This window comes from Enterobacter cloacae complex sp. SHL021 (genome assembly GCF_049237765.1).
GTDB classification, from domain to species: Bacteria; Pseudomonadota; Gammaproteobacteria; order Enterobacterales; family Enterobacteriaceae; genus Enterobacter; species Enterobacter cloacae.
On record NZ_JBMKJG010000010.1, the window covers coordinates 1 to 57,671 of the forward strand.

At 55.2% G+C, this 57,671-nt stretch carries 51 protein-coding genes and 5 tRNA genes (1 of these 56 running past the window's edge); 27 read left to right on the top strand and 29 right to left on the bottom strand.

Annotated elements, in window-relative coordinates:
* The 5 genes from ACOTZF_RS11690 to ACOTZF_RS11710 form a co-directional block, all read right to left on the bottom strand.
* Positions 1-655, bottom strand: a 655-nt coding sequence (locus tag ACOTZF_RS11690; protein ID WP_421636094.1) for a GTP-binding protein, incomplete at its 3' end; no start/stop codon positions are given.
* Positions 656-773: 118 nt separating this feature from the next.
* Positions 774-849: transfer RNA gene (locus ACOTZF_RS11695), tRNA-Thr, on the bottom strand.
* 6 nt (positions 850-855) lie between these two features.
* A tRNA-Gly gene (locus tag ACOTZF_RS11700) sits at positions 856-930 on the bottom strand.
* A 117-nt stretch (positions 931-1,047) separates the two neighbouring features.
* Positions 1,048-1,132 (bottom strand) — tRNA-Tyr (locus ACOTZF_RS11705).
* Positions 1,133-1,140: 8 nt separating this feature from the next.
* A tRNA-Thr gene (locus ACOTZF_RS11710) sits at positions 1,141-1,216 on the bottom strand.
* 317 nt (positions 1,217-1,533) lie between these two features.
* Between ACOTZF_RS11710 and coaA the strand changes: the two genes are divergently transcribed.
* The gene (coaA, locus tag ACOTZF_RS11715; RefSeq protein ID WP_013094996.1) at positions 1,534-2,484 is read left to right on the top strand and encodes a type I pantothenate kinase; all 951 of its coding nucleotides are present in this window, start codon (positions 1,534-1,536) and stop codon (positions 2,482-2,484) included.
* Positions 2,485-2,527: 43 nt separating this feature from the next.
* Here coaA and dppF read toward each other — a convergent pair whose 3' ends face one another.
* The 9 genes from dppF to ACOTZF_RS11760 all read right to left on the bottom strand — a co-directional run bounded on the left by dppF (position 2,528) and on the right by ACOTZF_RS11760 (position 13,094).
* On the bottom strand, positions 2,528-3,541 hold the full coding sequence (dppF, locus tag ACOTZF_RS11720; protein ID WP_014830234.1) for a dipeptide ABC transporter ATP-binding subunit DppF: 1,014 nt from the start codon (positions 3,539-3,541) through the stop codon (positions 2,528-2,530).
* Complete coding sequence (dppD, locus tag ACOTZF_RS11725; RefSeq protein WP_013094994.1) at positions 3,538-4,521, bottom strand: dipeptide ABC transporter ATP-binding protein; 984 nt, start codon at positions 4,519-4,521, stop codon at positions 3,538-3,540. The genes dppF and dppD overlap by 4 nt, the downstream gene beginning before the upstream one ends.
* Before the next feature lie 10 nt (positions 4,522-4,531).
* Positions 4,532-5,434 (bottom strand): dipeptide ABC transporter permease DppC, encoded by a 903-nt coding sequence (gene dppC, locus ACOTZF_RS11730; RefSeq protein WP_020684504.1) that lies wholly within the window; start codon positions 5,432-5,434, stop codon positions 4,532-4,534.
* A gap of 9 nt (positions 5,435-5,443) precedes the next feature.
* Positions 5,444-6,463 (bottom strand): dipeptide ABC transporter permease DppB, encoded by a 1,020-nt coding sequence (gene dppB, locus ACOTZF_RS11735; protein WP_014830232.1) that lies wholly within the window; start codon positions 6,461-6,463, stop codon positions 5,444-5,446.
* A gap of 161 nt (positions 6,464-6,624) precedes the next feature.
* Entirely contained in the window at positions 6,625-8,232 is a 1,608-nt protein-coding gene (dppA, locus tag ACOTZF_RS11740; RefSeq protein ID WP_023620080.1) for a dipeptide ABC transporter periplasmic-binding protein DppA, read from the bottom strand.
* A 620-nt stretch (positions 8,233-8,852) separates the two neighbouring features.
* Positions 8,853-8,929, bottom strand: a tRNA-Pro gene (locus ACOTZF_RS11745).
* A gap of 91 nt (positions 8,930-9,020) precedes the next feature.
* Entirely contained in the window at positions 9,021-10,715 is a 1,695-nt protein-coding gene (gene eptB, locus ACOTZF_RS11750) for a kdo(2)-lipid A phosphoethanolamine 7''-transferase (RefSeq protein ID WP_129317944.1), read from the bottom strand.
* 239 nt (positions 10,716-10,954) lie between these two features.
* On the bottom strand, positions 10,955-12,157 hold the full coding sequence (locus tag ACOTZF_RS11755) for an L-lactate MFS transporter (protein WP_029882721.1): 1,203 nt from the start codon (positions 12,155-12,157) through the stop codon (positions 10,955-10,957).
* A gap of 238 nt (positions 12,158-12,395) precedes the next feature.
* A complete protein-coding gene (locus ACOTZF_RS11760) occupies positions 12,396-13,094 on the bottom strand; it encodes an autotransporter domain-containing protein (protein WP_023620076.1) in 699 nt (232 codons plus the stop codon).
* Between the two features lie 159 nt (positions 13,095-13,253).
* On the opposite strand from ACOTZF_RS11760, the gene tag reads away from it, so the two are divergent.
* Together tag and ACOTZF_RS11770 are read left to right on the top strand one after the other, a co-directional pair.
* Positions 13,254-13,835, top strand: coding sequence for a DNA-3-methyladenine glycosylase I (tag, locus tag ACOTZF_RS11765; RefSeq protein WP_013094984.1), 582 nt, complete (start codon positions 13,254-13,256; stop codon positions 13,833-13,835).
* Entirely contained in the window at positions 13,813-14,259 is a 447-nt protein-coding gene (locus ACOTZF_RS11770) for an N-acetyltransferase (protein ID WP_029882720.1), read from the top strand. The genes tag and ACOTZF_RS11770 overlap by 23 nt, the downstream gene beginning before the upstream one ends.
* On the opposite strand, the gene ACOTZF_RS11775 is transcribed toward ACOTZF_RS11770, so the two are convergent.
* Positions 14,222-16,543 (bottom strand): molybdopterin guanine dinucleotide-containing S/N-oxide reductase, encoded by a 2,322-nt coding sequence (locus ACOTZF_RS11775; protein ID WP_029882719.1) that lies wholly within the window; start codon positions 16,541-16,543, stop codon positions 14,222-14,224. The two genes, ACOTZF_RS11770 and ACOTZF_RS11775, sit on opposite strands and share 38 nt — an antisense overlap.
* A 164-nt stretch (positions 16,544-16,707) precedes the next feature.
* Between ACOTZF_RS11775 and ACOTZF_RS11780 the strand changes: the two genes are divergently transcribed.
* The 6 genes from ACOTZF_RS11780 (at position 16,708) to ghrB (ending at position 22,743) form a co-directional block, all read left to right on the top strand.
* The gene (locus tag ACOTZF_RS11780; protein ID WP_023620074.1) at positions 16,708-17,370 is read left to right on the top strand and encodes an OmpA family lipoprotein; all 663 of its coding nucleotides are present in this window, start codon (positions 16,708-16,710) and stop codon (positions 17,368-17,370) included.
* A gap of 163 nt (positions 17,371-17,533) precedes the next feature.
* Entirely contained in the window at positions 17,534-18,550 is a 1,017-nt protein-coding gene (locus ACOTZF_RS11785) for a LacI family DNA-binding transcriptional regulator (protein WP_013094979.1), read from the top strand.
* A 104-nt stretch (positions 18,551-18,654) separates the two neighbouring features.
* A complete protein-coding gene (locus ACOTZF_RS11790) occupies positions 18,655-19,404 on the top strand; it encodes a sugar phosphate isomerase/epimerase family protein (protein ID WP_023620073.1) in 750 nt (249 codons plus the stop codon).
* A 3-nt stretch (positions 19,405-19,407) separates the two neighbouring features.
* Positions 19,408-20,346, top strand: coding sequence for a sugar kinase (locus ACOTZF_RS11795; RefSeq protein ID WP_129253390.1), 939 nt, complete (start codon positions 19,408-19,410; stop codon positions 20,344-20,346).
* 115 nt (positions 20,347-20,461) lie between these two features.
* Positions 20,462-21,742 (top strand): MFS transporter, encoded by a 1,281-nt coding sequence (locus ACOTZF_RS11800; protein ID WP_013094976.1) that lies wholly within the window; start codon positions 20,462-20,464, stop codon positions 21,740-21,742.
* Between the two features lie 26 nt (positions 21,743-21,768).
* On the top strand, positions 21,769-22,743 hold the full coding sequence (ghrB, locus tag ACOTZF_RS11805; RefSeq protein WP_129253392.1) for a glyoxylate/hydroxypyruvate reductase GhrB: 975 nt from the start codon (positions 21,769-21,771) through the stop codon (positions 22,741-22,743).
* Positions 22,744-22,801: 58 nt separating this feature from the next.
* Here the strand turns inward: ghrB and cspE are convergent, their stop codons facing one another.
* Both cspE and ACOTZF_RS11815 read right to left on the bottom strand, forming a co-directional pair.
* Positions 22,802-23,014, bottom strand: coding sequence for a transcription antiterminator/RNA stability regulator CspE (gene cspE / locus ACOTZF_RS11810; protein ID WP_003860775.1), 213 nt, complete (start codon positions 23,012-23,014; stop codon positions 22,802-22,804).
* Between the two features lie 246 nt (positions 23,015-23,260).
* Positions 23,261-23,971 (bottom strand): DUF3053 domain-containing protein, encoded by a 711-nt coding sequence (locus ACOTZF_RS11815; protein WP_013094974.1) that lies wholly within the window; start codon positions 23,969-23,971, stop codon positions 23,261-23,263.
* 331 nt (positions 23,972-24,302) lie between these two features.
* On the opposite strand from ACOTZF_RS11815, the gene ACOTZF_RS11820 reads away from it, so the two are divergent.
* Positions 24,303-24,590: an HTH-type transcriptional regulator gene (locus ACOTZF_RS11820; protein WP_013094972.1), complete on the top strand. Its 288-nt coding sequence runs from the start codon at positions 24,303-24,305 to the stop codon at positions 24,588-24,590.
* A gap of 46 nt (positions 24,591-24,636) precedes the next feature.
* Here the strand turns inward: ACOTZF_RS11820 and ACOTZF_RS11825 are convergent, their stop codons facing one another.
* The 4 genes from ACOTZF_RS11825 to ACOTZF_RS11840 all read right to left on the bottom strand — a co-directional run bounded on the left by ACOTZF_RS11825 (position 24,637) and on the right by ACOTZF_RS11840 (position 29,945).
* The gene (locus tag ACOTZF_RS11825; protein WP_129253394.1) at positions 24,637-26,256 is read right to left on the bottom strand and encodes an ABC-F family ATP-binding cassette domain-containing protein; all 1,620 of its coding nucleotides are present in this window, start codon (positions 26,254-26,256) and stop codon (positions 24,637-24,639) included.
* A 232-nt stretch (positions 26,257-26,488) separates the two neighbouring features.
* The gene (glyS, locus tag ACOTZF_RS11830; protein WP_013094970.1) at positions 26,489-28,558 is read right to left on the bottom strand and encodes a glycine--tRNA ligase subunit beta; all 2,070 of its coding nucleotides are present in this window, start codon (positions 28,556-28,558) and stop codon (positions 26,489-26,491) included.
* 9 nt (positions 28,559-28,567) lie between these two features.
* The gene (glyQ, locus tag ACOTZF_RS11835; protein WP_003860141.1) at positions 28,568-29,479 is read right to left on the bottom strand and encodes a glycine--tRNA ligase subunit alpha; all 912 of its coding nucleotides are present in this window, start codon (positions 29,477-29,479) and stop codon (positions 28,568-28,570) included.
* 160 nt (positions 29,480-29,639) lie between these two features.
* Positions 29,640-29,945, bottom strand: a complete 306-nt coding sequence (locus ACOTZF_RS11840) for a YsaB family lipoprotein (protein ID WP_023620070.1) — start codon at positions 29,943-29,945, stop codon at positions 29,640-29,642.
* 182 nt (positions 29,946-30,127) lie between these two features.
* On the opposite strand from ACOTZF_RS11840, the gene ACOTZF_RS11845 reads away from it, so the two are divergent.
* Positions 30,128-31,123: an acyltransferase gene (locus tag ACOTZF_RS11845; protein ID WP_013094968.1), complete on the top strand. Its 996-nt coding sequence runs from the start codon at positions 30,128-30,130 to the stop codon at positions 31,121-31,123.
* Here ACOTZF_RS11845 and ACOTZF_RS11850 read toward each other — a convergent pair.
* From ACOTZF_RS11850 to xylA, 4 genes are all read right to left on the bottom strand, one after another.
* Positions 31,116-32,036: a GlxA family transcriptional regulator gene (locus ACOTZF_RS11850; protein WP_129253396.1), complete on the bottom strand. Its 921-nt coding sequence runs from the start codon at positions 32,034-32,036 to the stop codon at positions 31,116-31,118. The two genes, ACOTZF_RS11845 and ACOTZF_RS11850, sit on opposite strands and share 8 nt — an antisense overlap.
* Entirely contained in the window at positions 32,036-32,575 is a 540-nt protein-coding gene (locus ACOTZF_RS11855) for an isochorismatase family protein (RefSeq protein ID WP_020686540.1), read from the bottom strand. Before ACOTZF_RS11855 ends, ACOTZF_RS11850 begins: the two co-directional genes overlap by 1 nt.
* Positions 32,576-32,678: 103 nt before the next feature.
* Positions 32,679-34,133: a xylulokinase gene (gene xylB / locus ACOTZF_RS11860; protein WP_038982531.1), complete on the bottom strand. Its 1,455-nt coding sequence runs from the start codon at positions 34,131-34,133 to the stop codon at positions 32,679-32,681.
* Between the two features lie 59 nt (positions 34,134-34,192).
* Positions 34,193-35,515, bottom strand: coding sequence for a xylose isomerase (xylA, locus tag ACOTZF_RS11865; protein WP_014830210.1), 1,323 nt, complete (start codon positions 35,513-35,515; stop codon positions 34,193-34,195).
* Positions 35,516-35,885: 370 nt separating this feature from the next.
* On the opposite strand from xylA, the gene xylF reads away from it, so the two are divergent.
* The 4 genes from xylF (at position 35,886) to xylR (ending at position 40,863) form a co-directional block, all read left to right on the top strand.
* The gene (gene xylF, locus ACOTZF_RS11870; protein WP_129253398.1) at positions 35,886-36,878 is read left to right on the top strand and encodes a D-xylose ABC transporter substrate-binding protein; all 993 of its coding nucleotides are present in this window, start codon (positions 35,886-35,888) and stop codon (positions 36,876-36,878) included.
* A 72-nt stretch (positions 36,879-36,950) separates the two neighbouring features.
* Complete coding sequence (locus ACOTZF_RS11875) at positions 36,951-38,492, top strand: xylose ABC transporter ATP-binding protein (RefSeq protein WP_129253400.1); 1,542 nt, start codon at positions 36,951-36,953, stop codon at positions 38,490-38,492.
* Positions 38,470-39,651 (top strand): xylose ABC transporter permease XylH, encoded by a 1,182-nt coding sequence (gene xylH, locus ACOTZF_RS11880; RefSeq protein WP_013094961.1) that lies wholly within the window; start codon positions 38,470-38,472, stop codon positions 39,649-39,651. The genes ACOTZF_RS11875 and xylH overlap by 23 nt, the downstream gene beginning before the upstream one ends.
* Before the next feature lie 33 nt (positions 39,652-39,684).
* Complete coding sequence (gene xylR / locus ACOTZF_RS11885; protein WP_014830205.1) at positions 39,685-40,863, top strand: D-xylose utilization transcriptional activator XylR; 1,179 nt, start codon at positions 39,685-39,687, stop codon at positions 40,861-40,863.
* A 37-nt stretch (positions 40,864-40,900) separates the two neighbouring features.
* Here xylR and ACOTZF_RS11890 read toward each other — a convergent pair whose 3' ends face one another.
* On the bottom strand, positions 40,901-41,725 hold the full coding sequence (locus ACOTZF_RS11890; RefSeq protein ID WP_014830204.1) for a protein bax: 825 nt from the start codon (positions 41,723-41,725) through the stop codon (positions 40,901-40,903).
* Between the two features lie 314 nt (positions 41,726-42,039).
* Between ACOTZF_RS11890 and ACOTZF_RS11895 the strand changes: the two genes are divergently transcribed.
* A complete protein-coding gene (locus ACOTZF_RS11895) occupies positions 42,040-44,070 on the top strand; it encodes an alpha-amylase (RefSeq protein ID WP_129253402.1) in 2,031 nt (676 codons plus the stop codon).
* A 194-nt stretch (positions 44,071-44,264) separates the two neighbouring features.
* Positions 44,265-45,521: a valine--pyruvate transaminase gene (gene avtA / locus ACOTZF_RS11900; RefSeq protein ID WP_020686533.1), complete on the top strand. Its 1,257-nt coding sequence runs from the start codon at positions 44,265-44,267 to the stop codon at positions 45,519-45,521.
* A 4-nt stretch (positions 45,522-45,525) separates the two neighbouring features.
* On the opposite strand, the gene ACOTZF_RS11905 is transcribed toward avtA, so the two are convergent.
* The gene (locus tag ACOTZF_RS11905; RefSeq protein ID WP_013094956.1) at positions 45,526-45,981 is read right to left on the bottom strand and encodes a 4Fe-4S dicluster domain-containing protein; all 456 of its coding nucleotides are present in this window, start codon (positions 45,979-45,981) and stop codon (positions 45,526-45,528) included.
* A gap of 3 nt (positions 45,982-45,984) precedes the next feature.
* Positions 45,985-46,803 (bottom strand): IclR family transcriptional regulator YiaJ, encoded by an 819-nt coding sequence (gene yiaJ / locus ACOTZF_RS11910; RefSeq protein ID WP_013094955.1) that lies wholly within the window; start codon positions 46,801-46,803, stop codon positions 45,985-45,987.
* A 225-nt stretch (positions 46,804-47,028) separates the two neighbouring features.
* On the opposite strand from yiaJ, the gene yiaK reads away from it, so the two are divergent.
* The 8 genes from yiaK to araD all read left to right on the top strand — a co-directional run bounded on the left by yiaK (position 47,029) and on the right by araD (position 54,752).
* The gene (gene yiaK / locus ACOTZF_RS11915) at positions 47,029-48,027 is read left to right on the top strand and encodes a 3-dehydro-L-gulonate 2-dehydrogenase (protein ID WP_013094954.1); all 999 of its coding nucleotides are present in this window, start codon (positions 47,029-47,031) and stop codon (positions 48,025-48,027) included.
* Positions 48,028-48,037: 10 nt separating this feature from the next.
* Complete coding sequence (locus ACOTZF_RS11920) at positions 48,038-48,505, top strand: YhcH/YjgK/YiaL family protein (protein ID WP_045901943.1); 468 nt, start codon at positions 48,038-48,040, stop codon at positions 48,503-48,505.
* A gap of 151 nt (positions 48,506-48,656) precedes the next feature.
* Entirely contained in the window at positions 48,657-49,583 is a 927-nt protein-coding gene (locus ACOTZF_RS11925; protein ID WP_129253103.1) for a DUF4862 family protein, read from the top strand.
* 45 nt (positions 49,584-49,628) lie between these two features.
* Positions 49,629-50,948: an MFS transporter gene (locus ACOTZF_RS11930; RefSeq protein ID WP_029881926.1), complete on the top strand. Its 1,320-nt coding sequence runs from the start codon at positions 49,629-49,631 to the stop codon at positions 50,946-50,948.
* A gap of 96 nt (positions 50,949-51,044) precedes the next feature.
* A complete protein-coding gene (locus ACOTZF_RS11935) occupies positions 51,045-52,550 on the top strand; it encodes an FGGY-family carbohydrate kinase (protein ID WP_129253101.1) in 1,506 nt (501 codons plus the stop codon).
* Positions 52,547-53,200 carry a 3-keto-L-gulonate-6-phosphate decarboxylase UlaD gene (ulaD, locus tag ACOTZF_RS11940; RefSeq protein WP_129253099.1) on the top strand — a complete coding sequence of 218 codons (654 nt, stop codon included), beginning with the start codon at positions 52,547-52,549 and terminating at the stop codon, positions 53,198-53,200. Before ACOTZF_RS11935 ends, ulaD begins: the two co-directional genes overlap by 4 nt.
* Positions 53,201-53,202: 2 nt before the next feature.
* Positions 53,203-54,063 (top strand): L-ribulose-5-phosphate 3-epimerase, encoded by an 861-nt coding sequence (locus tag ACOTZF_RS11945; protein WP_020686527.1) that lies wholly within the window; start codon positions 53,203-53,205, stop codon positions 54,061-54,063.
* Positions 54,057-54,752, top strand: coding sequence for an L-ribulose-5-phosphate 4-epimerase (araD, locus tag ACOTZF_RS11950; protein ID WP_048972676.1), 696 nt, complete (start codon positions 54,057-54,059; stop codon positions 54,750-54,752). The genes ACOTZF_RS11945 and araD overlap by 7 nt, the downstream gene beginning before the upstream one ends.
* Here araD and ACOTZF_RS11955 read toward each other — a convergent pair whose 3' ends face one another.
* Complete coding sequence (locus ACOTZF_RS11955; protein WP_020686525.1) at positions 54,753-55,571, bottom strand: helix-turn-helix domain-containing protein; 819 nt, start codon at positions 55,569-55,571, stop codon at positions 54,753-54,755.
* A 224-nt stretch (positions 55,572-55,795) separates the two neighbouring features.
* Between ACOTZF_RS11955 and ACOTZF_RS11960 the strand changes: the two genes are divergently transcribed.
* Both ACOTZF_RS11960 and ACOTZF_RS11965 read left to right on the top strand, forming a co-directional pair.
* Entirely contained in the window at positions 55,796-57,196 is a 1,401-nt protein-coding gene (locus ACOTZF_RS11960; RefSeq protein WP_020686524.1) for an MFS transporter, read from the top strand.
* 10 nt (positions 57,197-57,206) lie between these two features.
* On the top strand, positions 57,207-57,671 hold the 5' end (the start) of the coding sequence (locus tag ACOTZF_RS11965; RefSeq protein WP_100168001.1) for a glycoside hydrolase family 127 protein. It continues 1,491 nt past the right edge of the window; only the first 465 of its 1,956 coding nucleotides appear in the window; the start codon lies at positions 57,207-57,209; its stop codon lies off the right edge, out of view.

Sequence of the window (57,671 nt, forward strand, 5' to 3'; positions counted from 1 at the left end):
ATACGTCTTCGATTGGCAGCAGGAATGGCTTGTCAATCGCACGCTCTGGTTCTGGGATGTAAGAATCCAGGTAGCCAGCCAGTTCGATGATTTTCGCTTCCCACTCTGCGTCGCCTTCCAGCGCTTTCAGCGCGGAACCACGAACGATTGGGGTATCGTCGCCTGGGAAATCGTACTGAGACAGCAGTTCACGAACTTCCATCTCTACCAGTTCCAGCAGCTCTTCGTCATCAACCATGTCGCATTTGTTCAGGAACACGATGATGTAAGGAACGCCTACCTGACGACCCAGCAGGATGTGCTCACGAGTCTGAGGCATTGGGCCGTCAGTCGCAGCTACTACCAGGATCGCGCCGTCCATCTGCGCAGCACCGGTGATCATGTTTTTAACATAGTCGGCGTGGCCTGGGCAGTCTACGTGTGCGTAGTGGCGAGTCGGGGTGTCATACTCAACGTGAGAGGTGTTGATGGTGATACCACGAGCTTTTTCTTCTGGTGCGTTATCGATCTGGTCGAATGCACGAGCAGAACCACCGTAGGTTTTTGCCAGAACGGTAGTGATTGCAGCGGTCAGCGTTGTTTTACCATGGTCAACGTGGCCGATAGTACCGACGTTAACGTGCGGTTTTGTACGTTCAAACTTTTCTTTAGACATCGATTGTCCCTCTAAGACACGGATAAATCGGTGATATCACCACATCAACCAGGCGAAATGCCTGAACTGTTGAATCAAGTAAAATTGAAACAGAGAGAAACGGGAAGGAGAAGTGAAGTGGTGCTGATACCCAGAGTCGAACTGGGGACCTCACCCTTACCAAGGGTGCGCTCTACCAACTGAGCCATATCAGCACGTATTGGAGCGGGCAGCGGGAATCGAACCCGCATCATCAGCTTGGAAGGCTGAGGTAATAGCCATTATACGATGCCCGCATCCTGAAACTCGGCTACCCAGTTCTTTCTGTAACAAAAAAAGAGATTTCTCTCTTTTTAAGTTCGAGCTGATTCAGCTTTTAAACCAGCTCCGGCGGCATTTACGCTGCCAGAAAGTGGTGGTGGGGGAAGGATTCGAACCTTCGAAGTCTGTGACGGCAGATTTACAGTCTGCTCCCTTTGGCCGCTCGGGAACCCCACCGGACTTGATGGTGCCGACTACCGGAATCGAACTGGTGACCTACTGATTACAAGTCAGTTGCTCTACCTACTGAGCTAAGTCGGCATCAAGTAGCGCGCATTCTATGGATACCTGCGCGGTCATGCAACTAAAAATTTGCATAAAACGTTCTTTCGCTCACATTTTATGCTAACCACGCATCAAGCGCTGTAAAAGTAGTCATTCGCGGTCAAATATTCAACATATATGAGCGAATTGCATCGCATACACCGTAGCGTGACGGCTTCCGCGTAACGCAGCGCTTTCCATCTTTTTTCTTATTATTCCTGTCATCTGGTGTTAACCTCCTGCCCATTGTCCAAAATTAACTGTGTGATGAGCCATGATCCGGCAGTGTGATGCTGGCTCACTGAAGCATGCTTATGAGCAAAAAAGAGCAAACGTTAATGACGCCTTATCTTCACTTTAACCGCAGCCAGTGGGCTGCCCTGCGTGATTCCGTCCCTATGACGCTGACGGAAGGTGAAATCGCACGGTTAAAAGGGATAAACGAAGATCTGTCCCTGGAAGAAGTGGCAGAAATTTATCTCCCCCTCTCACGCTTGCTTAACTTCTATATCAGTTCCAACCTGCGCCGTCAGGCGGTGCTGGAACAGTTCCTTGGAACTAATGGTCAACGCATTCCTTATATCATCAGTATTGCTGGCAGCGTGGCGGTAGGTAAAAGCACAACCGCGCGTGTCTTGCAGGCTCTCCTGAGCCGCTGGCCAGAACACCGCAGCGTGGAGCTGATCACCACCGACGGCTTTCTGCACCCCAATGAGGTGTTAAAAGAACGCGGGCTGATGAAGAAGAAGGGCTTCCCGCTCTCTTATGACATGCACCGTCTGGTGAAATTTGTCTCTGACCTGAAATCCGGCGTGCCTAACGTCACGGCGCCGGTCTATTCGCACCTGATTTACGATCGCATTCCGGGCGGAGACAAAACGGTGGTGCAGCCAGACATTCTGATTCTGGAAGGGTTAAATGTGCTGCAAAGCGGGATGGATTATCCTCACGATCCACATCACGTGTTTGTCTCTGACTTCGTCGATTTCTCTATTTATGTCGATGCACCGGAAGATTTACTGCAAAGCTGGTATATCAACCGCTTCCTGAAGTTCCGCGAAGGGGCGTTCACCGACCCGGACTCCTATTTCCATCACTACGCCCAGCTTTCTGAAGAAGAGGCGGTGAAGGTGGCGACGGGCCTGTGGAACGAGATCAACTACGTAAACCTGAAAGAGAACATTCTCCCTACCCGCGAGCGGGCGAGCCTGATCCTCACCAAGAGCGAGAAGCACGCTGTCGACCAGATTCGTTTGCGGAAATAGGTTAGCAGACATAAAAAAACCGGCTCAACGCCGGTTTTTTTGTTTACGCCTGCGGCTTTTCGCCGTTTTCATCCTGATCGACCGCAAAGCAGGCCACCAGCTGACCGCGATAATCTTTCAGCTGCGGCTGTAGTTGGGTGCAAGGGCCAAAGCGGCGACTGCAACGGGCGTTGAATGCACATCCCGGAGGTGGATTCAGCGGACTTGGCAGTTCACCGGTCAGCTTAATACGCTCGCGACGATCGTCCGGGTTCAGGCGCGGTGTCGCAGAGAGCAGCGCCTGGGTGTATGGGTGGCGAGGGTTATTAAAGATCTGATCTTTCGTCCCCTTCTCCACGCAGCGCCCCAGATACATCACCATCACTTCATCAGCGATATGCTCTACCACCGACAGGTCGTGGGAGATAAATACGTAAGACAGCCCCAGCTCCTGCTGCAGATCCATCATCAGATTCAGCACCTGTGCGCGCACGGAAACGTCGAGCGCTGAGACCGGTTCATCGGCAATCACGACATCCGGATCGAGCATCAGGCCACGGGCGATGGCGATACGCTGGCGCTGACCGCCAGAGAACATATGCGGGTAGCGATCGTAATGCTCGGTTTTCAGGCCGACTTTCGCCATCATCGCCAGCGCTTTTTCACGACGCTGCTCTTTGCTGAGATTACTGTTAATCAGCAGCGGCTCTTCCAGAATCTGCCCCACTTTCTTGCGCGGGTTCAATGAACCGTACGGGTTCTGGAACACAATCTGGATTTTCTGGCGACGCAGCTTCTGCGCCTGCGGATCGTGCTTGAGCAGATCCTGTCCCTGATAATAGAGCTCGCCGCCGGTAGGCGTTTCAATCATCGTCAGCAGACGGCCTAAGGTTGATTTGCCGCAGCCCGACTCCCCGACCACCGCCAGCGTTTTGCCGCGTTCGAGGGTAAAGGAGACGCCGTCCAGCGCTTTCACCAGGCGCTCAGGGGCAAAAATCCCCTTCTTCACCGGGTAGTGTTTTTTCAGGTCGATAGCCTGCAACAGCGGTTGTTGCGTGGTGGCCTGTTGCGTACTCATAGTGTTGGCCTCCCGGCATCATCGAGTGGGTAGTGGCATTTCGACTGACGACCGTCAGCCAGCTGGTTCAGCTCAGGCTCTTCGGCACGGCATTTATCCGTCGCATACGGGCAACGCGGATTCAGCAGGCAGCCCTGCGGACGGTCATATTTACCCGGTACCACACCCGGCAGCGACGCCAGACGCGCTTTATCCTGGGCAAACTCCGGCAGCGCACGTAAAAGCGCCTGGGTATACGGATGACGCGGTGCGCGGAAGATATCGTGCGAACTTCCGGTCTCCACCACCTGTCCTGCATACATCACGATGATTTTGTGTGCAGCTTCAGCCACCAGCGCCAGGTCGTGCGTAATCAGCACCAGCGCCATGTTCTCTTTCTGCTGCAGTTCCAGCAGCAGCTCGATGATTTGCGCCTGGATGGTCACGTCCAGCGCTGTGGTCGGCTCATCGGCAATCAGCAGTTTTGGCCGACAGGCAATTGCCATCGCGATCATCACACGCTGACTCATCCCGCCAGAAAGCTGATGCGGGTAGACATCAAGGCGCGATGCCGGATCAGGGATCCCCACCTGGTTCAGCAGGTCGATCGCCCGCTGACGACGGGTTTTCTTGTTACCGCCCTGATGGACCTTGATCGCCTCCATAATCTGGAAGCCCACAGTGTAGCAGGGGTTCAGGCTGGTCATCGGGTCCTGGAAGATCATCGCCACTTCCGCGCCCACCAGCTGGCGGCGCTGTTTCTCGGAAATGCGCTTCAGATCCTGACCATTGAACTGCAGGTTTTCCGCCATCACGCGGCCCGGATAATCGATCAGCCCCATAATCGCCAGCGAGCTTACGGACTTACCGGAACCGGATTCCCCAACAATGCCAACCACTTCGCCCTGATTTACGCTGTAGCTGATGCGGTCCACGGCGCGAAACGGGGTGCCTTCATCGCCGAAGTGCACCGATAATTTATCTACATTTAATAACGCCATCTCGTGCCTCTTACTGCTTCAGTTTGGGATCAAGTGCATCGCGCAGACCATCACCCATCAGGTTAAATGCCAGCACCGTCAGCAGAATTGCCAGACCCGGGAAGGTGACAACCCACCAGGCGCTTTGTGCGAACTGCAACACGTCGGAGAGCATCGTGCCCCACTCCGGTGTTGGCGGCTGCGCACCCATGCCCAGGAAGCCAAGAGCGGCCATATCAAGAATGGCGTTAGAGAAGCCGAGCGACGCCTGAACAATCAGCGGCGCAAGGCAGTTCGGGAAGATATTGACGAACATCTGGCGCATCGCACCGGCACCGGCCACGCGGGACGCGGTGACGTAGTCGCGGTTCACTTCCACCAGCACTGCCGCACGGGTTAAACGCACGTAGTGGGGGAGTGCCACGAAGGTCAGCGCAAGCGCGGCGTTACCGATCGACGGGCCAAATATCGCCACCAGCACCAGGGCCAGCAGCAGGCTTGGCAGCGCCAGCATGATGTCGACGATACGCATGATGATGTTATCAACAATGCCGCCAAAATAACCCGCAACCAGGCCGAGGATGATCCCCATGATCAGGGACAGCACCACCACCAGGCAGCCCACCAGCAGCGACAGGCGCGCGCCGTACATCAGACGCGACAACACGTCGCGACCTACATCATCGGTACCCAACAGGTGAGCCAGGCTCCCGCCGTCCTGCCATGCAGGGGGGGCCAGCAGCGCGTCACGGAACTGATCCGCCGGGTTATACGGTGCAAGCACGTTTGCAAACACGGCAATCAGGATCATGACAGAGACATAGACCAGCCCCACTACCGCGCCTTTATTGCGCTTGAAGTAGTGCCAGAATTCCTGCAGCGGCGTCATTGGAACCGGTGCAGCAACCACTTTATTTTCAGAAACGTGTGACATGATGGCCCCTTACTTCTTATGACGAATACGCGGGTTCACCACGCCGTACAGCAAATCGACCAGCAGGTTGACGAGAATAATCATCGTCGCGACCAGCAATACACCGCCCTGCACGACCGGATAGTCACGGCGTTGCAGCGCGTCAATCAGCCAGCGGCCAAGGCCCGGCCAGGAGAAGATGGTTTCGGTCAGGATCGCCCCTGCCAGCAGCGTACCCACCTGCAGACCGATAACGGTCACCACCGGCAACATGGCGTTACGCAGCGCATGAACGATGATGACTCGCATACGCGTCAGGCCCTTGGCACGCGCGGTACGAATATAATCCTCGCCCAGCACTTCCAGCATTGACGAACGGGTCATACGCACGATCACCGCCAGAGGGATCGTACCAAGCACCATCGCCGGCAGGATCATATGCGCGACCGCATCAATAAAGTTGCCCTCTTCGCCCCATATCGCCGTATCAATCAGCATAAAGCCGGTCAGCGGGTTGGAATCATCGAGGAAGACCATATCGCTGACACGTCCGGAGACCGGCGTCAGGTTAAGCTGCACCGAGACCAGCATAATCAGCATCATGCCCCACCAGAAGATCGGCATGGAGTAGCCGGTCAGCGCCAGGCCCACGGCGGTGTGGTCAAAAATAGAGCCACGTTTAACGGCAGCCAGCACCCCGACAGGGATACCTACCGCAGTTGCAAAAATCATGGCGCAGATGCCAAGCTCCAGTGTCGCTTTAAAACGCGGCACGAACTCGTCCCACACCGGAAGACGGCTTTTCAGTGAAATCCCTAAGTCACCATGCATGACACCCCAGATATAGTGGAGGTACTGCTGCCACATCGGCTTATCGAGGCCGAGTTCAGCCAGCAGCTGCGCATGACGTTCAGGGGAAATACCACGCTCGCCCGCCATAATCATTACCGGGTCGCCGGGGATCATATGGACGAAGGCAAAAGTGAGAAGGGTGATACCGATAAACGTGGGGATGACAAGTCCCAGACGTCGGAGGATGAACTGCAACATAACCCGGATTCTCTCTGAAGACGCACGACCAGTGGCGTGGCGTCTGTATTGCTCACAAATGTAAATTCCCTCTCCCGCAGGAGAGGGTTAGGGTGAGGGCAAGCATGGCACGCCCCTCACCCTTGCCCTCTCCCAATGGGAGAGGGAGAACACCCTACTGATTATTCAACAGATACGTTTTCGAAGTGGTGTTTGCCCAGCGGATCAACCACGTAGCCTTTCACTTCTTTGCGCACTGGCTCGTACACGGTGGAGTGAGCAACAATCAGAGCCGGAGCCTGATCGTGCATAACAACCTGTGCCTGCTTGTAGAGTTCAATACGTTTGTTGTGATCGTCGGTGGCACGTGCCGGCTGGATCAGGTCTTCAAACGGCTTGTAACACCAGCGAGAGTAGTTAGAGCCGTCTTTTGCCGCCGCGCAGCTGAAGAGGGTGGCGAAGAAGTTGTCCGGATCCCCGTTGTCACCGGTCCAGCCCATCATCACTGCCTGATGCTCACCCGCTTTGGCGCGCTTCAGATACTCGCCCCACTCGTAGGTAACAATCTTGGCCTGAACGCCGATTTTCGCCCAGTCAGCCTGAACCATTTCAGCCATACGGCGTGCGTTCGGGTTGTACGGACGCTGTACCGGCATCGCCCACAGTTCAACGGTAAAGCCTTTATCCTGCCCTGCTTCCTTCAGCAGCGCTTTCGCTTTCTCTGGGTCGTAGGTGTAGTCTTTAACGTCATCGTTATAGCCCCACATGGTTGGCGGGATCAGGTTTTTAGCCGCAACGCCGGCGCCCTGGTAAACGGCCTTGATGATCGCTTCTTTGTTCACCGCATAAGTCAGCGCCTGACGCACTTTCACGTCATCAAACGGTTTCTTCTCGGTGTTGAATGAGAGATAGCCCACGTTCAGGCCAGCCTGCTCCATCAGGTTGATATTCTTGTCCTGCTTCATGCGGGCGATATCAGCCGGGTTCGGGTATGGCATAACCTGGCATTCGTTTTTCTGCAGTTTTGCGTAACGCACAGACGCGTCAGGCGTGATGGAGAAGACCAGACGGTCGATCTGTGGTTTGGTACCCCAGTAGCCCGGGAACGCTTTGTACAGAATACGGGAGTCTTTCTGGTACTGCAGCAGCTGGAACGGACCGGTACCGATTGGGTTCAGGTCCACTTTTTCCGGCGTGCCGGCTTTCAGCATGTTGTCCGCGTACTCTTTAGAGAGGATAGAGGCGAAGTCCATGGCCAGGTCAGCCAGGAATGGCGCTTCCGGGCGAGTCAGCACGAACTGAACGGTTTTATCGTCCACTTTTTTCACTTCAGCGATCAGGTCTGGCAGACCCATCCCTTCGAAGTACTCATAGCTGCCGCCGGACACTTTGTGGTACGGGTTCTGAGCGTTTTTCTGACGATCGAAGGAGAACACAACGTCATCGGCGTTGAAGTCGCGCGTTGGTTTGAATTCTTTGCTGTCCTGCCACTTCACGCCCTGGCGCAGGTGGAAGGTATAGGTTTTACCGTCTTCGCTGACGTCCCACTTCTCCGCCAGGCCAGGAATCACTTCCGTGGTACCGGTTTTGAATTCAACCAGACGGTTATAGATCGGCACAGAGCTTGCGTCGTAAGTCGTACCAGAGGTAAAGAGCTGTGGGTTAAAGCCTTCCGGCGAGCCTTCAGAACAGTAAACCAGGGTTTTTGCCTGTACGCTTGCTGCCACGGTCATAGCCACCAGGCTCAGACCAAGCTTCAGCATCCCTGACTTCTTCAAGGAAATACTCATTATTCTGCTCCAATGTGATGTTTTGCTTTGTTGTGTTACGCCGCCTGACCTTTATTTATTTTTTACCCGGTCCGGTCGGTGATGCCCGAAGGCGTTAAAGGGATGGAGAATCCTTTCAGAAGAGCGTTGGAGTTGCAGCGCAGATCGTCCCTGAAATGCCCCTCGTGCCCTACAATCTGTCAACAGAATGTGAAAACGTCAATACAGGTAACGGGGATTTACGCTGAGTGTGAGAAACCGCAAACAAAGATTAAAAAAACTATGTACGCCAGTTTTCAGCAGGGAAATTTATGCTACTCGTCATGTTGCAGCACAAATATCTTCATATTTCGCAACAATCAGTGATTAACTTTTATTCAGAATGGGTAAATTTTCTTGCAGAACGGTGATTATCTGAGCACTAAATGCCGCGAACGTTAAAACGCACAGCGAAAAATGCTGAGGTTATCCATAAGCAACGCGAAAAAAGATCAATCTATATATAAAAAAATACAATGGATTATGTCACAAAATCACGAACAGGCAGGAAGAAGCAGGACTAAGAGGTGTTTTGGCTAATCTGGACGAATAAAGCGTTAATGCAAAAAGGGCTAACCTTGCGGTTAGCCCTTTTTTGAATGTGGTCGGCGAGAGAGGATTCGAACCTCCGACCCACTGGTCCCAAACCAGTTGCGCTACCAAGCTGCGCTACTCGCCGAATGCGGAGCGCATCTTACTGCTGAGGTGCGCCCCCGTCAATCCCTTAATTTAAAAAAGCCATCCAACTGGCGATAAACTCGCCAGGCAAGCTACTGCGCGGCTTTCTGGCTGCTTTCAGGCAGTTTGCACCAGTTGTTATTTTCGTTAATCCCCCCGTCCGGAGAGGTATAACCCAGGCACCCCATGATGGTGTCGTACAACTCAACGTGACGGCGCGGTACCTTAATTTCTGCCTGCTGTTTCAGATGAGCAAACATTTTGGCTTTGTCAGGGTTCTCCAGGTACTTATCTGACACCCACATAATCATCGGTACACGGAATTGCTCCGGCGGCGCCAGCTTACGCGGCGTACCGTGCAAATGCTCTTGCTCGTTGATGGACTCGCCGTGATCAGCCGCATAGATCACAATCGCTTTCTTATCGCGAAGCTGGTCAATTACCCGGCTGAGGAACGTATCCACATACAGCACCGAGTTATCATAGGCATTAATCAGCTCCTGCTTGCTGCAGTATTTATTAATACCGATGCACTCAGGTTGCCATTTTGCGAAATCACGCGTGTAACGCTGATAGTAGCTGTAGTGCGATCCCTTGGTGTGCAGAACAATAAGATGCTTACCCTGCGGATGATTTTTCAGCGACTGCTCCATTTCTGAGAGTAGCAGCATGTCATCAACGGTCTTACCGCGGTTACGCGGCTCGGCGCCAATCTGCTCACGGTACGCGATGTTATCTGCAAGGGTGTTGGTGTAGAACCACATCTCACTTTGCATGGCGAACAAGTCTGAGCTGAAGCCAAGCTGCTTCAGTACGGCAAATACATTCTGCTCTTTAAGGGTACGCTGCGGGTTATCACTCGCACCGCCTTCACGTACAAACATACAGCGCAGCGAAAGCTTTGTGGCGGTATCACAAGAATAGCCGCGGTAAGCCACCAGGTTCTTTTCCTGTGCCAGTTTAGGCGTGGTATCACGGTCATAGCCCAGAATACCCATATGATCCCAGCGCGTTGTTTCACCAATAACAAACACGACGTAAGTATCATCGAGCCCGTCAGCGGGTGCCTCGTAGTGGAATTTTTTGGTCGGATTCATCAGCGATTTCACATCGCTGGATTCATCCGCCTGCGCCCAGGCATAGAGACCTAACGCTGAAAGCCAGTTTGACGGCAGATACGAGTTGGCCACAACTCCGCCATAGCTTGGCATATCGACACCCGTTGCCTTTTCGATGCGTTTTTGCTGTTTTTCCATCAGGCGAATAGGCGCCCATACCAGCAAACCGGCCAGCAGGACCACGGCGACAGTGCGGATCCGCTGTCCACGAGTGCGCAACTGGCGTAACAACGTATAGCGGCAGGTATTACTCCAGATAAAGAAGAGTGGGAGCAGACAGGTTAAAATTGTCCAGACGATAAAGCCTTTACCCACAACCTCTTTCGAGAGGTCAATGTCAGTGGTCATTACCGACGCAACGATACCGTAGCCTATGACGACGTTCATAAAGGTCATGTAATAGCTGGCGGCGGCGGAAATTATCACCACCAGCGAGGCCAGAATTTGCCACGTGCGACGGCCGAAGAGAGATAACAGGCGTAACAAGAAAAATGTAGCAAGGACTGAGCCGAACACTTCAATAGCGGCAAAAATTCCATTTCTTACGGTGAGGTCTTCGAAATAACCTTCCACTCGTCTGAACAGCACCGCGCCATTCAGAAATAATCCGATATAGACAGCCAGCATCAGACACAATCTTTGCTGGGTAATAGACCTAATGTATTTCATGCAAACAACCCTGGGGGAAGGGGTATAAAGACCCGCCGAATCTCAGTGAGAAAGCGGACAGAGTAAGTAAATGCGTAAGAAAGCGTTATCAGAAACGTCTACAAGCGCCGTAAGTAGACCACAGCGGGAGAGAAAAGTGGCAGCGGAGAATGTGATCGGTGCAAATTTTTACAAAATAACAAGTCTGGAAGCATATCAAATAAAAGTTAAAGAGGCCGTTAAGGCCTCTTTAATTTAGGTTAAGCATGTGCTTCATTAAACACTTCGCGCTGCGGCTGCCGAATCGTCGTCGACAGGGCCAGTGAAATAATCAACAGGGCGAATATTACGCAGAAGGTGACATAGAATCCGCCGAACAGCGAGGCAATTAACGAGCCGCAAATGCTGCCGATGCCAAAGCCTAAGTAAATCACGCCGTAATTTTTCGCCAGGTTGTTCAGACCAAAGAACTCGCTCACCAGTGACGGGAACACCGTGATGGTGCCGCCGAAGTTAAAGGCCACGCAGGCAATCGCAGCAAAGAAAGTCGCTTCATTCAGGGGCGCAAACAGCAGGGCCGCCATACCCACCAGTGAAACCACCTGTCCAAGGGTAATCACGCGGATACGGGCAATCTTGTCGGACAGGATACCCAGCACCAGACGACCAGACAGGTTAGCGATAGAGATCACGGTCACCGCGTTTGCCGCCGTCATGGCATCCAGTTTAACCATGCCCTGCGCGATATCTTTCGCCACACCAATCACATACAGGCCACTCATGCAGGCCGTCAGGAACATCACCGCCAGCATCCAGTACTGGGGTTTACGCATGGATTGAGCCAGGGTGAAGTCATTCTCCACCACGCCGTTAACGGTTTTCACTTCCTGCTGCGGTGCGTCTTTCATCAGCGTCGCGCCAAACAGGATCATCACCAGGACGATAGCCCCCCAGATCATGAAGGTTTTTTCGAGGCCAACCGACGCCAGCAGATGAGAGTCGATAAATTTAAATCCGAGGCTGCCCAGGCCATAAGAACCGATGGCAAACGCGGAGATTAACCCTTTACGCTCCGGGAACCATTTGACGCAGTTTGACAGGGTCAGCAGATAACCGGCACCGTCCGCCAGACCAACCAGTACCCCGGCGCTCAGCCAGAGCATCATCAGGTTGTTTGAATACGCCGTCAGGAAAAAGCCCAATCCCAGCAGGATCCCCGAGGCCATCGTGACGCGTTTCACGCCGAACCGCTCCTGCAATTTGCCCGCAACCGAAGAGGACAGCGCCAGCCCAAGGCTTAGCAAACCGAAAGAGAACGCCACCTGACTGATCGGCGCGCCGAGCTTGTCGGAAAGGGCACTGTTAAACAGGCTCCAGGTATAGACCGAGCCCAACGCAAACTGGGTGACGATGGTGCCAAAGAGCGTCAGCCAGCGTGTACGATTGTAGGAAGATGTATTCATGGCAGTTGTCCTGCAAGAGAAAGTAAGGGAATTTGCTGAGGACAACGATAAACAAAACCCTGATCCAGCTGGGGGAAAACGGCATGAGATGCAGGAGAAACGGAATGAAATGCCTGGAATCGGGAATGAACGACCTTGCCGGGGAATGAAGCGACAGAATGTTAGTGCCCGCTATCGCTACAACCCCCACGGTTATTGTATTCAAGATGTTAACGTGACGTTTAAAATAGTAACAACGTTAGAAATTTGCACTTACGCCCAGCGTGTACAAAAACTGCTCTCCCGTCGTGCTGTCCTCCCCCTGCGCTAAGGAAGCATACGCCGCCATGTGCGAGGTGAAAGGGATATCGGTGCCTACGGTGACATCCATCCAGTTGCCATTTTGAGCCGGGGCAGGCGTTTGCGGCATCCCGAACTGGGATTTCCACTGATTTTCACCATACTGCTGGTTATAGCTAATCTGCGCCCAGGGACGAAGTTCGCCATATTGCGTATCCACGCGCCAGCCTAGCGTACTCACGCTGGCATGCCACAGGGGATCGGTCAGCGCCTGGGTTGTCACGCTATCACCAAACTCATTAATCATCATTGGCGTGGTACCGTCATAACGCCATGCCACCACCGGGCCGGTCGTGACATGACCCGCCAGCGGAAAATTCCAGCCGACGCTCATCGCCCCCGCGGAGGTCGAGCCAGAGGGCAGATTCAGAGCCAGCCCCGGCGCATTTTGCGAAGACTGGATGCGCTCCGCCAGGATATCGTCATAACGCGGTTGGTGATCCGCATCCCATGTATAGCGTTCCGCCGTATTACTTTGCGGGTCTGAAACGATATATTCCTGTTGCCAGGCAAATGCTGAGTGACCAGAAAGCAGACAGGCTGAAATCCCCACCAGGCCAGAAACAGCATGGCGACCACTGATTTTTTTTATCATCAAAGCGACTCCAGAGAGAGCCGAATTCGGCGATTTTTATCATTGTTCAGGAAGAGGTTTTTAGGGCTTATGGCCCTGTATTAACTATTGTCTTTACAGGTCACACGTCAAGCCTGACGGAATGAAATTTTTGCGATAACCGTGTCATAAGGGAGATAACCGATGCAACGTTGCGGTTGGGTAAGCCAGGATCAGCTCTATATCGACTATCACGATCGGGAATGGGGCGTGCCGGAAACGGACGGCAAAAAACTTTTCGAGATGATCTGCCTGGAGGGTCAGCAGGCGGGTTTGTCATGGATTACGGTATTGAAGAAACGCGAAAACTACCGCAATGCCTTTCATCAGTTCGATCCCGTCCGGGTCGCCGCGATGACCGACGACGACGTGGAGCGACTGGTGCAGGATGCAGGCATCATCCGCCATCGCGGTAAGATCCAGGCCATTATCGGTAACGCACGCGCTTACCTGGCAATGGAACAAAACGGTGAACCGTTCTCAGAGTTTGTCTGGACGTTTGTGAATAACGATCCGCAAATCACGCAGGCCGCCACGCTCGCGGAAATTCCCGCCTCGACTCCGGCCTCGGACGCACTCTCGAAAGCGCTGAAAAAACGCGGCTTTAAGTTTGTCGGCTCCACCATCTGCTACGCCTTTATGCAGGCCTGTGGCCTGGTCAATGACCATGTTACCGGCTGCTTCTGTCATCCGGGAGGCCATCATGATCCGCAAATGGCAAAGTGATAATACCGCGTCGCTGTTGAGCCTATGGCTTGAAAGTACCACGGAAGCGCATCCGTTTATTGAGGCGAGCTACTGGAAAGAGAACGAAGCCATGGTGCGGGACGTTTATCTGCCGTCGGCCGAAACCTGGGTCTGGGAACAGGATGGCGAACCTTACGGGTTTATCAGCGTGATGCAGTCTCAGTTTGTCGGCGCACTATTTGTCGCACCGGCGTACATCGGCAAAGGCATCGGACGCGCGCTGCTGAACCACGTTCAACAGCGCTTCCCGCACTTAAGCCTGGAGGTGTATCAAAAAAATGTCCGGGCGGTGAATTTCTACCATGCTCAGGGCTTTCGCATCGAGGACAGCGCCTGGCAGGACGACACCCAACACCCGACGTGGATCATGAGCTGGCAGGCGGATCAAACGCCGTCAGAGTAAGCTCGGGGCCCTGATATTTCTCAACCCATGCCAGCGCCGTATTGCCTGCGCAGCCATTCCCCAGCTTCGAGCTGGGGAGATCTTTGGTCAGTACGTTAACGGCACCGTTTTTACAAATACCGCTCTCGTCCAGGTCCGGCCACGCGCCCTGGTGGATGCAGATCACGCCTGGTTTGATTCCGTCGCTCACCACCGCTCCGGCCAACACCTGCCCACGATGATTCCAGACGCGCACCAGATCGCCATCCGCAATCCCGCGCGCTTTCGCATCTTCAGCATGAAGCGTGATCGGCTCCCGCCCGGCGACCGCATACTGCTCGCGCAGCGACGAATAGTTAAGCTGGCTGTGCAGGCGATGCGCGGGGTGCGCGGATAACACCTGGAGCTGCTCCGGCTGGGCATTGCCGTGCCACTCATCCGGTTCAAGCCATGTGGGATGCGCAGGACAATCCGCGTACCCAAAGCGGGCAATGCGCTCACTGTAAATCACAATCTTTCCGCTCTCGGTTTTCAGCGGATGGTTCTCCGGGTCGCGACGGAAATCGGCGAAACGGACAAACTGCGCGTTCTGCTCGCTCTCCGGCATTTCGAAAATCGCGTTCGCTTCCCAGAATTCCGCAAACGGCGGCAGCGTCACCCCCTGGGCCGCACCGCGCTGAGCGGCAATCTGATAGAATGTTTCCAGCCACTCAAGATCGGTTTTCCCTTCGGTGAAACGCTCACGACCGCCTGCTTCCCACCGTTCGCTCAGTTCCGCAAATACGTCAAAATCATCACGCGCTTCATCCCGCGGTGCGACCACACGCTTCATCGGCACCATATGCTGATTGCTGTAGTCACCGGTCATGGTGAGATCGTTACGCTCGTACGAAGTCGTGGCCGGCAGCACGATATCGGCATGTTTGGCGGAGGCGGTCCAGAAGCATTCCGAAATCACCACCAGCTCCGGCTTCTGCCAGGCGCGGATAAGACGATTGGTATCCTGATGGTGCGTGAAATTCGCCCCACCCGCCCACCAGACAAACTTAATATCCGGGAAATGGCGGTCCAGACCGTTATGCTGATAAAATCCGCCCGGGTTTTCCAGGGCTTCAACAATACGCGCCACCGGAATTTTATCCACGGCATCAACGCCGCCCTTCACCGATCCCTGCATGGAGGCCAGCACGGCGGCTTTACGGGTGGGGTTGCCGCCATTGGCGAAGTGATAAGAGAGCCCAAACCCGCCGCCCGGCGTACCAATTTGCCCGAGCATCGCGGCAAGCGTCACCAGCATCCAGTGTTTTTGCTCGCCAAACTGCTGGCGCTGCATGCCCCAACCGGACATCAACATCGTGGCATTTTCATGGAACAATGCTGCCAGTTCACGGAGCTTGTCAGCAGGAATGCCACAAATACCTGCTGCCCACGCTGCCGTTTTGGCAACACCATCCGTTTTACCCGTCAGATAATCGGCGAATTTGTCGAAGCCCGATGTGCAACGCGCGAGGAAGTCGGCGTCGTGCCAGCCATTCTCTACCAGCGTGTGGGCGATACCCAGCATCATCGCCACGTCAGTACCCATATGCGGGGCGAGCCATTCGGCACTGTCACCAAAGAAATCCATGGTTTCAGAGCGCATGGGGTCAATACAGATGATGCGCTTACCGCTCTTGCGCAGCGCATCAAAATAGCCAATACCCTGCTCGTCGGAAGCATTCCAGGCAATTTTCAGCGTGTTGAGAGGGTTGGCACTCCACAGCACCACCACCTCGGTATGCTCCAGTACCAGCGGCCAGCTGGTCTGCTGCTGATAAACCTCATTACCACCGACGACGTACGGCATGATCGCCTGCGCCGCGCCGGTGGAGTAATCCCCCAGATGGCCCGTGTAGCCGCCGGCCAGGCTCATGTAGCGCTGCAGCAATGTCGATGCTTTATGCAGCACGCCGTTAGAACGCCAGCCGTAAGAGCCGGCAAAAATGGATGCTGGCCCATAGCTGTCGCGGATGCGCTTGTGCTGGGCGTGGATCAGCGCCAGCGCGTCATCCCAGCTCACACGCACAAACTCATCCTGACCACGAATGCCCTGCGGCTTGTCCGGCGAAGCCAGAAATCCTTTACGCACCATCGGCCAGCGCACGCGGGTTTTGCTGTGCACCTGATCGCGAACGACGGTCTGTAAAGAGTTAGGGTGTTGTGTTGGCAATGCCCCACGGGAAGACAGGACATTTTCGCCGTCGGTTTCGACCAGCATCGGCCCCCAGTGGGCGGCAGTCAGAATGGTTTTTGTTGAGGTGCTCAAAGCGTGCGCTCCTGGTTGCGTGCAGGTTTACGGTCTTGTTATTGAGGCCGTTTATGGTTTGTCACAAATTTCAGAGTTATCCCCGGAATTTTCTCCGTATCCGGACGTCATAATCAACTGCCACGTCCGTCGTGGCAAAGAATAAAAAGGATTAAGGAAAGAAGATGAAAAAACGCGTACTCGTTATTGCCGCTCTGGTGAGCGGTGCACTGGCGGTTTCTGGCTGCACAACAAACCCATACACCGGTGAACGCGAAGCGGGTAAATCCGGCATCGGCGCGGGTATCGGTTCACTGGTCGGGGCGGGTGTAGGTGCGCTCTCCTCCTCCAAAAAAGACCGCGGTAAAGGTGCGCTGATTGGCGCAGCGGCAGGCGCAGCGCTCGGTGGCGGCGTGGGTTATTACATGGATGTGCAGGAAGCGAAGCTGCGCGACAAAATGAAAGGCACAGGCGTGAGCGTCACGCGCAGCGGTGACAACATCATCCTGAATATGCCTAACAACGTGACCTTCGACAGCAGCAGCGCAACGCTGAAACCTGCCGGTGCGAATACCCTGACCGGCGTGGCGATGGTGCTAAAAGAGTACAACAAGACCGCCGTGAATGTGATTGGCTACACCGACAGCACCGGCAGCCAGGAGCTGAACATGCGTCTGTCTCAGCAGCGTGCTGATTCCGTGGCCAGCTCGCTGATCACCCAGGGCGTTGAAGCGAACCGTATCCGCACCAGCGGTATGGGCCCGGCAAACCCTATCGCCAGCAACAGCACGGCGGAAGGCAAAGCGCAGAACCGCCGCGTTGAGATTACGTTGAGTCCTGTGCAGTAAGTAGAAGCAAAACGGCAACATTCGTTGCCGTTTTAAGTGTTTGCGCCCTCTCCCGTGGGAGAGGGTTAGGGTGAGTGCATCAAGCAGCACCTTCCATAATGAACCACTTGCCATCGTTGATTTTCCCGCTAAGGTATTCTCACTAAAGTCAGGGAATTCAGTGATGAGCAAACCAACACGGGCCACCATCAGCGACGTGGCGAAAGCCGCCAGAACCGGTAAAACCAGTATTTCACGCTATCTCAACGGCGAGAAACACCTGCTTTCCGATGCGCTGCTGGCACGTATTGAACAGGCCATTGCCGATCTCGACTACCGCCCCAGCATCATGGCGCGCGGACTTAAACGTGGCCGTACCCGCCTTATCGGGCTTATCATCGCCGATATTACCAACCCCTACTCGGTAAACGTGCTGAGCGGTATCGAAGCCGCCTGTCGCGAGAAAGGTTTTACCCCGCTGGTCTGTAACACCAACAATGAGGTGGACCAGGAGCTGCATTATCTCGATCTGCTGCGCAGCTACCAGGTGGAAGGTATCGTGGTCAATGCCGTGGGTATGCGTGAGGAAGGGTTAAACCGGCTGCAACAGTCTTCCCTGCCGATGGTGCTCATCGATCGTAAAATCCCGGAATTCGCCTGCGACGTTGTCGGGCTGGATAATACCCAGGCGGCCACGACTGCCACCGAACATCTGATCGAACAGGGCTTCGAAGCAATTCTGTTCCTGAGCGAGCCGCTGGGCATGGTGAATACCCGTCGCGAGCGCCTGAATGCATTTCGTGCCACCCTGGAGCGTTATCCCGGAGTGATCGCCGAAAACGCCGAAACTCCGCTTCATGAAGCCGACCAGCTCGACAATACCCTGCGTCAGTTCCACACGCGCCATCGCGGGATGCGCAAAGCTGTGATTTCGGCCAATGGGGCGCTGACGCTTCAGGTCGCCCGCTCGCTCAAACGCATTGGCCTGCACTGGGGCAGCGATATCGGCCTGCTGGGCTTCGATGAACTGGAGTGGGCAGAACTGGCCGGGGTAGGCATCACCACGCTCAAACAGCCGACCTGGCAAATCGGCTATGCCGCTGTTGAACAAGTGGTTCGTCGCATTGAAGGGATCAGCGATGCCGTGCGCGAGCAGGTCTTTTCCGGCGAGCTGATTGTCCGCGGCTCCACCGCCCGTTAATTTCCCCTTGTGATGACGATCATAAATTCAACATCCTGAACTTTTCTTTGGAACCGGTTCCATCTAGCGTAATAGTATCGATGTACGTTTGATGGAGTTCCTGAATGGGCAGAAAAATAATGGTGGTCACCGCCGCGTATGGTGCGGATCAGGTACGACAGGCTGGCGGCCAACGGGCGATGTTGCCCGTAATTGCCGGTGCGGGTGCCGACGGCGTAGAGATCCGCCGGGAGCTGTTCAACAGCGAAGAGCTACAGGCGCTGCCTGCGCTGGGAGAATCCATTGAGCTGCTGGGCCTGCTGGCGTGTTATTCCGCACCCGCCCCCCTGTTTATGCCCGACGGTACCCTCAACCCCGACCTTCCCCGCTACCTTTCCGAAGCCAGCACGCTCAACGCGCTGTGGCTGAAGGTATCCCTGGGACATTTCAGCGGCACCCGGCCGCTTACCGCCCTGCGCGCTTTGCTCAATGAGAGCGGCATGGCACTGGTGGTGGAAAACGACCAGACCGACTGCGGCCAGCTTGCGCCGATGCAGCGCTTCCAGGCCGCCTGCCGGGAAATGGCGCTCCCCGTCACGCTGACCTTCGACATGGGGAACTGGCTGTGGGTCGGCGACTCACCGGAAGAAGCGGCAACCCGTCTGGCTCCGGCGGTCAGCTATATCCATGTGAAAGCCGCCGTACCGCATAAAGCGCAGTTCCGCGCCGTCGCGCCGGATCGCGCCGATGCGCGCTGGCTGGCCCTGCTCAGTCAGTTGCCTGCCGATGCCCCACGCGGGATCGAGTTCCCGCTGGAAGGGGCGGACTTAACCGCTGTCACCCGGCATTACGTTAACCTGCTGCGCGAGGAGTAAACCATGCACAAGACACTGGATGTGATCACTATCGGTGAAGCCATGGCGATGTTTGTCGCTACCGAAACCGGTGAGCTGAGCACGGTTGAGCACTTTATCAAACGCGTGGCAGGCGCAGAGCTGAATGTGGCAACGGGGCTGGCACGCCTCGGCCTGAAAACAGGCTGGGTCAGCCGCGTGGGTGACGACAGCTTTGGTCACTTCGTTCTTGATTCGCTGAAAAAAGAGGGGATTGATGCCGCAGGCGTAACGCTCGATGGACGCTTCCCGACCGGCTTTCAGCTTAAATCTAAAGTCGAAAATGGAACCGATCCCATCGTGGAATACTTCCGCAAAGGGTCGGCGGCAAGCCATCTCTCGGTGGAAGATTATCACGCCGACTACTTTGCGAGTGCACGCCATCTGCACCTGAGTGGTGTGGCAGCCGCGTTGTCAGCCAGCTCGTATGAACTGCTCGATCATGCCGCGACCACCATGAAGGCTCAGGGGAAAACGATCTCTTTCGATCCTAACCTGCGCCCGGTGTTGTGGAAAAGCGAGGCGGAGATGGTCGAGAAGCTGAACCGTCTGGCATTCCAGGCGGACTGGGTTCTGCCGGGGGTGAAAGAAGGCGTGATCCTCACCGGTGAAAATACGCCGGAAGGGATTGCCGATTTTTACCTGAATAAAGGGGTAAAAGCGGTGGTACTGAAAACCGGTGCCGATGGCGCATGGTTTAAAACCGCGGATGGTGAACAGGGCGCGGTCGCGGCCGTGAAGGTTGAGAACGTAGTCGATACCGTCGGCGCGGGCGATGGCTTTGCTGTCGGGGTCATTAGCGCCCTGCTGGAAGGCAAACTGCTACCGCAGGCCATCGCCCGGGGCAACTGGATCGGCTCGCTGGCCATTCAGGTGCAGGGCGACAGTGAAGGATTGCCGACGCGCGCGCAGCTTAAGGAATAAATCCCCTCTCCCGTGGGAGAGGGCCAGGGTGAGGGCAACGACCCGCACATATAATTAAACCACCGTGTACCCTACAGACAACGGCGGTAACAACCTCAACAACAGAGGCAAGCCTATGAACAGTTCGACCAATGCAGTAAAACGCTGGTGGTACATCATGCCAATCGTGTTTATCACGTACAGCCTGGCGTACCTTGATCGTGCCAACTTCAGTTTCGCATCCGCCGCGGGGATCACCGAAGACCTCGGGATCACCAAAGGTATTTCATCTCTGCTGGGCGCCCTTTTCTTCCTGGGCTACTTCTTCTTCCAGATCCCCGGCGCGATCTACGCCGAACGCCGCAGCGTGCGTAAGCTGATCTTCGTCTGTCTGATCCTGTGGGGCGCCTGCGCGTCGCTTACCGGCGTGGTCAATAATATCCCTGCCCTGGCCGCTATTCGCTTTATCCTTGGGGTAGTTGAGGCGGCGGTGATGCCCGCAATGCTGATCTACATCAGCAACTGGTTTACCAAATCTGAACGTTCCCGTGCGAACACCTTCCTGATCCTCGGTAACCCGGTCACCGTACTGTGGATGTCAGTGGTGTCCGGCTACCTGATCCAGTCTTTCGGCTGGCGTGAGATGTTTATCATCGAAGGGGTGCCGGCAATCATCTGGGCCTTCTGCTGGTGGGTGCTGGTAAAAGATAAGCCTGCTCAGGCGAAATGGCTCTCCGAAGATGAAAAAGCCGCACTGCAGGCGCAGCTGGATAAAGAGCAGCAAGGGCTGAAGGCGGTGCGTAACTATGGCGAAGCCTTCCGCTCCCGCAACGTGATCCTGCTGTGCGCGCAGTATTTTACCTGGAGTATCGGCGTGTACGGTTTCGTACTGTGGTTGCCGTCAATTATCCGCAGCGGCGGGGAAAATCTCGGTATGGTGGAAGTCGGCTGGCTCTCCTCCGTGCCCTATCTGGCGGCAACTATCGCGATGATCATCGTCTCCTGGGCATCGGACAAACTGCAAAATCGTAAGCTGTTTGTCTGGCCACTGCTGCTGATCGCTGCCTTTGCTTTCATCGGCTCCTGGGCCGTGGGCGCAAACCACTTCTGGGTCTCCTATACGCTGCTGGTGATTGCCGGTGCGGCGATGTACGCCCCGTATGGTCCCTTCTTCGCCATCATCCCGGAGATGCTGCCGCGTAATGTGGCAGGCGGCGCGATGGCACTGATTAACAGTATGGGTGCGCTCGGTTCGTTCTGCGGCTCCTGGTTCGTTGGTTACCTGAACGGTGCAACCGGCAGCCCGTCAGCCTCATACATCTTTATGGGAGTGGCGCTTTTCGCCTCAGTATGGCTTACTCTGATTGTTAAGCCTGCTAATAATCAACAACTCCCCGTCGGCGCACGCCACGCCTGAATCATTAAAAATCAACGGAGATAAGCATGAAGCCGTCCGTCATTTTGTATAAAGCACTGCCTGATGATCTGCAAAAACGCCTGGAAGAACACTTCGCCGTCACGCAGGTGAAGAACCTAAGCCCGGAGACGGTGGCACAACACGCCGGGGCGTTCGCCCGGGCCGAAGGCCTGCTGGGTTCAAGCGAAAAAGTGGATGTCGCGTTGCTGGAAAAAATGCCGAAGCTTCGTGCTACCTCAACCGTTTCCGTGGGTTACGACAATTTTGACGTGGACGCCCTCAACGCGCGCAACATCCTGCTGATGCATACACCACATGCCCTGACGGAGACGGTGGCCGACACGCTGATGGCGTTGATGCTCAGCACTGCCCGCCGCGTGGTGGAGGTGGCCGATCGCGTCAAAGCGGGCGAGTGGACAAAAAGCATCGGCCCGGACTGGTTCGGTGTGGATGTTTATGGCAAAACGCTGGGGATTGTTGGCATGGGCCGGATCGGCCTGGCACTGGCGCAGCGTGCGCATTTCGGTTTTAACATGCCGATTCTGTATAACGCACGTCGCCATCACAGCGAAGCCGAAGAACGCTTCAACGCCCGCTATTGCGAGTTGGATACGCTGTTGCAGGAAGCGGATTTTGTCTGTCTGATCCTGCCTCTGACGGACGAAACCCGGCATCTGATTGGCAAAGCGGCGTTTGAAAAGATGAAGAAATCCGCCATTTTCATCAATGCGGGTCGTGGCCCGGTCGTTGATGAGAAGGCGTTAATTGAGGCGCTACAAAACGGTGAGATCCATGCGGCCGGTCTGGACGTGTTTGAACAGGAGCCGCTGCCGGTGGATTCGCCGCTGCTTTCGCTGCCTAACGTGGTCGCGCTGCCCCATATTGGTTCTGCGACGCACGAGACGCGTTACAACATGGCGGCCACCGCGGTGGATAATCTGATCGCCGCGCTGAACGGAAACGTGGAGAAAAACTGCGTCAATCCACAGGTCCAACAGTAGAAACGAAAAAACCCGCCAGAAGGCGGGTTTTTAAATTCTTTGCTACTGGGTTGGAAGCTTACAGGCTTACAACGTTACCAGCTGCTGGGCCTTTAGCGCCGCTTTCGATGGTGAAGGACACTTTCTGACCTTCGTCCAGAGATTTGTAGCCATCGTTCTGGATAGCAGAGAAGTGTACGAACACGTCTTTAGAGCCATCGTCAGGAGTGATGAAGCCGAAACCTTTATCAGCGTTGAACCATTTTACCAGACCAGTCATTTTAGCAGACATAGAATTACCTTAATTAACAAATATATTGTGCCTTCCGGCTTGATGGGTTGCGTTACAGATTTTTAAGCGATGAAGGAAGGGTCACTACGAAGGGTATCTATGGATAACAATCTGGACTGCTTTACTAAACTGCTTTAGGTCTGTGTAACAAACCGACGCGAACAGTTATACCGATGTGGTAGAGGAATGACAAGCTTTATTTTAGTCATAAGTAAAAAACCCCGCCTGAAGCGGGGTTTTTTCGGTTTATTCTGTGGCAGCGACGGCTGCGCTCCACGCCTGACTAAAGGCCTGGTGCTGAGAGGCCAGCGGCCCAATCAGCGTATTGTACTGACTCGCCTGCTGCGAGGTTGGGAACTGAATACCGTTGGCAACAAAGCTCACCTGCGTTCCCTGCTGGGAGATAAAATCCCCTACCTGAACCAGCTGCTGCGTGAAGATCTGCGCGGCGGGGATCAGCGGTTGCAGGGCATCCGAAGGTTTGGTCACCACTTTCTCATATACTTTGTCGAAGACCGGTTTGAGATCGTCGCCCTGTTTCAGCGCGGAACGTGACGCGTCAGCCTGCATTTTCGCGTTCTGCAATTGCTGGCTCAGCACGCCGAGCGCACCGTTAGACTGGCGAAGCGGCTCACGTTGGGTGACATAATCCTGCGGGACACGGATGGCGTTAACGCTATCCACAACCGGACGAATGCCGGAGTCCATCGCCTGGCTTACCTGCTGTGAATAACCATACAGAATGGCGTAATCAGACACGAAGGGGCCAAACTGTTTTTTCTGATCCGCAGTCAGCGTCGGCAAACGCTCGCCGCTGCGCATCACTGTATTCTGCAGAAAATCGATAAACGCTTTGCGCTGATCGCCTTCTTTATCAAAACACCCACTCAGGCTAACAACCATCAACAACGCCGCAATAGGCGCAAACCAGCGAGAGCAGGACTTTCCTGTCGCCATTTCATTACTCCTTTCACCCAAAAAAGCGCACATCGGCACACGCGTGCCCAACGCTGACAAGGATAGTCCAGGTCAGCGCTGCAAGATACTCTTTTCATGCAAAACGGCTATTGCCATTTTATTTCTTACTCTTTACAAAAAAATACCTGGCGAAGCCGACATATGGTTAATCAGGTAATTAGCATAACTATCCGCATAGCTGAAACGGATAAAGCGATCGTTACCGCACGATTAATCACAAGCGTGATGATCCTTCGTTTGTATTAGGGACTATTCTTAATGGGCTCTCTGATGTTCTTGATCCCGGTGTGTGATTTAAGAGGAGTTCTCAATGGAATATAAAGATCCTGAGTTTGAGCTGCTGAGCAGCCTGGAACAGATTATTTTTAAAGATGTACCGCAGACAGTGACCCTGCAACAGAAATCCAATCCCTTTACAGAATATGAGCAATTGCGCAAAGGGACAGGTTTAAAAACAGATGAATTCGCCAGAGCGATGGGTGTCAGCGTAGCGATGGTGCTGGAGTGGGAGTCGAAACGAGAGAAACCCACGCCAACCGAGTTAAAGCTGATGCGCCTGATTCAGGCCAACCCTGCACTCAGCAAACAGATAGCGTGATGCAGTACCGTGAATTACCGCCCCCGCCTTTGCGGGGGTTTGTGTTTTAAAGGCCTTCACAACGCCAGCCCGTCTCCTCCCACACCAGTTCATGCGTTAACGCCAACCCTTGCAGAAAGCTTTCATCATGGGACACCACCAGCAGTGCTCCGGGGAAACCGGCCAGCGCCGCTTCAATCGCCTGGACCGAAGCCAGGTCCAGATGGTTGGTCGGTTCATCAAGCAGTAAAAGCTGCGTGGCATGCTCGCGCCACAACACGCAGGCCAGGGCGGCTTTCAGACGCTCACCTCCGCTCAACTCTGCCAGCGGCAGTGAGACTTTATCTGCCCCAAGTTGAAGCTGTGCCAGGCGGGTGCGCAGCGTCCCCTCTTCCAGCGGCGTATTGCTCAGATTGAGATGTGCCATCACCGACTGCGTCAGATCCAGCTGCGACAGGTGCTGATCGAGATACGCACACGTCACCGATACCTTACAACTGCCTGCACGGGGTGCGGTTTCACCGAGGATGACTTTTAACAGCGTTGATTTACCGCAGCCATTGGGCCCCCTGAGCGCCACGCGCATCGGGCCGTCCATCCGCCAGTTCATTGGCGGAAGTGAGACATGCGGCAATTGCAGTTCCTCCAGCACCAGCACCTGTTTTCCCTCAGCAATCTGGCTTCCCGGCAGGGTAAACATGATCGGGGCGTCCTCTTCAACCCGTTCCCGCGCCTTGTTTACCGCGGCATTCAGCGCATCGTTTTGATCGCTGTGCTGTTTTTTCCACGAGCCGATACGCTCTTTTGCCGCCGCTTTATATTTGACCCGCTCAAACGACGCGATATTCAGGGTATCGACCGTGCGTATGGTCTTCGCCGAACGCCGCTGGCTGTCATCATGCTCTTTTTGCATTCGCGCGCGGGTGCGTTTGCGCTCCGTTGCCGCATGCTCCAGCGCCGCGCGGGCAGCCTGCTGTTCGGCATCCCGTTGCTGTTTATAGTCTGCATAATTGCCGCCGTAGCTGCGCAGCCCGGAGGCGCTCAGCTCAAGAATACGTGGCACCTGCGCCAGTAGCTCACGATCGTGAGAGGCAACCAGCACGCCGCCCTGATAACGGCTCAACTGGTCGTAAAACCACGCCCGGCCTTGTCGATCCAGATGGTTGGTGGGTTCATCCAGCAACAGGAAATCCGCCTCAGCCGTAAATGCACCGCACAGCAGGGCACGGATCCGCTCGCCACCGCTGAATTCGGCGGCAGGTTTATCGGGGTCAAACGGTGGCAGTTTCGCCTGGAGAAACGCCTCGTTCAGGCGTTCTGCTAAATCCCAGTAGCCGTCGAGCATCTCCAGATCGTCAGGCTGGTAATCGCCGCGATCGATGCGCTTACGCGCTGCAAAAATCGCGTCATAACCAAGCAGTTCAGCAAGCGTTGTCTGTGGGGAGATATCCTGCTGTTGTGCCACATAGACATGTGAGGCAAAACGCTCAATATGACCACTGGCAGGTTCATCCAGCCCCGCCAGCATGCGCAGCAGACGCGTTTTCCCGCAGCCATTACGACCAACGAGCGCACACAGGGATGTCTCCAGAGAGAGGTTCAGCGGGCCAAAAAGAATATCGCCCGTCGCAAACTGACAGGTGACCTGATGCAAAATAAAAGAAGGGGACTGCGCAAAATGAGCCATAAGCACTCCTGAATGAAATCAAAACATCCCCTGCCGACGCGGTCGCGTTTAGCAAGGATCGAAATTCATCAGTCGTGTTTGTTCATTTTCGGAATGCGCTCCTGAGGGAGAAAGTTAACGCCGTTAAGGATAGCGGTAATATGTTGACCATTTCAAGATTAAATTTTCACCCGCACGCCATAAAAAAACCCGCCGAAGCGGGTTTTTAGCCTGTACATGCCCGGCGGGCACATTACTGCAGCAGCGAGATATCCGCCACGCGCAGGAACAGCTCGCGCAGTTTTTCGAGCATAGAGAGACGGTTAATACGCAGATCTTTATCTTCCACGTTGACCATCACTTTTTCGAAGAAGGCGTCGATAACGTCACGCAGTTCCGCCAGTTCTACCAGCGCTTCCTGATAACGGCCTTCTGCGAAGTATGGCTCCAGCTTGTCACGCAGCACCACAACCTGCATCGCCAGGGCGATCTCTTCCGGCTCTTTCAGCGTCGCGGCGTTCACACGCTCGTTCAGCGTTTCGTCAGATTTCGCCAGAATGTTGGAGACACGCTTGTTCGCCGCCGCCAGGGCAGATGCCGCTTCCAGCGTACGGAAGTGAGAAACCGCCTTCATACGCGCATCGAAGTCAGCCGGACGCGTTGGACGACGCGCCAGCACCGCCTGAATGGTATCCACGGTGTAACCTTCGTCCTGATACCACGCGCGGAAGCGACCGAGCATAAAGTCGATCACGTCATCCACCACGTTGGCATTGGTCAGCTTATCACCGTACAGACGCACCGCTTCTTCAGTCAGAGTCTGCAGATCGAGGTTCAGGTTCTTCTCAACGATGATACGCAGCACGCCCAGCGCCGCACGACGCAGCGCGAACGGGTCTTTATCCCCTTTCGGATGCTGGCCGATACCGAAGATCCCCGCCAGGGTATCCATTTTATCGGCAATCGCGACCGCACAGGCAACCGGGTTAGACGGCAGTTCATCGCCTGCAAAGCGCGGCTGATACTGTTCGTTCAGGGCGACCGCCACATCTTCCGCTTCGCCATCGTGACGCGCGTAGTGCATACCCATAACGCCCTGGGTGTCGGTAAACTCAAAGACCATATTGGTCATCAGGTCGCACTTGGAGAGCAGACCCGCACGGGTGGCATGGTTAACGTCCGCGCCAATTTCACGGGCGATCCAGCCGGACAGCTCCGCGATACGGTCGGTCTTGTCGCGCAGCGTACCCAACTGCTGCTGGAACAGCACGGTCTGCAGGCGCGGCAGGTTATCTTCCAGACGTTTTTTACGGTCGGTATTGAAGAAGAACTCCGCATCCGCCAGACGTGGACGCACCACTTTCTCGTTACCGGAGATAATCTGCTGCGGATCTTTCGATTCGATGTTCGCCACGAAGATAAAGTTTGGCAGCAGCTTGCCGTCGTTGGCATAAACCGGGAAGTATTTCTGGTCACCCTTCATGGTGTATACCAGCGCTTCTGCCGGAACCGCGAGGAATTTCTCTTCGAACTTCGCGGTCAGCACAACCGGCCATTCCACCAGCGAGGTGACCTCTTCCAGCAGGCTGTCGCTCAGGTCAGCGTTACCGCCAATCTTGCGCGCCGCCTCTTCAGCGTCGGCTTTGATTTTGGCTTTACGCTGTTCGTAGTCAGCAATGACTTTACCGCGCTCCAGCAGGATCTGCGGATACTGGTCGGCATTGTCGATGGTGAACTCTGGCTCGCCCATAAAGCGGTGGCCGCGAATGACGCGATCGGACGCGACGCCCAGAATGGTTGCCGGAATAACGGTGTCGCCCAGCAGCAGGGTCACGGTGTGTACCGGACGCACGAAGTGAACGTCGGACGCACCCCAGCGCATCAGCTTAGGAATGGGTAGCTTAGCCAGCGAAGTGGCGATCATGTTTGGCAGCAGTGCTTCGGCGCGTTCACCTTTTACGTGAGCGCGATACAGCAGCCATTCGCCTTTGTCAGTGGTCAGACGCTCGGCCTGGTCAACGGTAATACCGCAACCGCGCGCCCAGCCTTCTGCCGCTTTGCTTGGCTTGCCTTCCGCGTCGAACGCCTGGGCAATCGCCGGGCCACGTTTTTCCACTTCACGATCCGGCTGGGATGCCGCCAGGTTCGCCACTTTCAGCGCCAGACGACGCGGAGCAGCAAACCACTCAATTTTACCGTGCGCCAGGCCAGCGTTATCCAGCTCGGCAGTCACGTTCGCAGCAAAAGATTCAGCCAGGCTGCGCAGGGCTTTTGGTGGCAGCTCTTCGGTGCCAATTTCCACCAGGAAAGTTTTCTCAGACATGGCCGCCTCTTATTTGTTTCGGTTGCACATCGGGAAGCCAAGGGCTTCACGGGACGCGTAGTAAGCTTCTGCAACGGCTTTGGTCAGGGTACGAATACGCAGAATGTAGCGCTGACGTTCAGTCACGGAGATCGCTTTGCGGGCGTCCAGCAGGTTGAAGCTGTGGGCGGCCTTCAGAATACGCTCGTAGGCAGGCAGCGGCAGCGGAGTCTCCAGCGCCAGCAGCTGCTGCGCTTCTTTCTCGTACTGCTCAAAGCAGGTGAACAGGAAGTCCACATCCGCGTATTCGAAGTTATAGGTGGATTGTTCCACTTCGTTCTGATGGAACACGTCGCCGTAAGTGGTTTTACCCAGCGGGCCGTCGCTCCAGACCAGGTCGTAAACGCTGTCTACGCCCTGAATGTACATTGCCAGACGTTCCAGACCATAGGTGATTTCACCGGTGATCGGCTTACATTCCAGACCGCCAACCTGCTGGAAGTAGGTAAACTGGGTCACTTCCATGCCGTTCAGCCACACTTCCCAACCCAGACCCCAGGCACCCAGCGTTGGGTTTTCCCAGTTATCTTCCACGAAACGAATGTCGTGAATGGTCGGATCCATACCCAGCTCTTTCAGTGACCCAAGGTACAGTTCCTGAATATTGTCTGGCGATGGCTTAATGACCACCTGGAACTGATAGTAGTGCTGCAGACGGTTTGGGTTTTCGCCGTAACGGCCATCGGTCGGACGACGGGAAGGCTGCACATAAGCAGTCGCCATTGGCTCTGGCCCCAACGCGCGTAAGCTGGTCATCGGGTGTGAGGTGCCTGCGCCGACTTCCATGTCCAAAGGTTGAACAATGGTGCAGCCCTGGCGAGCCCAGTAATCCTGTAAGGTCAGGATCAGGCCCTGGAAGGTCTTGGTATCAAACTTTTGCATAGTATTTCGTGCTGGATACGTGTGGTTTTAAATGGAAGGGACCAGTATACCCGCTGGCTGCAAGATATACAGTACGAAACGGGGTTGTTTAGGGAAAATTGGGAAATAAGCGTTCGAGCCAGAACGCGGCGAGCGTCTGGCTGTCGATTATGCGAGCAGATTAGCGCATGGAGAGATGTAAAAACTGGCCGTCCGCATCAAACGAGCAGACAAAGCCCTCTTTACGAGAGGTATGGCCCCGAAGCTCATAGCTGCCCTGAAAACGCTCAAAGCCGGTGACATCAATTTTCTGAGTATCCAGGTTATAGCGGTGAGCCGCCTGATCTTTACACAGCTGTTCCATATTCAGCGAACGTTCCGGGCTCATTTTGCCCTGCTGCGCTTTTTGCGCAGGTGCTTCCTGAGGCGTACTGCATCCGGCCAGTACCACCAGCAGAAAGAGTGACCCCACACGCTTCATCATCATTTTTATTACCGACCCGGTCAGTGGCTGTTATTTTTAGTAGCAAAGCTTTTATAGATTACGGTCTGGCATTCTGCGAATCTCGCGATGGCCAGACAAGTCCGCGTTATAAAACTCAGATTTTTCCAAGGAAAGACTTTTACACAATAGCAGTCACACTCTATTTACAGGGAAAAGAGGAACTGATGCAGTCAAAAATTAGCTGGATTGATAATCTGCGAGGAATAGCGTGTCTGATGGTGGTGATGATCCACACGACGACCTGGTATGTTACGAACGCACACAGTATCAGCCCTGTTAACTGGGATGTCGCGAATATTCTCAACTCCGCGTCGCGTGTCAGCGTTCCGCTGTTCTTTATGATTTCCGGCTTTCTCTTTTTTGGCGAGCGTAGCGCACAACCGCGACATTTTATTCGTATCGCCGCGTGTCTCGGCTTTTATAGCGCCGTCGCGCTGATTTACATCACGCTGTTTACCTCCATTAGCCCCGGCCTGTCACTCAAATATCTGCTGCAAAAGCCGGTGTTTTACCACCTGTGGTTTTTCTTCGCCATTATCGTTATCTACCTGGTATCACCGTTGATTCAGGTAAAAAACGTCAGCGGAAAGATGCTTCTGGCGCTGATGGTGGTGATAGGCATCATCGCCAACCCGAATACCGTCTCACAAAAAATCGACGGTTTTGAGTGGCTACCGGTAAACCTCTACATCAATGGCGATACGTTTTACTACGTGCTCTACGGCATGCTGGGGCGCGCCATCGGGATGATGGATACCCAAAAGCGGGGTATCAGCTGGCTATGTGGCGCGTTGTTTATCATCGGGGTGATTATCATTTCACGCGGGACGCTGCACGAGCTGCAATGGCGCGGCAATTTTGCCGATACATGGTACTTGTATTGCGGGCCGATGGTCTTCATTTGTGCCGTTTCCCTGCTGACGCTCGTTAAAAACACCCTGAACGCGCGCCCTCTTCCCGTGCTGGGTTTTATCTCGCGGCACTCGCTGGGGATTTATGGTTTTCACGCGCTGGTGATCCACGCACTACGCACGAGAGGCGTTGAACTCAAAAGCTGGCCAGTGCTGGATATCGTCTGGATTTTCTCCGTCACACTGGTCGTGAGCCTGTTGCTGTCGATGCTGCTACAGAAGCTAGACACCCGCCGCTTCGTCAGTTGACGACGCGCTGTCGGGCCCGATGAAACTGGCGCGGGGAGGAAAACCCTGCCGCCAGTGAGGCCTGCTCCACGCCGCGCCCCTGCAATAGCCACTGCTCCGCCACCGCCAGACGCAACTGCTCCAGGTAATCGCGAACGCTTATCCCCAAATGCGTCTGGAAAAGACGGGTTAAATGGCGCGGGCTGACATGCGCCAGCGCGGCAATATCCGGCACGTTCCACGCTTTTTGCGGGTCTGCGGTTAGCGCATCCTGAGCACGGTGGATAGCCGGATGAAGATGATTGCGATAGCGTAACCATGGCGATAGCTGCGGATCGTCCCCGGACCGGCGGAACCAGACCACCATCTCGCGTGCCACGGCCAGCGCCTTTTCTGGCCCGCACAGACGGTTAATCATATGCAGCGCCAGGTCGATACCCGAGGTGATCCCTGCGCTGGTCCAGACATTCTCATCCTGCACGAATATCCGGTTCTCTTTGATCGTCGCCGTGGGGGCGGCAGCGCGTAAACGGCCGATAACCTCATGATGCGTTGTGCACTGCCGGTTGTTCAGCAGCCCTGATTTTGCTGCCAGCAAAGCCCCTGAGCAGACGCACATCACGGTGATATCCTGACGCTGAATAGCTGGCTGCAGGCGCATCAGCCAGTGCTGGATCTGCATCGCCTGCGGCGTAGAAAACTGAACGCGGGAGTCGCTTACACCAGGCAGAACCAGCAGGCTCCCTTCCGGAAGCCTTTCCGGTAATGGCGCGATACCGCACATCATCAAACCAATCGACGTTTGCACCTCAGGTTGCGGGCCAATGTAATGCAGACGAAACGCATCGCCTGCCAGGACAAAGGTTTCTGCCGGGCCAGCCATGTCTAATGACAACACCCCGGGCAACATAACGAACCAAACGTCGATGCGCATTACAGTGACTCCAGCGTCTCCGCTACCGTTTTAATCGCGGCAAATCGCCCTGACAGTACCGTTTCGGTACGATGACGAATTTCCGCAGCGCTAAGGGTTACGCCCTTGTACGTCATAGGAAACGTGAGCATTGCCTCGCTAACAAAGGTCACAGCATAACCCAGATCGGATGCCACCCGTGCGGTGGTTTCGCAGCACTGTTCAGTGCGAATACCGCATAGGATCAGCTGGTTGATATCACGCTCGCGCAGCCAGCGATCCAGGCCCGTATCCGTGAAGGCATTATGAACGTGTTTCTGGAAAACCACATCCGGCTGATGACGTAAAAAGGCCATCGGTTTGACATAGCCGCTTTGCAGTGAGAAAGGGCCTTTTTCATCCACATGGAAAATATCGACGACGGGAATACCGCGCGACTGGCAGCCTTCTGTCAGCCCCAGCATTGCCTGCTGAAAGGCCGGAACATCTTGCTCCTGCCAGTAATCGCGGTGATGAAAAGACTGTTGGGTATCGATATTGATTAATGCAATACGTGACATGATGGTGCTCCTCGCCAGTGGGTATAAATACATACTGGCGAGGAAACAGGCACGCGGACAGACCAAAAAAGGACATCCTCGTGCCTCTGACAGACAATCACGCTTATGACATCAGCGGCAGCAACTGCTGATAAATTTTGCGGAACACATCGCGCCTTTCAGCATATCGCGCGTGGCGAGTTGCGTCGGGCAGATGAGCCTGTTCCAGCGTGAGCTGTGGCAACAGTTGCGAAAGCGGTTTGTCCGGGTTCATGGCTATCTGCGCCAGCCGCGCGGCACCCAGCGCCGGGCCCACATCGCCCCCGGTACGATAGTCCAGCTGCAATCCACTGATATCAGAGAGCATCTGGCGCCAGTAGCTGCTGCGTGCGCCGCCGCCGATCAGGGTGATGCTTGCTGGTTTCAGGCCGCAGTCATGCACCACGTCCATTCCATCCGCCAGCGCATAGCCCACGCCTTCCAGAACCGCACGCGCCAGTTCCGCAGGACCGTGCTGATGGGTTAAGCCAAAAAATACCCCTTTCGCTTCCGGGTTGTTGTGCGGTGTACGCTCACCGGAGAGATACGGTAAAAACCAGACGGTACCAGCGTTTTCATCCGCCTGCTGTGCTGCGGTAATCAATGCCGGAACATCGGCCATCCCGGTCAGCTTCGCCGCCCAGTCCAGGCAAGAAGCTGCACTGAGCATCACCGACATCAAATGCCATTTTCCTGGCAGCGCATGGCAAAAACTGTGCACCGCGCTTTCCGGGTTGCTGCGATATCCGTCGCTGACGGCAAAATAGACGCCAGAGGTGCCGAGAGACAGCATGGCCTGGCCCGCATCAACCATGCCGACACCCACGGCGCCCGCCGCGTTATCCCCACCGCCAGCCACCACCGGCACAGCAGGCATATTCCAGCGTTCCGCTATGGCGGACTGTAAGGTGCCGGTAATTTCGCTGCCTTCAAAGAGTGCGGGCATATGCTCACGGGTGAGATGACAGGCATCCAGCATCGCCTCGCTCCAGTCGCGTTTCGCCACGTCGAGCCACATGGTGCCGGCGGCGTCGGACATGTCGCTGGCAAAATCCCCCGTCATGCGAAAACGCAGATAATCTTTTGGCAGTAAGACCTTCGCCACCTGACGGAAAATCTCCGGCTCATGGCGTTGCACCCAGAGGAGCTTCGGCGCGGTGAAGCCGGGCATCATCAGGTTGCCGGTGATGTCACGGGACGCAGGCACTCGCTCTTCAAGGAGTGCGCACTCTTCCGCACAGCGGCCATCGTTCCAGAGGATCGCAGGGCGCAGCACGCGATGCTGGCTGTCCAGCAGCGTAGCGCCGTGCATCTGTCCGGCGATACCCAGCGCGGTGACCTCACGCAAACTGTGCTGTTCACCTAACCCCTTGATTGCGCGATCCGTCGCTTGCCACCACTGCTCCGGATCCTGTTCCGACCATAACGGATGCGGACGCGAAACCTGCAGTTTTTCAGTCTGCGTTGCCAACACGTCACCCTGCTCGCTTAAGAGGATGGCTTTCACACCCGATGTGCCAAGATCAATCCCGATATACATTGTGGTGGCTCCTTTGACAGAAATGCCCGGTGGCGCTTCCGCTTACCGGGCCTACGTTTTTACTTGTCGAACAAATAGTGATTAACCAGATTTTCCAGCAGTTCCTGGTGTCCGCTCTGATGCTGCGGCGCCAGCTGATGTTGTTCAGCGTACTTAGCGATTTCCGCAAGCGATAACTGGCCTTTCAAAATTTGCTGGCCCAGCTCACTGTTCCAGCCGCTATAACGCTTCGCGACACGTTTATCCAGCTCACCGTCTTCAATCATGCGCGCAGCGACTTTTAGCGCCAGCGCCATGGTATCCATCGCGCCGATGTGTCCGTAGAACAGATCGTATTTATCGGTGCTCTGACGACGCACTTTGGCGTCAAAGTTCAGGCCGCCGGTAGTGAAACCACCCGCTTTGATGATTTCATACATCACCAGCGCATTCTCTTCCACGCTGTTCGGGAACTGGTCGGTATCCCAGCCCAGCTGCGCATCACCACGGTTAGCATCGACCGATCCGAAGATGCCCAGCGCAATGGCAGACGCAATTTCGTGATGGAAAGAGTGGCCCGCCAGGGTGGCATGGTTGGCTTCAATGTTAACTTTAATCTCTTTTTCCAGGCCGAACTGCTTCAGGAAGCCGTACACAGTCGCGACGTCGTAATCGTACTGGTGCTTGGTTGGTTCCTGTGGCTTCGGTTCAATCAGCAGCGTGCCGCGGAAACCGATTTTATGCTTATGCTCAACCACCATCTGCATGAAGCGGCCAATCTGCTCGCGCTCCTGACGCAGATCGGTATTAAGCAGGGTTTCATAACCCTCACGTCCGCCCCACAGAACATAGTTCTCGCCGCCCAACTGATGCGTGGCGTTCATTGCGGTCACGACCTGCGTGGCCGCCCAGCTAAATACTTCTGGATCCGGGTTAGTTGCTGCCCCGGCACCATAGCGAGGGTTCGTGAAGCAGTTAGCCGTGCCCCACAGCAGCTTCACGCCACTTTGCTGCTGCTTCGCCGCCAGCACATCCACCATCTGCGCAAAGTTGTTCAGGTACTCTTTCAGCGATGCGCCTTCCGGCGACACATCCACGTCATGGAAGCAGTAATACGGCACGTTCAGCTTGTGGAAGAATTCAAATGCCACATCCGCTTTGCGCTTCGCCAGCTCGATAGCCTCTCCCGGCTGTTGCCACGGGCGGTCAAAGGAACCCACACCGAACATATCGGCGCCGTTCCAGCAGAAGGTATGCCAGTAACAGGCGGCAAAGCGCAGATGATCTTCCATGCGCTTACCCAGCACCAGCTCATCCGGGTTGTAGTGACGAAATGCTAAAGGATTGGTCGTTTTCGGGCCTTCGTAACGAACACGATCGAGTTGGTCGAAATAAGCTTGCATATTGAGCTCCATAATCAGGGTATGCGGCGAGTCGTTGATACAGGAGTAATAGTGAATAGACATTTTGGGTTGCTCAATTACGTTATTTCACACTGCTATTGAGAGAATGCGCAACTGTGCGCTGGCTCGCAAAATAATGCGCAAGCAAACTATTTTTCGGCGCAGATTCCATAATCAAATGTAATTAAGACCTTACGTATTTTAAAATCCGATCGCGGTCATAAATTCAGAAATAAACCAAATATCGTAATGAGAAGATAAAAATCTGTAATTGCCAGCCCGCCTTTCCGCGTTAAAAATTTGCTGCGTCTAAGCAGTGAATGTTTCTTTTATCTCAGCAACACATACCCCTACAAAAGGCCTAATAATTATGAAGATAAAGAACCTTACCCTAACGCTCTGCACTACTCTCCTCCTTGCAAGCTTTGCAGGACATGCCAAAGAGGTCAAAATTGGCATGGCGATTGACGACCTGCGTCTGGAGCGCTGGCAAAAAGATCGCGATATTTTTGTAAAAAAAGCGGAATCACTTGGCGCAAGTGTGTTTGTGCAGTCTGCAAATGGCAACGAAGAAACGCAGATGTCGCAAATTGAGAATATGATTAACCGTGGCGTTGATGTACTGATCATTATCCCTTATAACGGCCAGGTATTAAGTAACGTCGTGAAAGAAGCGAAGCAAGAAGGGATTAAAGTTCTGGCGTATGACCGCATGATTAATAATGCGGACATTGATTATTATATTTCGTTCGACAATGAAAAAGTGGGCGAACTGCAGGCAAAAAGCCTGGTCGATAAAGTGCCGCAGGGCAATTATTTCCTGATGGGCGGCTCACCGGTGGATAACAACGCCAAACTGTTCCGTGAAGGCCAGATGAAAGTCCTCAAGCCGTATATCGACAGCGGCAAGATTAAAGTGGTTGGCGATCAGTGGGCGGACGGCTGGTTGCCTGAAAACGCGCTGAAAATTATGGAAAACGCGCTAACCGCGAATAACAACAAAATTGATGCCGTCGTCGCCTCCAACGACGCCACCGCCGGGGGTGCCATTCAGGCGCTGAGCGCGCAGGGGCTGGCCGGGAAAGTGGCCATTTCAGGCCAGGATGCGGATCTCGCCGGTGTAAAACGCATCATTGCGGGCACCCAGACCATGACGGTGTATAAGCCCATCACTGAACTGGCCAACACGGCTGCAGAGATCGCCGTAGAGCTGGGGAACGGTAAACAACCGAAAGCCGACGCGACGCTGAACAACGGTCTGAAAGATGTGCCGGCACGCCTGCTCACGCCAATTGAAGTCAATAAAGAGAACATTGACGCCACCGTTATCAAAGACGGTTTCCACAAGAAGAGTGAACTGTAATCCAGCGCAGCCCCTGCCCTGCGGGGGCGCATCGACTTGTACTGTTTTTACCTCGGGTCATGTGGAGCAGTTATGCCTTATTTACTTGAAATGAAGAGCATCACCAAGCGTTTTGGCGCGGTGAAAGCGGTCGATAACGTGAGCCTGCGGCTAAATCCTGGTGAAGTGGTTTCGCTCTGCGGCGAAAACGGTTCGGGTAAGTCGACGCTGATGAAAGTGTTGTGCGGGATCTATCCGCATGGCAGCTACGAAGGTGAAATTGTCTTTGCCGGCGAGGTCATTCAGGCCACCCACATTCGCGATACTGAACGTAAGGGTATCGCCATCATTCACCAGGAGCTGGCGCTGGTGAAGCATCTCACCGTGCTGGAGAACATTTTCCTCGGGGCCGAAATTTCGCGCCGCGGCGTGCTGGATTACGACACCATGACGCTACGCTGTGAAAAACTGCTGGCGCAGGTCAGTCTGGCCATTTCGCCGGATACCCGCGTGGGAGACCTGGGTCTGGGGCAGCAACAGCTGGTTGAAATCGCTAAGGCGCTGAACAAACAGGTCAGGCTGCTGATCCTCGACGAACCCACGGCCTCTCTCACCGAACAGGAAACGGCCGTCCTGCTGGATATCATCCGCGATCTGCAAAATCACGGTATCGCCTGCATCTACATTTCTCACAAACTCAACGAGGTCAAAGCCATTTCGGACACCATCTGCGTGATCCGCGATGGTCAACACATCGGCACACGCGAAGCCGAAGGCATGAGCGAGGATGACATCATCACCATGATGGTGGGCCGCGAACTGACGGCGCTCTACCCGAATGAACCTCACACAACGGGTGATGAAGTGTTACGCGTAGAAAACCTGACCGCGTGGCACCCGGTAAATCGCCATATCAAACGCGTAAACAACATCTCCTTTTCCCTGCACCGGGGTGAAATTCTCGGTGTTGCCGGGCTCGTCGGCGCCGGACGTACTGAAGCCTTGCAGTGCCTGTTCGGCGTCTGGCCAGGGCGCTGGGAAGGCACGGTTTATATTGATGGCAAGCCGGTGAAAATCGACAACTGCCAGCAGGCAATTGCCCACGGAATTGCCATGGTGCCGGAAGACCGCAAAAAAGACGGCATCGTGCCGGTGATGGCGGTGGGTAAAAACATCACGCTCGCGGCACTCGATCAGTTCTCCGGCGCGCTGAGCAGCCTTGATGATGCCGCAGAGCAGCAGTGCATTTTGCAATCTCTCGCCCGCCTCAAAGTGAAAACATCCTCACCGGAACTGGCCATTGGGCGCCTGAGCGGAGGCAACCAGCAAAAAGCCATTCTGGCGCGCTGTCTGCTCCTCAATCCACGCATCTTGATCCTGGATGAGCCGACGCGCGGCATTGATATCGGTGCGAAGTACGAAATCTACAAACTGATTAATCAGCTTGTACAGCAAGGGATCGCCGTCATTGTCATCTCCTCTGAATTACCCGAAGTGCTCGGCCTGAGCGACCGTGTGCTGGTCATGCACGAGGGCAAACTGAAAGCCAATCTGATTAACCAGAACCTGACGCAGGAGCAGGTGATGGAAGCCGCTTTAAGGAGCGAACGTCATGTCGAAAAGCAATCCGTCTGATATCAAAGTCGCTGTTCAGACGCCCGGCGCATTCGCGGGGTTAAAAGCGCTGAACCTGCAGGTATTCGTGATGATCGCGGCAATTATCGCCATCATGCTGTTTTTTACCTGGATGACCGATGGCTCCTACCTGAGCGCGCGTAACGTCTCTAACCTGCTGCGCCAGACTGCCATCACCGGCATTCTGGCCGTGGGCATGGTCTTCGTCATTATTTCGGCGGAAATCGACCTGTCGGTGGGGTCGATGATGGGCCTGCTCGGCGGCGTCGCGGCCATTTTTGACGTCTGGCTCGGCTGGCCGCTGCCGCTGACCGTGGCGGTGACGCTGGTATTAGGTCTGGTGCTGGGTGCCTGGAACGGCTGGTGGGTTGCCTACCGGAAGGTCCCGTCGTTCATTGTTACTCTGGCAGGAATGCTGGCCTTCCGCGGCGTATTGATTGGCATCACCAACGGCACCACCGTCTCTCCCACCAGCGCCGCAATGTCGCAGATTGGTCAGAGCTACCTCTCCGACAGCATGGGCTTTACCATCGGCGTGGTCGGGCTGCTGGCGTTCGTGGTCTGGCAGTGGCGTGGCCGTATGCGCCGTCAGTCGCTGGGGCTGGCCTCCTCCCCATCAACATCCGTGGTGGGACGTCAGGCACTGACTGCGGTGATCGTGCTCGGCGCGATTTGGCTCCTGAATGACTATCGCGGCGTGCCTACGCCAGTTCTCCTGCTGGCCCTCCTGCTGCTGGGCGGCATGTTTATGGCCACGCGCACCGCGTTTGGCCGCCGTATTTACGCCATCGGCGGTAACCTTGAGGCCGCCCGTCTGTCAGGCATTAACGTAGAGCGCACCAAACTGGCGGTCTTTGCCATCAACGGCCTGATGGTTGCTATCGCCGGGTTGATCCTCAGCTCGCGTCTCGGAGCGGGTTCCCCGTCTGCCGGAAACATTGCCGAGCTGGATGCTATCGCCGCCTGCGTCATTGGCGGTACCAGCCTCGCAGGCGGTGTAGGCAGCGTGGCGGGCGCGGTGATGGGGGCATTTATCATGGCTTCGTTGGATAACGGGATGAGTATGATGGACGTCCCGACGTTTTGGCAGTATATCGTCAAGGGGGCCATTCTTTTGCTGGCAGTCTGGATGGACTCTGCCACCAAGCGGCGTACCTGATAACCGTATTGTGACTTATTTGGGAAGCGAGCCATGTTTGAAAAGCGTCACCGCATTACGTTGTTATTCAATGCCAACAAAGCTTACGACCGACAGGTGGTAGAGGGCGTTGGTGAATATTTGCAGGCGTCGCAATCTGAGTGGGATATCTTTATCGAAGAGGATTTCCGCACCCGACTCGAGAACATCAAAGACTGGCTGGGCGATGGCGTCATCGCTGACTATGACGACCCTGTCATTGAGCAGTTACTGACTGACGTCGACGTCCCGATTGTGGGCGTCGGCGGCTCTTACCATTCGCCCGAACACTATCCTCCCGTTCACTATATCGCCACCGATAACCATGCCCTGGTCGAAAGCGCGTTTCTGCATTTAAAGGAGAAAGGCGTCCATCGCTTTGCGTTCTATGGTTTACCAGCCTCCAGCGGCAAGCGCTGGGCCGTTGAGCGCGAACACGCCTTTTGTCAGCTTGTCGCCCAGGAGAAATACCGCGGCGTGGTCTATCAGGGGCTGGAAACCGCACCGGAAAACTGGCAGCACGCGCAAAACCGTCTGGCTGACTGGCTGCAGACGCTGCCGCCGCAAACCGGCATTATTGCCGTGACGGACGCCCGTGCGCGCCATGTATTGCAGGTCTGCGAACATTTGCATATTCCGGTGCCGGAGAAGCTGTGCGTGATTGGCATCGATAACGAAGAGCTCACCCGCTACCTTTCTCGCGTGGCCCTTTCCTCAGTGGCGCAGGGCACCCGACAGATGGGGTATCAGGCCGCAAAATTACTGCATCGTCTGCTGGATAACGAATCCCTGCCGCTTCAGCGCCTGCTGGTTCCCCCGGTCCGCGTGGTAGAACGTCGCTCAACGGATTACCGCTCCTTAAACGACCCGGCAGTCATTCAGGCGATGCACTTTATCCGCAACCACGCCTGCAAAGGTATCAAGGTCGATCAGGTGCTGGATTCCGTGGGTATTTCCCGTTCAAATCTGGAGAAGCGTTTTAAAGAGGAAGTGGGCGAAACCATTCATGCGGTCATTCACGCAGAGAAGCTGGAGAAAGCGCGCAGTTTGCTCATCTCCACGTCGCTGTCGATCAACGAAATCTCGCAGATGTGCGGCTATCCGTCGCTGCAGTATTTTTATTCGGTGTTCCGTAAAGAGTATGACAACACACCGAAAGAGTATCGGGAACGCCACAGCGAAGTCATGATGTAGAAAAGAAAACGCCTTCCAGTGGAAGGCGTAATTGGGATTACATATGGGCGGCGATAAGTCGCTGGTTATCCTGGTACATCGCAAACAGATAGTTGTTATAGCGCTGACCCTGGGTGGAATAACCTTTCAGCTTGTGGATCATCGTACTGGCCGTTACTTCCTGATCCGCTTTACGCAGCTGTGCGCGTGACTTACGGAACGACGAGTAGGCCGGATGGGTGTTCAGGTTTACCACATAGGCATTTACTGAGTCTTTCACCGATTCAAACTGCGAGTAGCCCTTCACCTTGCCCGGCGCATTTTTACAACGCCCCTTCACACACTTCATGCCGAAGAGGTTGTTGTTGTTGCGCGCCAGCTTCGAGGTGCCCCAGCCACTTTCGGCTGCAGCCATTGTCGCAACCATGCTGCCCGGGATGATGTCGACACGCTCAAGGAGCGAGTTCCACGGCACACGACGGGTGTTACCGTTCCAGCTTACCTTGTAGCGCTTTGCGATATCTTTCAGGCGCGCGCGCTCGGACGGCGTCCAGCGGCTATCGTACTGTTTGGCGATCAACCAGTTACGATCTGCCGTAATCGCGGCGTTTTGACTTGTGATGTAAGGCATTACTGTCCGGAGAAACGCTTTTTTCCTTGGTGTTCCGGAAGGGTATTTTCGCAAATCAGGAAGTGAACTACTCTTTGCACTATTGCGAGAATACTCTTGTTTACTGCTAACCTTACTGCTTGTCGTCTTTATTACGTGGGCTTTCTTACTCGTTGTATCCGTGTGCGTCTTTGCAAGCACCCCACCCGAAAATGTCGTGGTGAGTAACATGAGTATCGCGGCCCCATATCGTCGAATGGGAGTCGATATCATTAGGTCTCCTGGTCGGATATAAACATTCCAACACCTTATTTTTTTCACAAATTTGAGAGCGGAATCTCAAATCCTATCAAAAATAGACTTCAAGAGCACGTATAGAAATAGTCCAATTCCGAAACTATGTCACCTGAAACGTGCTCACTTAAGCATCAATTCTGAAAATTTGTGTGCGATCTCGCAGATAACTGCCTAATTTTGCGCAGGATCACTCATCCTCTCGCGTCATCCTTGTAGAAAGCGCCGGGGGATGAGTTTTTACGCCTCACCTGATGGCACACTGGTCAAAAATGCCGCGACAGGAAGATGGAATGAAACGCACCGCCGTAACTTTTCTGATGTTACCCGCACTGGCACACGCTGACTGGTCATCGCCGGGATTTAACGCGTTCAGCGCCGAAGGCACCGGAATGTTCACCAGCCAGGCAAAGCTTGCGAAGGGTACGCGTCCTTTGACAGTGAGTTTTGACAACACGTGCTGGCAGCCAACAGAAGCGATAAAACTCAACGAGATGCTGTCACTCAAACCGTGTGACGGCACGCCGCCGCAGTGGCGTCTGTTCCGCGACGGAGAGTACCAGATGCGTGTCGATACCCGTTCCGGCACGCCAACCCTGATGCTGACCATCAAGAGCGCAGCAGAACAACCGGTGGCAAACGTTATCCGCCAGTGCCCAAAATGGGATGGAAAACCCCTGACGCTGGAGGTGGGAAACACCTTCCCGGAAGGCTCCGTGGTGCGAGATTTCTACAGCAAACAAACCGCGACGGTGCAGCAGGGAAAAATTACCCTTCAGCCTGCCGCCAACAGCAACGGCCTGCTGCTGCTTGAGCGCGCCGAAACCGACAAACCCGCGCCGTTTAGCTGGCAAAACGCTACGGTCTATTTCGTGCTGACCGACCGCTTCGTGAATGGTGACCCCACGAATGACAATAGCTATGGCCGCCACAAAGACAGCATGCAGGAGATTGGCACTTTCCACGGCGGCGATCTGAAAGGGCTTGCGAGCAAGCTTGATTATCTGCAGCAACTGGGGGTAAACGCGCTCTGGATAAGCTCCCCGCTTGAGCAGATCCACGGCTGGGTCGGCGGTGGCACCAAAGGGGATTTCCCCCACTACGCCTACCATGGTTACTACACGCAGGACTGGACCAGGCTTGATGCCAACATGGGCACCGAAGATGATTTACGTCATCTCGTCGATGAAGCGCACAAGCGCGGCATCCGCATTCTGTTCGATATCGTCATGAACCATGTGGGCTACGCAACGCTTGCCGACATGCAGGAGTACCAGTTTGGCGCACTCTATCTGCAAGGTGATGAGCTGAAGAAAACGCTGGGTGAACGCTGGACCGACTGGAAGCCGGGTACGGGACAAAGCTGGCATAGCTTTAATGATTACATCAACTTCAGCGATAAAGCCGCATGGGAAAAATGGTGGGGTAAAAAATGGATCCGCACCGATATTGGCGATTACGACAACCCGGGCTTTGACGACCTGACCATGTCACTGGCGTTTTTACCCGACCTGAAAACGGAATCCACCACGCCGTCCGGTTTGCCAAACTTTTATCAGCACAAGCCCGATACCCAGGCAAAAGCTATCCCGGGATACACCCCGCGCGATTACCTGACCCACTGGCTCAGCCAGTGGGTACGCGAGTATGGCATTGACGGTTTCCGTGTTGATACGGCAAAACACGTGGAACTGGCGGCCTGGCAGCAGTTGAAGGACCAGGCAAGCCAGGCGCTGGCGGCCTGGAAAGGTGCTCACCCGGACAAAAAACTCGACAATGCGCCGTTCTGGATGACGGGTGAATCCTGGGGCCACGGGGTCATGCAGAGCGATTATTACCGCCACGGCTTCGATGCGATGATTAACTTCGATTATCAGGAGCAGGCGGCAAAAGCGGTGAACTGCCTGGCCGATATCGATCTAACGTGGCAGCAGATGGCGGAAAAACTGCAAAGCTTTAACGTCCTGAGCTATCTCTCTTCGCATGACACCCGCCTGTTCCGCGAAGGGGGCCAGCGCGCGGCAGAACTGCTGCTGTTAGCGCCAGGCAGCGTACAAATCTATTATGGGGATGAATCAGAGCGTCCGTTCGGGCCGACGGGTTCCGACCCTCTGCAGGGAACACGCTCGGATATGAACTGGCAGGATGTGACGGGCAAACAGGCGTTAACCGTCGCCCACTGGCAAACGCTGGGTCAGTTCCGCGCCCGCCATCCGGCGATAGGTGAAGGCAAGCAAACCACGCTTTCGCTGAAAGAGGGGTATGGATTCGTACGTGAACATGATGGCGATAAAGTGATGGTCGTTTGGGCGGGGAACCAATAGCCCCCTCATCGCGGTTTTCTCCCTCTCCCTTAGGGAGAGGGCCGGGGTGAGGGGCACTCACCAGAACTATTCACTACAAAAATCCACACCCGCCACATAAAACCACAAATCCGACCACACCAGCCGATTTGCACCCGCACGGTGCTAGCGTTATGGTTACCCACTTTCAAAACAAGCTCGACAGATCACCTGCTATGACGTTTTCACTTTTCGGCGACAAATTTACCCGCCATTCAGGCATTACCCGCCTGATGGAGGACCTCAACGACGGGCTGCGCACACCGGGCGCCATCATGCTCGGCGGCGGAAACCCGGCTCAAATCCCGGAGATGAATACCTATTTCCAGACGCTGCTCGCTCAGATGCTGGAAAACGGCAAAGCAACCGATGCGCTTTGCAATTACGACGGCCCTCAGGGTAAAACCGAACTGCTGAAACTCCTCGCCGACATGCTGCGTGAAGAGCTGGGTTGGGATATCGAACCGCAGAATATTGCACTGACAAACGGCAGTCAGAGCGCGTTTTTCTACTTGTTTAACCTTTTCGCAGGACGTCGCGCCGACGGCACCACCAAAAAAGTATTGTTCCCGCTGGCACCGGAGTATATCGGCTACGCCGATTCTGGTCTGGAAGAGGATCTGTTCGTCTCCGCGCGCCCGAATATTGAGCTGCTGCCGGAAGGTCAGTTCAAATACCACGTCGATTTTGAACATCTGCACATTGGTGAAGAGACGGGCATGATCTGCGTATCACGTCCAACCAACCCAACGGGCAACGTCATCACCGACGACGAGCTGATGAAACTGGATGCGCTGGCAAATCAGCATGGCATCCCGCTGGTGATCGATAACGCCTATGGCGTGCCGTTCCCGGGTATTATCTTCAGCGAAGCACGCCCGCTGTGGAACCCGAACATCGTCCTGTGTATGAGCCTCTCCAAGCTCGGCCTGCCGGGCAGCCGCTGCGGGATCATCGTCGCCAATGAAAAAATCATCACCGCCATTACCAACATGAACGGCATTATCAGCCTTTCTCCTGGCGGTATTGGCCCGGCGATGATGTGCGAAATGATTAAACGCAACGATCTGCTGCGCCTGTCTAATGACGTGATTAAGCCGTTCTATTATCAGCGCGTTCAGGAGACGATTGCCATACTTCGCCGCTATTTACCGGAAGAACGCTGCCTGATCCACAAACCTGAAGGGGCAATTTTCCTGTGGCTGTGGTTTAAAGATCTGCCGATCACCACCGAGCTGCTTTACCAGCGCCTGAAGAAGCGAGGCGTATTGATGGTGCCGGGTGATTACTTCTTCCCGGGGCTGGACAAGCCGTGGCCGCATACGCATCAATGTATGCGTATGAACTACGTGCCCGATCCGGAAAAAATCGAAGCCGGGGTAAAAATTCTCGCCGAAGAGATCGAATTCGCCTGGCGCGAAGACGCCCAGTAAGAACCTACGCCAGATGACGCAACCGCTCGGTGCGTAATCTGGCGGGATCGACACAGCTCAGCGCGTGGGTCGGACAGGCTTCCACACAGGCCGGTCCGTCCGCGCGGTGCGCGCATAAATCGCATTTCAGCGCCTGAAGCGTATCTCCTGCCCATTGCACCTGCATCGCCCCAAACGGGCACGCCACCATACAGCGTTTACACCCAATACACCGCGCCTGCTCAACCTGCCAGGCTCCCTCGCCACGGCGAATCGCCTGCGTTGGGCAGACATTCGCGCAAGGGGCATCTTCACACTGATGGCAACCCACCGCCGTGGTGAAAGCGTCCCCTTTGACTACCCGAATGCGGGGCGTAAAGGCGTCTGTTGAGATGGCGTCCTGATGCGACACGACACACGCCACTTCGCAGGTGCGACAGCCGATGCATTTTGCCGAATCCGCCATGATGAACCGGTTCATCTGTTATCCCTCGCGCACGTTAAAACCCAGCTCTCTGGAGATCGCGTCCGCCGTTTCACGCAGAGGTGTAAGCAGATTTTTTTCGCCAATCTGCTTCATGCGGGAGGTCGACAGCGAAATTGAGATCGCATACGGCACGCGGCCATGAATATCAAACACCGGCACCGCGATACAGGAGACCCCCAGCTCGTTCTCTTCTTTGTCCATCGCCATACTGTGCTCGCGGATTTCCGCCAGCTCGTCATACATCGCGCTCAATTCAGTGATGGTGTTGCGGGTCAGCGGCTGGATCTGATCCTGGTGGCTTTCCCAGTAGCTCGCCACATAGTCCTGGTGACCGAATGCCATGTAGATCTTGCCCATTGCCGAGCAGTAAAGCGGCATATGCTGGCCGATATAGGCGCGCGTGCGCAGCATACCGGTGGTCGGCTCAAGCTTATAAATCAGGATCGCGTGATCGTCTTCGCGGCTGGAGAAGTTCACCGTCTCGCCGGTGGCGATATTCAGCGACTCAAGATGCGGAGCAGCCACGTGGATGATATTCAGCGACGACAGCGCCTTTTGCCCGACGGCGATAAATTTGGTGGTCAGGCGATAGCTGCCCGCCGCCGGCGCCGGGGTGACGTACCCGCACGACTGCAATCCCTGCAGTAACCGGTGCACGGTGCTCTTATTCAGCCCGGCCAGTTCCGATAAATGGGCCAGAGGACAGCCGTTCGGATAGTTACTGAGGATCTCAATCAGCATCAGACCGCGAAACAAGCTCTGGCTACCTGCTGGCCTCTCTTTTTCTTGCGTCATGTCGCTCTCTTTCATGCTCATCCCATGGCTCCTTTTTATCGCGCCCTGATGGTAGCGCAAAGTGTGGTTCAGTTCACGATCTCAACAGAAAAAACACAACCAGTTGATTTTAATCGATTTTGAAAATCATGAATGTCGTTGATCTGGCAAAATTTGATCGCTATATTTGAAATCAGATTTCGCATAGTGAAATTTAGCGATAAAAAAGCACTCGCACTTGCCCCTACGAAGAACAGGAGAACAGGGATGAAAGTGACATTCGAAGAGTTGAAAGCAGCGTTCAATCGGGTTCTGCTCGATCGCGGTGTAAAAGCAGAAACGGCGGATGCCTGCGCGGAGATGTTTGCCCGCACCACGGAATCTGGCGTCTATTCCCACGGCGTGAACCGCTTCCCGCGTTTTATTCAGCAACTGGACGCGGGCGACATCATTCCTGATGCCCAGCCAAAACGGGTGACCACATTAGGGGCCATCGAACAGTGGGATGCCCAACGCGCCATCGGTAACCTGACGGCGAAAAAAATGATGGATCGCGCCACCGAACTGGCCTCCGATCACGGTATCGGTCTGGTTGCGCTGCGTAACGCTAACCACTGGATGCGCGGAGGGAGCTATGGCTGGCAAGCCGCAGAGAAGGGCTACATCGGGATCTGCTGGACCAACTCCATTGCGGTGATGCCCGCGTGGGGGTCAAAAGAATGTTGCATCGGCACCAACCCACTTATCGTGGCGATCCCCTCCTCCCCAATTACCATGGTCGATATGTCGATGTCGATGTTCTCCTACGGCATGCTGGAAGTGAACCGACTGGCCGGACGCACGTTACCGGTCGACGGTGGATTCGACGACGAGGGCAATCTGACCAAAGAGCCTGGCGTGATTGAGAAAAATCGCCGTATTCTGCCTATGGGCTACTGGAAAGGTTCCGGCTTATCGATTGTGCTCGACATGATCGCCACCCTGCTCTCTAACGGCTCCTCCGTGGCGGAAGTTACCCAGGACAACAGCGACGAGTATGGCGTGTCGCAGATCTTTATCGCCATCGAGGTCGACCGCCTGATCGACGGCCCAACCCGCGATGCCAAACTGCAGCGTATTATGGACTTCATCACCACCGCCGAGCGGGCAGACGAAAACGTCGCTGTCCGTCTGCCGGGGCATGAATTTACGCGACTGCTTGAAGAGAACCGCCGCAACGGCATCACCATTGACGACAGCGTGTGGGCGAAAATCCAGGCGCTGTAAGGAGTGGGCCATGATATTCGGACATATTTCACAGCCAAATCCGTGTCGCCTGCCGCGGGCGATTGAAAAAGCGTTAGATTTTCTGCGTACCACGGATTTCAGCATGCTAAAGCCGGGTGTCGTTGAAATTGAGGGACACAACATCTTTGCCCAGGTGCTTGATCTCACCACCCGGGAACAGCACGAAAATCGCCCGGAAGTGCATCGCCGCTATCTTGATATTCAATTTCTGGCGTGGGGTGAAGAAAAAATCGGTATTGCTATCGATACCGGCAATAACAACATCAGCGAATCATTACTGGAACAACGGGATATTATTTTTTATCACAACAGTGAAAATGAATCGTTTATCGAAATGATACCCGGCAGTTACGCCATATTTTTCCCGCAGGATGTACACCGTCCTGCCTGTATTAAAAACAAGGAAACCGCAATTCGCAAAATTGTGGTGAAAGTGGCAATCAGCGAATTAGATTAATTTTCTGATATACCCTAAATAATTCGAGTTGCAGGAAGGCGGCAAGAGAGTGAATCTCCAGGAGCTTACATAAGTAAGTGACTGGGGTGAACGAGCGCAGCCAACGCACATGCAACTTGAAGTATGACGGGTATAAATACAGGAACGCGAAATGACCAACACCGGTTTTATTATTGGTGCGTACCCCTGCGCACCCTCGTTTCACCAGAAAGGGGAACAAGAAGAACAAACCTTCTGGCGGGAACTTTCTGACACGCCACACATTCGCGGGCTGGAACAACCCTGCCTTGAACATCTCCATCCTTATGGGGATGAATGGCTGTTCCGCCATACGCCTGGAGACTGGCAAATCGTCGTCACGGCAGTGATGGAAACCATGCGTCGCCGTGGCACCAATGGCGCATTTGGGCTGGCGTCTGCTGACGAAGATCAGCGTAAAGCCAGCGTAGAATTTTACCGCCATCTGTGCCAGAAGATTGCTGCCGTTAACGCCCGTTTTCCCGGGAAAGTCATTGCCCTGGAAATGCAGGCCGCACCGCAGGCGGGCAATGCTTCAGTCGAGCAGGCTATCGAGGCGTTCGCCCGTTCCATTCGTGAAATCGCGGGCTGGGACTGGTCCTGCGATCTGGTGCTTGAACACTGCGATGCCATGACCGGTCCCGCACCGCGTAAGGGATTTTTACCCTTAGAGCAGGTGCTGGAGGTGATAAAAGAGACAGATATCAGCATCTGTATTAACTGGGCGCGCTCAGCCATTGAAGGGCGCAACACCACGCTTCCGGTTGAGCACGTTCAGACCGCCCTTCAGGCCGGAAAACTGGCCGCGTTGATGTTCTCCGGCACCACCATCTGCGGAGAGTATGGTGAATGGCAGGATCTGCACGCACCGTTTTCATCGTACTGTGCCGACAGTTTGCTGACCACTGAACATGCAAAAGCACTCTTTACTGCGGCGAGCGCCGCAACATTGAAATTTTCCGGTATTAAATTACTGGAAATAAATGCTAATGCTGATATCAGCCATCGCATCGCTATTTTGCGAGACGGCATTAGCCAAATGAAAAAAGCAACGCAATAACAATAAAAAAATCTTATTCCGGTTACCTACACTGAGATATTAAATATGAATACGTCTACTCAAGCTCTACATGCGGACATTCCGCGCCAGCGCTGGCTAAGAATTATTCCCCCGATTCTTATCGCCTGCATTATTTCTTATATGGACCGTGTGAATATTGCTTTTGCCATGCCCGGCGGTATGGATGAAGAGTTAGGTATTTCTGCCACCATGGCAGGCCTGGCGGGTGGGATCTTCTTTATTGGCTATCTGTTTTTGCAGGTGCCTGGCGGCAAGATTGCCGTTCATGGCAGCGGGAAGAAATTTATCGGCTGGTCGCTGGTCGCCTGGGCGGTGATTTCGGTCCTGACCGGGCTCGTCACCAGTCAGTATCAACTGCTGGTGCTGCGTTTCTTACTCGGGGTAGCAGAAGGCGGGATGCTGCCGGTTGTGCTGACGATGATCAGTAACTGGTTCCCTGACGCTGAACGCGGTCGTGCCAATGCGATTGTAATTATGTTCGTCCCCATTGCCGGGATCATCACCGCGCCCCTGTCGGGCTGGATTATTACCGCACTCGACTGGCGCTGGTTGTTCATCATTGAAGGGCTGATGTCCATCGTTGTACTGGTGCTGTGGGCCTTCACGGTGTACGACCGCCCGCAGGAAGCACGCTGGATTTCTGAAGCGGAAAAAAACTATCTGGTCAAAACCCTGGCCGCAGAACAGCAGGCCATTGCCGGTAAAGAGGTGAAAAACGCCTCGCTGAGCGCGGTGCTGTCCGACAAAACCATGTGGCAGCTGATTGCCCTGAACTTCTTCTACCAGACCGGCATTTACGGTTACACCCTCTGGCTACCCACCATTCTCAAAGAGCTCACGCACACCAGCATCGGCCAGGTAGGCGTGCTCGCGATCCTGCCTTATATCGGGGCCATTGCGGGTATGTTCCTCTTCTCTTCGCTCTCTGACCGTACCGGTAAACGCAAGCTGTTTGTCTCCCTGCCGCTGATTGGTTTTGCGCTCTGCATGTTCCTCTCCGTGGCTCTGAAAGAGCATACCTGGCTGGCCTACGCCGCGCTGGTGGGGTGTGGGTTCTTCCTGCAGTCGGCGGCGGGCGTGTTCTGGACCATTCCGGCACGCCTGTTCAGCGCGGAGATGGCAGGCGGTGCGCGGGGTGTGATTAACGCCCTGGGTAACCTCGGCGGGTTCTGTGGCCCTTATGCGGTCGGCGTGCTGATCACCTTGTACAGCAAAGATGCGGGAGTTTACTGCCTGGCGGTGTCACTGGCACTGGCATCTCTGCTGGCCCTGCTGCTACCGGCGAAGTGCGATGCCGGTGCGGAGCCTAACCCTACGGTGAATCCGCATAAGCGTGCGGCCTGATGCCCTCACCCCAGCCCTCTCCCACAGGGAGAGGGAGCAAGACGAGAACCCCCGCCCTCTCCCAAAGGGAGAGGAAGCAAGACGAGAGAGTCAAAGATGAGTGAAAAAGAACCCTTCTGGCTGGGTATCGATTGTGGCGGTACTTATCTGAAAGCCGGTTTATACACCCGCGAGGGCAAAGAGGTCTGTATTGAACGCCGCACGGTTGCCACGCTCAGCCCGCGAGCAGGCTATGCGGAGCGGGACATGAACCAGCTGTGGCAGCAGTGTCACACCACCGTCGCTCTTCTGCTCAACAACGCCCGGGTTAGCGGCGAGCAGATCAAAAGCGTGGGCATTTCAGCGCAGGGCAAGGGGCTGTTTCTTCTCGATAAACAGGATCGTCCCCTGGGCAATGCGATGCTCTCCTCAGACCGTCGGGCACTGGACATCGTGCAGCGCTGGCAGCAGGACGGTATTCCCGAAAAGCTCTATCCGCACACGCGACAGACGCTCTGGACCGGGCATCCGGCCTCTCTTCTACGCTGGGTCAAAGAGAATGAGCCACAACGCTATCAGCAGATTGGCTGCGTGATGATGGCGCACGACTACCTTCGCTGGTGCCTCACCGGCGCAAAAGGCTGCGAAGAAAGCAACATCTCTGAATCCAATCTCTACAACATGAACACCGGCCAGTACGATCCGCAGATCACGCGCTGGCTGGGTATCAGTGAAATCGACAACGCTCTGCCGCCCGTTGTCGGTTCAGCGGAAATCTGCGGGGAAATCACCGCTCAGGCTGCCGCACTTACCGGTCTCGCGGCGGGAACCCCCGTCGTTGGTGGGCTGTTTGATGTGGTTTCCACCGCGATCTGTGCCGGACTGCACGACGAACATACGCTGAACGCCGTCATGGGCACCTGGGCCGTCACCAGCGGGATTGCCAATGCGCTTCGGGACAACGAACCGCATCCCTATGTCTATGGGCGTTACGTCCACCCGCAGCAGTACATTGTCCACGAAGCCAGCCCCACCTCTTCCGGCAACCTTGAGTGGTTGACTGCCCAGTGGGGAGAAATGTCTTTCAGTGAGATCAACCGCGCCGTGGCCAGCCTGCCGAAAGCCGATAGCGATCTGTTCTTTCTGCCGTTTCTCTATGGCAGCAACGCCGGGCTGGAGATGACGAGCGGCTTCTACGGCATGCAGGCGCTGCATACTCGCGCGCATCTTTTACAGGCAGTTTACGAAGGTGTGGTGTTCAGCCATATGACCCATCTCAACCGCATGCTCGAACGCTTTACCGACGTACAGGCACTACGCGTCACCGGCGGCCCGACCCACTCTGACGTATGGATGCAGATGCTGGCGGATGTCAGCGGTCTGGCGATTGCGCTCCCGCAGGTGGAAGAGACTGGCTGTTCCGGCGCGGCGCTGGCCGCCCTGGTCGGCACCGGCGTTTATCCCGATTTTTACGCAGCGCAGCACGCGCTCAGACACGACATTCGGGTCATTGAACCCGACATGCACGCCCATGCGGCCTATCAGCGCAAGTATCAGCGCTACCAGTTACTGATTTCAGCACTACAGGGTTATCACGCCCGTGTTAAGGAGCACGACCTATGAGCCGACCATTACTGCAGCTGGCGCTCGACCACACCTCACTTCAGGCTGCCCAGCGCGATGTCGCCAGGTTTTCCGATCACGTCGATATTATCGAAGCGGGCACCATTTTATGTCTGACCGAAGGGCTTAACGCCGTGCGTGCGTTACGCGAGCAGTGTCCAGGGAAAACTCTCGTGGCGGACTGGAAGGTGGCCGACGCCGGAGAAACGCTGGCAGAGCAGGCGTTTGGCGCAGGCGCGAACTGGATGACCATCATCTGCGCCGCGCCGCTGGCCACAGTTGAAAAAGGTCACGCGGTGGCGCTGCGCTGCGGTGGGGAAATTCAGATGGAGCTGTTTGGCAACTGGACGCTGGACGATGCCCGCGCCTGGCACCGCATCGGCGTGAAACAGGCCATCTACCACCGGGGACGCGACGCGCAGGCCAGCGGCCAGCAGTGGGGTGAGGCAGATCTCGCCCGAATGAAAGCGCTCTCCGACATTGGTTTGCAGCTGTCCGTCACCGGCGGCATCACCCCGGCCGACCTGCCGCTGTTTAAGCAGATCAACGTCAAAGCCTTTATCGCCGGTCGCGCACTGGCAGGCGCTGCCAATCCACCGCAGGTGGCCGAGGCCTTCCATTCGCAAATCCGCGACATCTGGGGAGCGTAATCATGCGTCAGCATCCGTTAGGTATTTACGAAAAAGCGCTGCCGAAATCCCTCACCTGGCCGGAGCGCCTGGTGCTGGCAAAAAGCTGTGGCTTTGATTTTGTTGAAATGTCGGTAGATGAAACGGACGAACGCCTGTCGCGCCTGGCGTGGAGCACCACACAGCGTGCATCGCTGGTGGAAGCAATGCTGGAGACCGGTGTGTCGATCCCCTCCATGTGCCTGTCTGCCCACCGCCGCTTCCCGTTTGGCAGCCGGGACGAAACCGTGCGCGCCCGCGCCCGCGAGATCATGTCCAGCGCCATTAAACTGGCGCGTGATTTGGGTATTCGCACCATCCAGCTGGCCGGGTATGACGTGTATTACGAAGAGCATGATGAAGGCACCCGGCAACGCTTCGCCGAAGGGCTGGCATGGGCGGTCGAGCAGGCCGCCGCCGCGCAGGTGATGGTGGCCGTTGAGATCATGGACACCGCGTTTATGAACTCCATCAGCAAATGGAAAAAGTGGGACGAGATGCTGGCCTCACCGTGGTTTAGCGTTTACCCGGATGTCGGCAACCTCAGCGCGTGGGGTAACGATGTGGCCGCCGAGCTGACGCTGGGCATTGACCGCATCGCGGCAATTCACCTGAAAGATACCCAGCCCGTCACGGCACAAAGCCCAGGACAGTTCCGCGACGTGCCGTTTGGCGAGGGCTGCGTCGATTTCGTTGGCGTGTTTAATACGCTCAATAAGCTGAACTACCGCGGCGCGTTTCTGATTGAAATGTGGACCGAAAAAGCAAAAGAGCCGGTGCTGGAGATTATCCAGGCGCGCCGCTGGATTGAAGCCCGTATGCAGGAAGGAGGCATGACATGTTAGAACAACTCAAAGCCGAGGTGCTGGCAGCCAACCTGGCACTGCCCGCCCACCAGCTGGTGACCTTCACCTGGGGTAACGTCAGCGCGGTGGATCGCGACAGCGGTCTGATGGTGATCAAACCGTCCGGCGTGGAGTATGACGTGATGACGGCGGAGGATATGGTGGTGGTGAATATTGCCACCGGTGAGGTGGTCGAGGGCAGCATGAAACCGTCGTCAGACACGCCTACCCATCTTGCGCTGTACCGTCGCTACCCGGAGATTGGCGGCATCGTCCATACCCATTCCCGCCATGCCACCATCTGGTCTCAGGCAGGTCAGGATCTGCCCGCATGGGGCACGACGCATGCGGACTACTTCTACGGCGCGATCCCCTGCACGCGGCGGATGACCACGGCGGAGATCGCAGGAGACTACGAGTATCAGACCGGTGAAGTGATCATCAAAACCTTTGAAGAGCGCGACATCAGCCCCATGCAGATCCCGGCAGTGCTGGTGCACTCCCACGGACCGTTCGCCTGGGGTAAAGATGCCGCCGATGCGGTACACAACGCCGTGGTGCTGGAAGAGTGCGCGTACATGGGCCTGTTTTCGCGCCAGCTTGCGCCGCAGCTTCCGGTTATGCAGCAGGAACTGCTCGACAAACATTATCTGCGCAAGCACGGTGCGCATGCCTATTACGGGCAGTGATCAACCGGAATTAATGTGTTCCTTACAGTACCGCCGTTTCCAGACGGCGGGTGTTAACCCGGTATGCTTCGAAAATATCTGCCGGAAATACCCCACGTCGTTAAAACCGCAGCGGGTGGCCACTTCCGTTAATGACGCAGAGTCATTCAGCAGCATTTTTTCTGCCGCCCTGACGCGCTGGCGATGAATCGCCTCCGTCAGGGTTAAATGAAATGTCCGACGAAACACGCGCCCCAGGTAATCGGCATTACAGTGCAGCGATTTTGCCAGCAGCGAGGTGGAGAGCGGTAAATGAAACTGCGTGCGAATAAGCTGTTTTGCCTTCCAGGCCAGAGCTGCACCGGCCTCATCGGGGCGGTCCTCATACCCTGCTGAGAGGGATATTTGCTGCAAAATCAGTAGCAAAAGCATTTCCAGCGCCACGCTGCGCTGTAATTTTTCCTGCTCGCTGAGGAACTGGCGAAAAAGCGCAATCACCGACGGGACATCCCTCACGCAGCAATGTTGTTCAATGGTCAGCGGAGAAGCCTCCGGCAAAGCGGAAGGCCCAGGTTTCACCTCAAAATGCAGCCAGTAGAATCGCAGATCGGCCGGAAAATCTTCTGTACCCACATGCCGCCGCTTCGGCCAGAGCAATAAACTCTCCCCCGCCTTCACCTCAAAAAGACGGTTCTCCTCCTGGATCGTTAATGTCCCCTTTTCGACGAAAATGATTTCCCACGACGTTAATTTACGCGCCGGGTGGCGACCCACGCCCCGCGAAATAAACAATCCGCCGTTTTGCACTTTAATCGGAAGCGCTATGGATAATTCGAGCATGGATATTCACCATTCCGCTTTTATTGCCGCATTTAATTGACTTATCCATTGATTATTAACAATTTACGTTATAGCTGCCCGATCAAACTCACACTTTCTTCATCAGGTCGGAATCGTCATCTTTTTATACTTTTCCCTTCCCTTGTTGCCCTTTTCGTTCAGTGCAGAATGAATGAGGTACCTTGCACAAATACGATAAAAATCGATTACCGAGGAGTTATCTCATGACTTCCACACCGATTACCGAGTCTGACGTTGCACAACGGGTGAGAGAAGAACGTTTGTCCGTTCGCGAAAAAATTGGCTACGGCCTGGGCGACGCGGGCGGCACGGTCATTACCTGTCTGATAATGAATTTCCTGACCTTTTTCTATACCGATATTTTTGGCCTGACCCCGGCGCTTGTCGGCACGCTGTTTATTGCCCTGCGCGTATTTGACGCGATTTCTGACCCTGTCATGGGCGTGATTGCTGACCGCACCCAAAGCCGATGGGGGCGCTTTCGTCCCTGGCAGCTGTGGGTGGCATTCCCTATTGGCATCATCGGCGTGCTGACCTTCACCGTACCTGAAGCCAGCATGGGCGTGAAAATTGCGTGGGCATTCGGCACCTACCTGCTGCTGTCCGTCGGCTATACCGCCATCAACGTGCCCTACTGCGCGCTGATCAACACCATGACCACCCGCCACAGCGAGGTCATTTCCTGCCAGTCATGGCGCTTTGTGCTGTGCGGCGTTGCGGGATTTTTGGTCTCCGTCGGCCTGCCGTGGCTGGTGGCAGCGCTGGGGCAAGGCAACGCCGCCCGGGGTTATCAGCTGGGCGTTGGCGTCCTGTGCACCCTCGCCGTGGTGATGTTTCTCTGCTGCTTCTTCTGGGTCCGTGAACGCGTCCCACTGGCGCTGATGGGTAAATTCACCCTGCGCGAACACCTGGCAGGGCTGCGTAAAAATGACCAGCTGCTGCTGATGCTGGTGATGTCGTTTTTGCTGATCAACGTCTTCAATATCCGTGGTGGCGGATACATGTACTTCATCACCTATGTGCTTCAGGGCAGCACCGCCTACACCTCGCTGTTTTTCACCATGGTGACCTTCGCAGCGATCCTCGGGGCGGTGATCGTCAGCCCCCTCTCTCGCCGTATTGATACGGTCAAACTCTACTACTACACCAACCTGGTGCTCGCCGCGATCGCGGCTGGCATGTGGTTCCTGCCCGGCGGCCCGGCGCATCAGACGCTCTGGCTGATCGTAATTCTGAGTAACGGCGTCATCCTGGGCTTTACCCTGCCGCTGCACTTTTCGCTGATGGCTTTTGCCGACGACTACGGCGAGTGGAAGACCGGCGTGCGATCGTCGGGCATGAACTTCGCCTTCAACCTGTTTTTCATCAAGCTGGCGTGGGCCTCCAGCGCCGGGATCATCAGCCTGGTGTTTATCGCCGTCGCCTATCAGCCGGGAGCGGGTAACCAGACGCCCGCCTCGCTGCAGGGCATTACCGCCATGGAGACGCTGCTCCCTGCCCTTTTCCACCTGCTGCTGGCGGTCTCAATCCGCTGGTGCAGGCTCAACAATCCGATGATGTCGCGCATTGCCACCGATTTGCGCCAGCGTCATGTACCATCCTGAGGAGAACGTGATGTCAATAATGGAAGCCGATCTGCATAACCTGAAAATCAACGATCCATTTCTTGGCCAGTATCAGCGGCTGGTGCGTGATGTGGTCATCCCCTATCAGTGGGATGCGCTCAACGATCGCGTGGCAGAAGCCGAGCCCAGTCATGCCATCACCAACTTCCGCATTGCGGCAGGTCTTGAAGAAGGTGAGTTCTACGGCATGGTATTTCAGGACAGTGACGTGGCGAAATGGCTGGAAGCCGTGGCGTGGTCGCTGTGTCAGAAACCCGATGCTGAACTGGAAAAAACCGCCGATGAGGTGATTGAACTGATCGCCGCGGCGCAGTGTGAAGATGGGTATCTCAATACGTACTTCACCGTCAAAGCGCCCGACGAACGCTGGACAAATCTTGCCGAGTGCCACGAGCTTTACTGCGCGGGGCATATGATCGAAGCTGGCGTGGCGTATTTTCAGGGCACCGGAAAA

Excerpts from the sequence above, each read along its gene's own strand:
- coaA (WP_013094996.1), top strand. The coding sequence starts at position 1,534 with ATGAGCAAAAAAGAGCAAACGTTAATGACGCCTTATCTTCACTTTAAC.
- dppF (WP_014830234.1), bottom strand. The coding sequence starts at position 3,541 with ATGAGTACGCAACAGGCCACCACGCAACAACCGCTGTTGCAGGCTATC.
- dppD (WP_013094994.1), bottom strand. The coding sequence starts at position 4,521 with ATGGCGTTATTAAATGTAGATAAATTATCGGTGCACTTCGGCGATGAA.
- dppC (WP_020684504.1), bottom strand. The coding sequence starts at position 5,434 with ATGTCACACGTTTCTGAAAATAAAGTGGTTGCTGCACCGGTTCCAATG.
- dppB (WP_014830232.1), bottom strand. The coding sequence starts at position 6,463 with ATGTTGCAGTTCATCCTCCGACGTCTGGGACTTGTCATCCCCACGTTT.
- dppA (WP_023620080.1), bottom strand. The coding sequence starts at position 8,232 with ATGAGTATTTCCTTGAAGAAGTCAGGGATGCTGAAGCTTGGTCTGAGC.
- eptB (WP_129317944.1), bottom strand. The coding sequence starts at position 10,715 with ATGAAATACATTAGGTCTATTACCCAGCAAAGATTGTGTCTGATGCTG.
- ACOTZF_RS11755 (WP_029882721.1), bottom strand. The coding sequence starts at position 12,157 with ATGAATACATCTTCCTACAATCGTACACGCTGGCTGACGCTCTTTGGC.
- tag (WP_013094984.1), top strand. The coding sequence starts at position 13,254 with ATGCAACGTTGCGGTTGGGTAAGCCAGGATCAGCTCTATATCGACTAT.
- ACOTZF_RS11770 (WP_029882720.1), top strand. The coding sequence starts at position 13,813 with ATGATCCGCAAATGGCAAAGTGATAATACCGCGTCGCTGTTGAGCCTA.
- ACOTZF_RS11780 (WP_023620074.1), top strand. The coding sequence starts at position 16,708 with ATGAAAAAACGCGTACTCGTTATTGCCGCTCTGGTGAGCGGTGCACTG.
- ACOTZF_RS11785 (WP_013094979.1), top strand. The coding sequence starts at position 17,534 with ATGAGCAAACCAACACGGGCCACCATCAGCGACGTGGCGAAAGCCGCC.
- ACOTZF_RS11790 (WP_023620073.1), top strand. The coding sequence starts at position 18,655 with ATGGGCAGAAAAATAATGGTGGTCACCGCCGCGTATGGTGCGGATCAG.
- ACOTZF_RS11795 (WP_129253390.1), top strand. The coding sequence starts at position 19,408 with ATGCACAAGACACTGGATGTGATCACTATCGGTGAAGCCATGGCGATG.
- ACOTZF_RS11800 (WP_013094976.1), top strand. The coding sequence starts at position 20,462 with ATGAACAGTTCGACCAATGCAGTAAAACGCTGGTGGTACATCATGCCA.
- ghrB (WP_129253392.1), top strand. The coding sequence starts at position 21,769 with ATGAAGCCGTCCGTCATTTTGTATAAAGCACTGCCTGATGATCTGCAA.
- cspE (WP_003860775.1), bottom strand. The coding sequence starts at position 23,014 with ATGTCTGCTAAAATGACTGGTCTGGTAAAATGGTTCAACGCTGATAAA.
- ACOTZF_RS11815 (WP_013094974.1), bottom strand. The coding sequence starts at position 23,971 with ATGGCGACAGGAAAGTCCTGCTCTCGCTGGTTTGCGCCTATTGCGGCG.
- ACOTZF_RS11820 (WP_013094972.1), top strand. The coding sequence starts at position 24,303 with ATGGAATATAAAGATCCTGAGTTTGAGCTGCTGAGCAGCCTGGAACAG.
- ACOTZF_RS11825 (WP_129253394.1), bottom strand. The coding sequence starts at position 26,256 with ATGGCTCATTTTGCGCAGTCCCCTTCTTTTATTTTGCATCAGGTCACC.
- glyS (WP_013094970.1), bottom strand. The coding sequence starts at position 28,558 with ATGTCTGAGAAAACTTTCCTGGTGGAAATTGGCACCGAAGAGCTGCCA.
- glyQ (WP_003860141.1), bottom strand. The coding sequence starts at position 29,479 with ATGCAAAAGTTTGATACCAAGACCTTCCAGGGCCTGATCCTGACCTTA.
- ACOTZF_RS11840 (WP_023620070.1), bottom strand. The coding sequence starts at position 29,945 with ATGATGATGAAGCGTGTGGGGTCACTCTTTCTGCTGGTGGTACTGGCC.
- ACOTZF_RS11845 (WP_013094968.1), top strand. The coding sequence starts at position 30,128 with ATGCAGTCAAAAATTAGCTGGATTGATAATCTGCGAGGAATAGCGTGT.
- ACOTZF_RS11850 (WP_129253396.1), bottom strand. The coding sequence starts at position 32,036 with ATGCGCATCGACGTTTGGTTCGTTATGTTGCCCGGGGTGTTGTCATTA.
- ACOTZF_RS11855 (WP_020686540.1), bottom strand. The coding sequence starts at position 32,575 with ATGTCACGTATTGCATTAATCAATATCGATACCCAACAGTCTTTTCAT.
- xylB (WP_038982531.1), bottom strand. The coding sequence starts at position 34,133 with ATGTATATCGGGATTGATCTTGGCACATCGGGTGTGAAAGCCATCCTC.
- xylA (WP_014830210.1), bottom strand. The coding sequence starts at position 35,515 with ATGCAAGCTTATTTCGACCAACTCGATCGTGTTCGTTACGAAGGCCCG.
- xylF (WP_129253398.1), top strand. The coding sequence starts at position 35,886 with ATGAAGATAAAGAACCTTACCCTAACGCTCTGCACTACTCTCCTCCTT.
- ACOTZF_RS11875 (WP_129253400.1), top strand. The coding sequence starts at position 36,951 with ATGCCTTATTTACTTGAAATGAAGAGCATCACCAAGCGTTTTGGCGCG.
- xylH (WP_013094961.1), top strand. The coding sequence starts at position 38,470 with ATGTCGAAAAGCAATCCGTCTGATATCAAAGTCGCTGTTCAGACGCCC.
- xylR (WP_014830205.1), top strand. The coding sequence starts at position 39,685 with ATGTTTGAAAAGCGTCACCGCATTACGTTGTTATTCAATGCCAACAAA.
- ACOTZF_RS11890 (WP_014830204.1), bottom strand. The coding sequence starts at position 41,725 with ATGATATCGACTCCCATTCGACGATATGGGGCCGCGATACTCATGTTA.
- ACOTZF_RS11895 (WP_129253402.1), top strand. The coding sequence starts at position 42,040 with ATGAAACGCACCGCCGTAACTTTTCTGATGTTACCCGCACTGGCACAC.
- avtA (WP_020686533.1), top strand. The coding sequence starts at position 44,265 with ATGACGTTTTCACTTTTCGGCGACAAATTTACCCGCCATTCAGGCATT.
- ACOTZF_RS11905 (WP_013094956.1), bottom strand. The coding sequence starts at position 45,981 with ATGAACCGGTTCATCATGGCGGATTCGGCAAAATGCATCGGCTGTCGC.
- yiaJ (WP_013094955.1), bottom strand. The coding sequence starts at position 46,803 with ATGAGCATGAAAGAGAGCGACATGACGCAAGAAAAAGAGAGGCCAGCA.
- yiaK (WP_013094954.1), top strand. The coding sequence starts at position 47,029 with ATGAAAGTGACATTCGAAGAGTTGAAAGCAGCGTTCAATCGGGTTCTG.
- ACOTZF_RS11920 (WP_045901943.1), top strand. The coding sequence starts at position 48,038 with ATGATATTCGGACATATTTCACAGCCAAATCCGTGTCGCCTGCCGCGG.
- ACOTZF_RS11925 (WP_129253103.1), top strand. The coding sequence starts at position 48,657 with ATGACCAACACCGGTTTTATTATTGGTGCGTACCCCTGCGCACCCTCG.
- ACOTZF_RS11930 (WP_029881926.1), top strand. The coding sequence starts at position 49,629 with ATGAATACGTCTACTCAAGCTCTACATGCGGACATTCCGCGCCAGCGC.
- ACOTZF_RS11935 (WP_129253101.1), top strand. The coding sequence starts at position 51,045 with ATGAGTGAAAAAGAACCCTTCTGGCTGGGTATCGATTGTGGCGGTACT.
- ulaD (WP_129253099.1), top strand. The coding sequence starts at position 52,547 with ATGAGCCGACCATTACTGCAGCTGGCGCTCGACCACACCTCACTTCAG.
- ACOTZF_RS11945 (WP_020686527.1), top strand. The coding sequence starts at position 53,203 with ATGCGTCAGCATCCGTTAGGTATTTACGAAAAAGCGCTGCCGAAATCC.
- araD (WP_048972676.1), top strand. The coding sequence starts at position 54,057 with ATGTTAGAACAACTCAAAGCCGAGGTGCTGGCAGCCAACCTGGCACTG.
- ACOTZF_RS11955 (WP_020686525.1), bottom strand. The coding sequence starts at position 55,571 with ATGCTCGAATTATCCATAGCGCTTCCGATTAAAGTGCAAAACGGCGGA.
- ACOTZF_RS11960 (WP_020686524.1), top strand. The coding sequence starts at position 55,796 with ATGACTTCCACACCGATTACCGAGTCTGACGTTGCACAACGGGTGAGA.